The organism is Ectopseudomonas guguanensis (assembly GCF_900104265.1).
Lineage (GTDB): Bacteria > Pseudomonadota > Gammaproteobacteria > Pseudomonadales > Pseudomonadaceae > Aquipseudomonas > Aquipseudomonas guguanensis.
In genome coordinates this window covers 1-57256 of record NZ_FNJJ01000009.1, presented here as the reverse complement: position 1 = coordinate 57256, position 57256 = coordinate 1, and the positions used below count along the sequence as shown (strand labels likewise).

Below are 57256 nucleotides of genomic sequence, written 5' to 3'. Positions count from 1 at the left end.
GGCTGGAACACCGGTACTGGCAATGGCGTGATCGATTGCAGCGCGGCAGCATCGAAGTCCAGCAGCAGCACCTCCTTCTGCTGGCGCGCCTCGTCGAAGGACAGGGCGATGGGCGAGCCGCTGTAGCGGATGTGCTCCAGGCCGCCGACCTTCTGCGGCCTGTGGATGTGACCGAGGGCGATGTAATCCGCAGGCGGGAAGGCGCTGGTGGGGAAGGCCTCGAGGCTGCCGACGTAGATTTCCCGCACCGACTCGCTGGCACTGGCGCCCACGGTGGTGAGGTGGCCGGTGGCGATGATCGGCAGCGCCAGGCCCAGCTCGTCGCGCTTGCGCTGCGCCAGCTCGTGCAGGGCTCGGTAGTGCTCGGCGATGGCCTGCTGCAGCGATTGCTGCTTGTCCTGCGCGCTCTGCCCGGCCTGGCTGGCCGTGACGTCACGCGGGCGGATGAAGGGTACCGCGCAGAGAATGGCGCCAGGCACTCCCTCGCGGTCATGCAGCACCTGCACCTGCTCGGCGAGATCGACACCGACGCCCGGCACCACCCGGGTACCCAGTTGCGCCAGCAGACTGCGGCTCTCGCCGAGCATGGCCGGTGAGTCGTGGTTGCCGCCGAGCACCACCAGCGCACAGCCGGCGTCACGCAGTTCCACCACCAGGCGGTAGTACTGCTCGCGGGCATAGCTGGGCGGCGCGCCGGTGTCGAATACGTCGCCGGCGATCAGCAGCACGTCCACGGCATGGCTGCGTACCTGCGCAAGCAGCCAGGCGCAGAAAGCCTGATGCTCGGCCTGTCGGGTCTTGCCCATGAAGTGCTGGCCCAGATGCCAGTCGGAGGTGTGCAGGATGCGCATGCGAGAACGACCGAAGCGAAAAACCCGCCTACAGTGCCTGCGCGGCCAATGGCTGGCAATGCCGGGCGATGGCATCACATCCGGTTACACAGCCACAGGCGTTGTGGCGACTGGCCGCAAGGCCTTTCTTGCCCGATCCTGCCGGGTACTTGCGCGAACCTAGGCCCGGCTCGCCAGTCGGAGGAAAATCGTCACCTGTGAGGAGCCTTTCCCGATGAGCGTTCTATCCCTCCGTAGCCTCACCTCCCTCACCCTGCCCGCCGGATTGCTGGCCAGTCTGCTGATCGGCAGCGCGCAGGCCCAGCAGCCACCGCGACTGGACGTGCCCTACGTGCCCACGCCGGAACCGGTGGTGGCGCATATGCTCAAGCTGGCCGAGGTCGGCCCGGACGATTACCTCATCGACCTCGGCTCGGGCGATGGCCGCATCGCCATCTCTGCCGTGCAGGCCCATGGCGCGCGAGCAGCCTACGGCATCGACCTGGACCCGGAGCGCGTCAACGAGGCGCAGCAGAACGCCGAACGCGAGGGCGTGGCGGACAAGGTCACCTTCGAGCAGGGCGACCTGTTCCAGAAGGACATCTCCGAGGCCGACGTGCTGACCATGTACCTGCTGTCCACGGTCAACATGCGTTTGCGCCCGGTCATTCTCGACACGCTCAAGCCGGGCACGCGAGTGGTCTCGCATGCTTTCGATCTCGGTGACTGGGAGCCCGACCAGAGCGATGTGATCAACGGCAGCTCGGTATATCTGTGGATCGTGCCGGCCAAGGTGGCAGGCCAGTGGACCCTCGAACTCGACGGGAAAAGCCATCGGGTCGAACTCGAGCAACGCTTCCAGAACGTCACCGGTACGGTCGACGGTCAGCTCGGCGGGCTCAGCGGCCAGCTGAAGGGCAACGAACTGCGCTTCACCCTCGACGACCGCCTGTATGTCGGCCAGCTCAATGGCGACCGCATCGAGGCCGTACCGGCGGACGGCGCGCAGCAGGGTTGGGTCGCGCGCAGGAGCTGAGCCATGACCTCGCTAGTGTCCTCCCAACGCGCCGGGCTGTCGGTCATCGATGCGGTCGCCATGCTGGTCGGCGTGGTGATCGGCGTCGGCATCTTTGGCCTGCCGCCGCTGGTGGCGCAGCATGCCGGCAGCGCCGAACTGTATCTGGCGCTGTGGCTGGCCGGCGGCCTGGTGATGCTGATCGGCGCGCTGTGCTACGGCGAACTGGGCGCCGCACACCCGGACCAGGGCGGCGAATACCATTACCTGAGCCTGGCCTGGGGCCCGCAAGTCGCCCTGCTGTTCGCCTGGGCACGCGGCACGGTGATCCAGACCGGCGCCATCGCCGTGGTCGCCTTCATCTACGGTGACTACGCCCAGCGCCTGCTGCCGCTCGGCGAGTATGGCAGCGCCTGGCATGCCGCCTCGGTGGTGGTGGCGCTGACCCTGCTCAACGTACTCGGCACCCGCGAATCGCGGCGCGCCCAGGTGTTCTTCACCGGGGTGACGGTGCTGGCGCTGCTGACGGTGGTGCTCGCCGGTCTGGCGCTGGCCGAACCGCAGCCGAGCATCGCCGGTAGCGCTCCTGCCGGCGGCAGCCTGGCGGGGATGCTGGGCATGGGCATGGTCTTCGTGCTGCTCACCTACGGCGGCTGGAACGAGGCGGCCTACCTGTCCGGCGAGCTGCGCAACCCAGCGCGCAACATGAGCCGCGTGCTGCTGATCGGCACGGCCGTGGTGACCGCCATCTACCTGCTGGCGAACCTGGTGTTCCTGAATATCTTCGGCCTCGACGGCCTGCGCCAGAGCGATGCCGTGGCGGCGGACCTGATGAGCATCGTCGCCGGGCCAAGGGCCGAGGCGCTGCTGGCGATGTTCGTCTGCCTGACCGCCCTGAGCACGCTGAACGCCACATTGTTCACCGGCGCGCGGGTGTACTACGCGCTGGGCCGCGACGTGCCGTTGCTGGCCTTCATCGGCCGCTGGAACGAGCGCGGCGCTACCCCGGTGCGCGCCTTGCTGCTGCAATGCGTGCTGACCCTGCCGCTGATCCTGTTCGGCGCACTGAGCGCGAACGGCGTGGAGACCATGGTGGCCTACACCGCTCCGGTGTTCTGGCTGTTCATGTCCCTCGTCGCCCTGGCGCTGATTCGCCTGCGCCAGCGCCAGCCCTGGGTACGCCGGCCGTTCAGCGTGCCGCTGTATCCGCTGACGCCGCTGCTGTTCGCCGCCACCTGCCTGGGCCTGCTGTATTCCAGCACGCTCTACGCCGGCAGCGGCGCGCTGCTGGGGTTGCTGGTGCTCGGCGCCGGCCTGCCGTTGCTGGCCCTGCAACGCCCGCAAGCCGTCGAGCAGGGCGAACACGCCGAATGAGCTGCGCTACATCGACCAGTCCTTGACCACCACATGGGTCTTGACCTTCTGCATGCCGGGGAACGCCTCGATGGCGCCGCGCACCTCGCTCAGGCGCGTCATGCTCGGTGCCTCGATGAACACCAGCATGTCGGTTTCCCCGCTGATGCCGCTGCAATGGCGCACCTCGGGCAGGGCGCGCATGCGCTCGACGTACTCCTCACAGCGCCGGCCCTGATAGAAGAGTTCGAGAAAGGCCTTGACCCCCGTCTCGCCCGGCTCGGCCACCTGGGCGTGATAACCGCGAATCACCCCGCTGCTTTCCAGACAGCGAATCCGCTCGCTGACCGCTGAACGTGACAGGTTCACCTCACGCGCGATCTGGCTGACGGAGGTGCGCGCATCGCTGCGCAGCAGGGCGAGGATCTGGCGATCGAACTTGTCCACGGGGCCTCTCGGGCGGCAATCAGTCTGACGGGGAAAACCGCCATTTCGTCGGCAAAAGGCGACAGCCTGCACGCGGCCTGCGCCCTAACATGGCGGTATCGCAAAAAGGATGAGCATACCCCATGAGTCGCTTGAACAAGGAATTGGGCCTGCTGCAGGGCATCGCCCTGCTCAGCACTTCGCTGCTCGGCACCGGCATCTTCGTGGTGCCGGCACTGGCCGCCACCGCCGCCGGCGAGGCCTCGCTGTGGGCCTGGTTGCTGCTGATCGCCCTGGTGCTGCCGGTGGCCTTCACCTTCGCCCAGTTGGGCAAGCGCTTCCCCCATGCCGGCGGCGCGCCGCATCTGATCGGTCGCGCCTTCGGTCTGCGCATGGAGGGCGTCAGCGCCCTGCTGTTTCTCGCCGTACTGCCGGTCGGCCTGCCGGCTGCCCTGCATATCGCCAGCGGTTTCTGGCTGGCCCTGTTCGACCTTGATCGTAGAGGCCTGCTGCTCGTCGAACTGGCTACACTGGGCGCCATCCTCCTGCTTGGCCAGCGTCCGCCGAAGGCCTCGGGCATGCTCCAGGGGCTGATCGCCGTGGCCATCGTCGCCAGCGTGGCGCTGATCTGGTGGGTCGGTGATCTGCCGCGCGCCAGCCAACCGCTGCTGCCGGCGATGCAAGGCCAATGGCACCTGTTGCCGACGGCGCTGGGGGTGATGTTCTGGTGCTTCGTCGGCATCGAGGCCTTCACCCACCTGGGCGAGGAGTTCAAGCATCCCGAGCGCGACTTCCCGCTGGCACTGCTGCTCGGCGTGCTGCTGGCCGGCCTGGTGTACTGGGCCTGTTCGGTGGCGGTGCTGAGCTTCGCCACCTATGGCGACATCCACAGCGACGCCACCGCCCTGCCCCGCCTGTTCTCCCTGCTGCTCGGCGAACAGGCGCGCGTGCTGGTGGCGGTGCTCGGCTATCTGGCCTGCTTCGCCTCGATGAACGTCTATATTCAGGGCTTTGCCCGACTGATCTGGAGCCTGGCCGACGAGGGTCGCCTGCCGGCCAGAATGGCCGTGCGCAATCGCCACGGCGTTCCCGGCAAGGCGTTGCTCCTGGTGGTGATCAGCTGCGCACTGTGCACCACGCTTTCGGCGGCGTTGAACCTGTCGGTGGACGACCTGATCCGCTACGCCAACGGCAACTTCGTGCTGATCTACCTGCTGAGCATGGCGGCCGGCTGGGTGCTGCTACGCGGTATCTGGCGCCTGCTGGCCGGGCTCAGCGCGCTGCTCTGCGCAGGCGTGCTGCTGATGCTTGGCAGCGATGCCCTGTACGCCTTGGCGCTGCTCGGCGCGGCGCTGCTACTCGACGGCCTGCGCATGAGGCGCAAGGCACTGTCGTGATGCCTCCTGGCGTGACCGAAGCGAGGATCAGGTTCTATCCTTGGGTGGAAACCTCGCCAAGGATGCCCAATGCGCCGCGTACTGAACGACCTGAAAATCATGATTCTGGCCAACCTGTGGATAGTCCCGGTGGTGGCCGGCCTGATCTGGGCCCTGTTCCAGTTCGTCGCCCCGCCGCCGCCGATGAGCGCCAGCATCGCCACCGGCACCGCGGGCGGGGCCTACCAGCAGTTCGCCGAACGCCTGAAGGAAGAGCTGGCCAAGGAAGGCTTCGAGCTCCATCTGGTGCCGACCTCCGGTTCGCGCGACAACCTGCAGCGCCTGCTGACAAAGGACCCCGACGTGCAGATCGCCCTGGTGCAGAGCGGTCTGGAACGTCAGCTGACGCCCGACGAGCAGGCGCGTCTGCAGAGCCTCGGCGCTATCTATCAGGAGCCGTTGTGGCTGTTCTACCGGCGCGACGTGGAGCTGGACCGCATTGCCGATCTGCTGCCGCTGCGTCTCGGCCTGGGCGGCGATGGCAGCGGCACCCGCGCCGCCAGCGATGCCATCCTCGGCGCCAATGCCATCGCGCCCGAGCAGTATCCCGATACCTGGCAGAGCATCGGCGGCGGCAAGGCGGCCCGCGCGCTGCTGGCCGGCGAGCTGGACGCCGCCTTCTTCGTCGGCCCGGCAGAGAACGCCCTGGTGCAGCAACTGGCGGCCAGCCCGGATATCGCCCTGGCGCATTTTCGTCGCGCCGCCGCCTACGAGGCACGCCTGCCCTTCTTCAACCAGGTCAAGGTCGGCGAGGGCCTGCTCGACCTGGCCAGCAATGCCCCGGACCGCGACATCGTCACCCTGGCCCCGGTCGCCACGCTGGTGGTCAACGATGACTTCAATCCCGGCCTGGTACCGCTGTTTCTCGAGGCCAGCCGCGAAGTGATGCGCGGCGGCACCCTGCTCGACACCGCCGGCACCTTCCCCAGCGCCGAGCCGCGTACCTTCGACCTGCACAAGGATGCCAGGCACTACTACGACAAGGGCCTGCCGATCCTGCAGCGCTACCTGCCGTTTCGCATCGCCTCGCTGGCCGATCGCTACATCATCCTGCTGATCCCGCTGATCGTGGTGATGATTCCGCTGTTCAAGGCCGTCGGGCCGATCTACCAGTGGCGCATCCGCGCGCGCATCTACCGCTGGTACAAGTACCTGCGCGACATCGATCGCAAGCTGCATGCCGGCTCGCTGCCGAACGAACTGGAGAGCGAGATCCAGCGCCTGGAAACGCTCGAGGACGAACTGGCCTCCGTCGAGGTGCCGCTGTCGTACTCCAACGAGCTGTACGAGCTGCACATGCACCTGCGCTACGTGATCGAGCGCCTGCGCGCGCTGCAAAGGCGCCGCGGCAACGGCCCAGAGCAGGCGCCCTCGGTGGTGCCGAGCCCGGAGCGCAGCTAGCTTCGGGCAGCGGCCACAAAAAAAGCCCGCGATACGCTCGCGGGCTTTTCTTTCGTAGGGTGCGCCGTGCGCACCGGCTTGCGCTACGCACGGCGCCCTATGCCAGGTCACACAAGGCTATTTGACCCAGTGCTTACCCCAGTGGGTGATGTCGTAGGCCTGGGCACTGCGCATCATCCGGCGCGAATCCCTGGACGCAGCGATCTCGTCATCGACGATCTTGGTCGACAGCGACAGCCAGCTGGCGACGAAGGCCATGGCATCGCCGTTGACCTCCAGCGCGCGCAGATCGATGTTGTTCAGGTCATCGCAGGCTTCGTGGTAGCACGGATCGAAGGCTTCGCCCGCGGTGCCGCCATAACGCCTGGCCTGCTCTTCGGACTTGACCACCTCGGCCCCGGTGAACAGCCCGCCGAAGGCGATGCCATCGAGGAAGAACTGCGCATAGTCGGAACGGAAGCTGATCTCGTCGCCCTCGAAAGGCAGGCCGCGCAGGCGGTAATACTCGCCGAACAGACGCTCGATCGCCGCCGAGCCGGGCGGGCCTTGCAGGCCGAACTCCGAACCGTCGCCGTCATAGATGAAGTAGGCGAAGTTCGGCGACGCGATCATGTCGAAGTTCAGGTACGCCTTGATCTTCGCCTTGTCCTCGGCGGGCAGCTGGTTGACGTAGTAGGTCGAACCCACCAGCCCCGATTCCTCGGCGCCCCACCAGGCGAAACGCAGCCTGTTCTTCGGCTTGGCCTTGGCCATCTGCACGGCCAGCTCCAGCAGCGCGGCGCTACCCGAACCGTTGTCGTTGATGCCGGCCCCCTCGAACACCGAATCCAGGTGCGCGCCGAGCATCACCACGTTGTCCGACTTGCCACGCTTGTGCTCGGCCACCAGGTTGTAGGTCTGGGTTCGCTCGCGCACCACGTCGGTGACCATGCGCACCTGCTGCTCGGCCGTCTGCGCCAGGCTCACGCCCACGTCATAGGTGGTGAACAGCACCGGAATACCGCCGGCATAGGCATCGCCCAGGGTGGCGTTGAGCAGGCCCTTGCGGTCCTCGCTGTCACCCTGGTTGAAGATCACCACGCCCACGGCGCCAGCGGCGGCGGCGTTCTCGGCCTTGATCTGGAAGTTGCAGCTGCCGCGCTGCAGCAGGGCGATGGAGCCGGCCGGGAAAGCGGCGAAGTCCTCGGCCTCGCAGCCGCTGCTGGACTGGTTGCCCTCGCCCAGAGCGATGTCCACCGCCACCACCGGTGCGCTCACATCGCCAGCGTCGGTCTGCGACAGGTAGGTGAAGTCCACTTCCCACTCGTACTGCGCCGGAGTCGGCGCCAGGCTCTGCAGCACGCCTGGCCCTTGCGGGTAGAACGCACTGAACGGGAAGGCCTGACGGGTGACCCTGTAGCCGGCGCTTTCCAACGTCGCCTGCACATAATCGAGGGAGCGCTGGTAACCGGGCAGGCCGGCGGCACGGTTGCCACCATTGGCCAGGGCGATGTCGTTGAACATCTGCAGGTGGGTCATGCTGTTGGCCGCCTGCATGCAGCGCGGCAGCAACAGCGGCGTTGCACTCAGCACGCCGGAGCGGCATTCCGCCGTTCCGAGCCGGGTCGGGCTCCAGAACTGATCGAACAGTTCGGTGACGTCGAGCCCCTTGGCCGCACTGGCCTGCCCGGAAATGGCCGCCAGCAAGGCGGCGCCCAATAGACGGCGATTATTGATCTTGTTGCGCATGTAGCCTCCAATCCATATCTGGAGATCGAGAAAGGCGGCAACGCTTGTGGCGCCACCGCGGTGCGTCCCTTTACTACGTCGTGTGGACGTGAAAGACGCTAGACCGAGTTGCGTCATCACGCGAATCGAAAATTGCGATTTTTGCCAGAAAATAGAGATATATCACTGCAGATACCGGCAATTAGCCAGCAAATAGCCATCTCTCGCCTGGCGCCACCGGCATCCTCCGGCGATGTCAGGTAGACTTCGCCCATGCCGCCGCGCCGCCGGCCTGAGCATTCGCTCGTCCGGCGATGCGGCCACTCCCATCGCGAACCGTCAAAGACCGAAACCCCATGCCGATCCGCCACTGCATCGTCCACCTGATCGACAAGAAACCCGATGGCAGCCCTGCCGTGCTGCACGCCCGCGACAGCGAGCTGACCACCTCGCAGGCCATGGAAAACCTGCTGGCCGACCTCAACGAAAGCTACAACGCCAAGCAGGGCAAGGCCTGGGGCCTGTTCCACGAGGAGTCCGGCGCCTACCCGTTCAGCGGCTGGCTCAAGGCCTACCTCGACGGCGAGCAGGACTTCACCGCCTTCAGCCGCCAGGCTGTCGAACATCTGCAGAAGCTGATGGAGGAATCCAACCTCTCCACCGGCGGCCACGTGCTGCTGGCTCACTATCAGCAAGGCATGACCGACTACCTGGCCATCGCCCTGCTGCACCACAGCGAAGGCGTGGCGGTGACCGACGCGCTGGACGTGACCCCGGCCAAGCACCTGGACCTGGGCCAGCTGCACCTGGCCGCGCGCATCAACATCAGCGAGTGGCAGAACAACAAGCAGTCCAAGCAATACATCTCCTTCATCAAGGGCAAGAACGGCAAGAAGGTGTCGGACTACTTCCGCGACTTCATCGGCTGCCAGGAGGGCGTCGACGGCCCGGGCGAAACGCGCACGCTGCTCAAGGCCTTCAGCGATTTCGTGGAAAGCGAGGACCTGCCCGAAGAACAGGCCCGCGAGAAGACCAAGACCCTGGTCGGCTACGCCACCGGCCAGGCCAAGCTGGGCGAGCCGATCACCCTGGAGGAACTCTCCGGGCTGATCGACGAGGAGCGCCCCAAGGCGTTCTATGAGCATATCCGCAACAAGGACTACGGCATGGCCCCGGAATTTCCGGCGGACAAGCGCACCCTCAGCCAGTTCCAGCGCTTCACCGGCCGCGCCGAGGGCCTGTCGATCAGCTTCGAGGCGCACCTGCTGGGCTCGAAGATCGAGTACGACGAGGGCCGCGACATGCTGATCATTCGCCAGCTGCCGACCCAGCTGAAGGACCAGCTCAAGCGCCGTCAGGAATGATCGGCTCAGCAGTTTTGTAGGGCGGGCTTCAGCCCACCGAAATGGGTGGAGCCTACATGATGAGGCTGAGATCGTTATGGTGGGCTGAAGCCCACCCTACGCCCACCATACGCCCAGCTACGCTGAACCTACGCCCGTCCTATGCCCATCCCGGGAGCCACGGGCTGATATGGCGATATCACCTGGCGCGGTTTACCCTGATATGACCGCGCCATCACACAAGGATGCGAACCCGTGAAGACGATTCTGCTGCTGCTCGCCGCGCTGGCCCTGTGGCAACACTGGGACAAGATCGACCGCTGGCTAAATCCGCCGCAGGCCGGTAACGCCAGTGGCGAGATCGTGCTTTACGCCACCGCCTGGTGCGGCTACTGCGCCAAGACCCGCGAGCTGTTCGCCGAGGATGGCGTCGCCTACCGTGAAGTGGATATAGAAAAGGACAGCGCCGGCCGCGCCCGCTATCAGGCCTTGGGCGGGCGTGGCGTGCCGGTGATCGACCTGCGCGGGCAGGTCATCCACGGCTACGACGTGCGCGCCATTCGCGCCGCCTACTGACCCGCCGAGCCCGGATGCCCTCCGGGCTTGGCGTCGGCAGCGTGAGGACAGGCCTCAGCGCGCCTCGATACGGAACCCCAGGCGCGGGAAGTGCACATGTACGACGCCCGCGCGCGCGTCCTCGCGACGCAGGATCAGCTCCTCACGCCCAGCGAACAGCAATTCGCCCTCCACCGGGTCGACGCCGTAGTCCACCGCCGCGATGCGCACCGCCTGGCCAGCCGCGAAGCCGTTGGGGTCGACGAACGCTTCGTCCGGCAAGGCCGCCGGCGTCGCCTCGCGCGCCACGGCGATGGCCTGCTCGCTGCTCATCTCGCTCAGCGAGCCGTGACCGAAGTCCAGCACCCGTGCCAGCCAGGCCGCGACCGCGGGGTAGTCATCCACCAGCGGCGCGGTCACCGGCGTGCCACGCAGGAACCACAGCGGGTGCGCCAGTGCGATGTCGGCCAGGCTCGGCTCGACGAACAGGAAATCTGCGCCGCTCTGCAATTGCTGCTGCAGGCGCCCCATGAGCGCCGGCCATTGATGGCGCGCCTGCTCCAGCGGCAGGCGGCTGGCCGTTCCCCCCGAAAACAGGGCGGCGCGATCCGCGGCGAAGGCCTTGGCGAACTCTGGCGGCACCTTGGCGAAGCGCACCGCCATGGACTCGGGAGCGAAGACCAGCGACACAGCATGCTGGAACACCACCGAGTCGGCCCACTGGGCGAAGGTGGCGACATTGCACGCCTGCGCTTCGGGATATAGCGCCGGGGTAGCCTTCTCGGCCTCCAGGCGGCGCGCGATCAGTGCGGTATCGCAGTAGATGTCGGCACCGATCTGCAGCACCGGCGTCTTGCGGTAGCCACCGGTCAAGGCGGTGAGATCGGGCTTGGGCATCACGGGTGGGATCATCACCGAACGCCAGGACAGCTGCTTGAAGCCCAGCATCAGGCGGGCCTTCTCGGCGAACGGCGAGGTCGGGTAATGGTGCAGGATCAGCTCGTGCATGGCGCGCTCCGCGGCAGGATCGAAAGCCCCAGCTTAACCGCCGCGCCTGGCTACGCCCACCGCCTCAGGGTGATGCAGCGCTATCAACGGCCAGAATGAGCGCTTCCTTGGCAGCCTTGCTCAGGCGCTTGATCGCCCGCTCGCGGCGCAGCGCATCGCCCTTGCCGGTACAGGCCTCGACATAGGCCAGCGCCAGCGCCGGGCTGGTGTGGAAGAAACGCGCACCCTTGCCCGCCTGGTGCTGGGCGAAACGCCGCTGCGGGTCATCGCTGATGCCGCAGTACAGCGCGCCGTTGGCGGCGCGGATCAGGTAGACGAACCAGGCCTTGTCGACTGCCGCGTTCATCCGCGTGCCGGGAACCACTCGCGCGCCGAACGCCACAGGCACATGCCGACGAAGTAGGCCGAGGCCAGCCACCACAGCGTCAGCAGCCAGAACTGGTTGGCCGGGTACTGCACGATCAGCAGCGCGCTGGAGAGCATCCAGACGAAGGTCACCAGGATGTTCAGCGGCATGAACTGACGCACGCGGAATGGATGCAGGAACTTCATCTTGGTCAGCGTCAGGCCGGCGAGCAGGACGATGATGCCCAGGGTGATCCAGGGGTGCACGTCGAGGATGTAGAAATACAGCACCACCACGTTCCACGCGGCCGGGAAGCCGACGAAGTAATTGTCCTTGCTCTTCATGTTCAGGTTGCAGAAGCAGAACAGCGAGGACACCAGAATCAGCCCCACGGCGAACAGCGGCGTGTAGTCCGGCAAGGGAATGAAGCGGTAGAGGAAGATGGCGGGGATGAACACATAGGTGAGGTAGTCGATCACCAGGTCCAGGGTCGAGCCGTCGAAATGTGGCAATACACCCTTGACGTCGTAACGGCGCGCCAGCGAACCGTCCAGGCCATCGACCAGCAGCGCCAGGCCGAGCCACAGCAGGCATTGCTTGGGTTGGCCGTCGAGCACAGCCAGCAACGCCAGCAGCGCGAGAATCACGCCGCTGGCGGTAACGGCATGGACCCCCCAGGCCTTGGCCTGTTTTACGGCAACGATCAGTTCGGTCACGGCAGGTCTCGATTGGCAGTGGGTGCGGCACCCCATGTGCGCACTCTTTATTGAAGGCTAAGACCGGCTAGCCTACCACTGCGTTCCTTCGCCTGCCTTAGCGCGACGCGCGGAATTGAGCCAGAGCGCGTGCCGCCTGTCGACGAATGGCGGTTTGCACCGGGGGTGCCCAGCCCAGCAGCAGCCCTTTGCCACCCAGCGCCTGGCGCGCCCAGCGCCACAGATCGAAGTGATCGCGATGCTCGACGATCAGCCCGTCGCGAAACACGAAGCGCGCCTGGATGTGATTGATCACCTGACGACCGGTGGCGCTGAAACGGTAGGTGGCGACCCAACGCGCGCTGCCGGCATGGTCATCGGCTTGCACCGAGTCGAAGGTCAGCGAAAAGTCTTCGGCACGGCTGCACAGCATGCGCCACATGTCCCCCGCCTCGGCGCCGCGCAGGTCGACGAAGACCGGGTCGGAGAAACGCACGTCCTCGGCGTAACAGCCAGCCATGGTCTCGGCATCGAGCTTCTGGAAGGCGCTATAGAACCGCTGGATCAACTCGGCATTGGCATGACTCATGGGGTCGCTCCCGTATTCGTGACAGCCAGGGCGCACCATGCGCACCGCTCGCTATGAATGCGCTCATTCTGAGGCGGCGACAACCGCGACAGCGATTGGCTATAACGACAACTTTGTGGCAATAATCGCCAACCTTCCTGCTCCGGTGCAGCGCCATGCTGAACGTCGCCCTGTACGTCTGCCCGCAAACCATCTGTTCCAGCCTGAGCATGGCGCAGGATGCCTTCAGCCTCGCCAATCGCCTGGCGGATAAGCCGCGCTTTCATCTGCAGCGCTTCAGCCTCGATGGCCAGCCGGTGCAACTGGAATTCGCCCAGGTTCAGGTCGACGGCGGCCTGGAGCTGGCGGAGCGGGCCGACCTGCTGATCCTGCCGGCCACCGGCAGCGCCATCTCCCGCACGCTGGAGGGCAACGCCGGCCTGTTGCCCTGGCTGGCGCGCCGTCAGCAGCTGGTGGCGAGCCTGTGCAGCAGCGCCTTTCTGCTGGCGGCAGCCGGGCTGCTCGATGGTCGCCAGGCCACCACCCACTGGGCTCTGGCCGAAACCTTCGCCCGGCATTTCCCGCGCGTGCACCTGCGCAGCGACCTGCTGCTGACCGAGGACGGTTCGCTGTTCTGCTCCGGCGGCGCCCAGGCGGGGCTCGACCTGTGCCTGCACCTGATCGCCCGGCATGGCGGGGAATGGCTGGCGCAGCAGGTCGCCAGTGCCATGGTGGTGGAGCGCCAGCGCGGCCCGCAGTCACGCTTCGCGCCCCTGCTGCCCGCCAGCGATGACAAGACTCTGGGGCCGCTGCTCGACTGGTTGCGCCGGCATCATGCCGAGCCCGTCGATCTCGCCGGCCTGGCCGAGCAGGCGCATTGCTCGCCGCGCACCCTGCTGCGCCGCTTCAAGGCCGCCACCGGACTGACGCCCAACGACTACCTGCAGCGTCTGCGCATCGCCAACGCGCAGCAGGCGCTGGCTCGCTCCGGCGATTCGCTGGAGCGGATCGCCGCCGCGGTCGGCTATGCCGATCGCGCTACCTTCGCCAAGCTGTTCAAGCAGTTGTGCGGCGAAACGCCCGGCGCCTTTCGCAAGCGCATGCAGGGCAACGGAACCGCGCCGCCGGCAGCGTAGGGTGCGCTGTGCGCGCCAACCTGGGGGCGTCGCACATTCGAGGGCTACGGGTTTGCGGTACGCGCGGCGCACCCTACTTCCAGGCGCATTGCGCGGCTATGAAAAAGGGAGCCCGAAGGCTCCCTTGTCATTTGACGCAACCGCCTCAGTGCAGGATCTGGCTGAGGAACAGCTTGGTGCGCTCGTTCTGCGGGTTGGTGAAGAAGGCGTTGGGCTCGGCCTGCTCGACGATCTCGCCCCTGTCCATGAAAATCACCCGGTTGGCCACGGTGCGGGCAAAGCCCATCTCGTGGGTCACGCAGAGCATGGTCATGCCGTCTTCGGCCAGGCCGATCATGGTGTCGAGCACCTCCTTCACCATCTCCGGGTCGAGTGCCGAGGTCGGCTCGTCGAACAGCATGATCTTCGGCTTCATGCACAATGCGCGAGCGATCGCCACGCGCTGCTGCTGACCACCGGAGAGCTGACCCGGATACTTGTGCGCCTGCTCCGGGATGCGCACGCGCTCGAGGAAGTGCATGGCGATCTCCTCGGCCTGACGCTTGGGCATCTTGCGTACCCACATCGGCGCCAGGGTGCAGTTCTGCAGCACGGTGAGATGCGGGAACAGGTTGAAGTGCTGGAACACCATGCCCACTTCGCGGCGGATCGCCTCGATGTGCTTGAGGTCACTGGTCAGCTCGGTGCCATCGACCACGATGCGCCCCTGCTGGTGCTCTTCCAGGCGGTTGATGCAACGGATGGTGGTGGACTTGCCCGAACCGGACGGCCCGCACAGGACGATACGCTCGCCCTGCTGCACGCTGAGGTTGATGTCCTTGAGCACGTGGAACTGGCCGTACCACTTGTTCACGCCCTGCAGCAGGATCATCGGCTCGGCGCTGGGTTGCTTGATTGCTTCACTCATAATTCACTCCTCTCGAGGGCTGATTCAGGATTTCGAGCCGGGGCCAGGCACGTTCATCAGTGCCTGGCCAACGCACAGCAAATACCGATCAGCTCCTAACGCTTGTGGCCGGTGTCCAGCTTTCTCTCCAGATGCATGGAGTAGCGGGACATACCAAAACAGAAAATCCAGAAAATCAGCGCCGCGAACACGTAGCCTTCGGTAGCCATGCCCAGCCAGGCCGGGTCGGTGGTCGCCTGCTTGATGCTGTTGAGCAGGTCGAACAGGCCGATGATGATCACCAGGCTGGTGTCCTTGAACAGCGAAATGAAGGTGTTGACGATGCCGGGGATGACCAGCTTGAGCGCCTGCGGCAGGATCACCAGGCCCATCATCCGCCAGTAGCCCAGGCCCATGGCCGCGGCCGCTTCGTACTGCCCCTTGGGGATGGCCTGCAGGCCGCCGCGCACCACTTCGGCGATGTAGGCGGACTGGAACAGGATCACCCCGATCAGCGCACGCAGCAGCTTGTCGAAGGACAGGCCTTCCGGCAGGAACAGCGGCAGCATCACCGAGGACATGAACAGCACGGTGATCAGCGGCACGCCGCGCCAGAACTCGATGAAGGTGACGCAGATGACCTTGATCGCCGGCAGGTTGGAGCGTCGCCCCAGCGCCAGCAGGATGCCCAGCGGCAAGGCACCGGTGATGCCTACGTAGGCGATCACCAACGTCAGCATCAGACCGCCCCAGCGGCTGGTAGGCACCACGCTCAGGCCGAATACGCCGCCGTGCAGCAGGCACCAGGCCACGACCGGGTAGATCACCAGGAAGGACAGACCGTAGAACGCCTTGCGCGGCATCTGCGGGACGAACAGCGGCGCCGCACCGACGATGGCCAGCCACAGGGTGGCATCCACCCGCCAGCGCAGTTCGCTGGGGTAGAAGCCGTACATGAACTGGCCGAAGCGCTGCTGGATGAACACCCAGCAGGCGCCACCGCTGGTGCAGTCGGCGCGGGTGCTGCCACTCCAGGTGGCATCGATGAAGGCCCACTGGATCAGCGGCGGCACGATCAGCCAGATCAGGTAGATGGCGAACAGGGTCAACAGGGTGTTGAACCAGTTGGAGAACAGGTTGGCCTTGAGCCAGCCCACTGCGCCGACGCTCATGCGCGGCGGCGGCAGATCCGGTTTGAAGGTATGAGACTGCATGGCTGCTCCTTACCGCTCGATCAGCGCAATGCGCTTGTTGTACCAGTTCATCAGCAGGGAAATGCTGATACTGATCGCCAGGTACACGCTCATGGTGATGGCGATCACCTCGATGGCCTGGCCGGTCTGGTTGAGTACCGTGCCGGCGAACAGCGACACCATGTCCGGGTAGCCGATGCCGGCCGCCAGCGAGGAGTTCTTCGCCAGGTTCAGGTATTGGCTGGTCAGCGGCGGGATGATCACGCGCAGCGCCTGCGGGATGATCACCAGGCGCAGGGTGATGCCCGGACGCAGGCCCAGCGAGCGCGCGGCTTCGGTCTGGCCATGGCTGACGGCCATGATCCCCGAGCGCACGTTCTCGGCGATGAAGGCTGCGGTGTAGATGGTCAGCGCCAGGGTCAGCGCCATCAGTTCGGGAATCATCACCCAGCCGCCGCGGAAGTTGAAACCGGTCAGCTCCGGCACGCTCCACACCAGCGGGTTGCCGCCGACCAGCACGGCCAGGCCGGGAACCACCACGATCAGTGCCAGCGACGTCCACAGCAGCGGGAAGATCTGGCCGGTGGCTTCACGGCGCTTCTTGGCCCAGCGGCCCAGGGCGATGATGCCGACGATGGTGGCCAGCAGGACCACGACGAACAGGCCGAAACTCTCCGACGGGCTCGGCGCCGGCATGTACAGGCCGCGACTGTTGAGGAAGAAGGTTTCGCCGATGTCCAGGCTCTGCCGCGGTCCCGGCAGGGCGAGAAACACCGCGAAGTACCAGAAGAGAATCTGCAGCAGAGGCGGGATGTTGCGGAAAATCTCGATGTAGACGGTGGCCAGCTTGCTGATCAGCCAGTTCGGCGACAGCCGTGCCACGCCCAGAATGAAGCCGAGGATGGAGGCCAGCACGATGCCGATGAAGGAAACCAGCAGCGTATTGAGCAGGCCGATGACGAATACCCGTCCGTAGGAATCGCTTTCGGTGTAGTCGATCAGATGCTGGGCGATGCCGAAACCGGCACTGTTGCCGAGGAACCCGAAGCCGGAGACGATGCCACGCTTTTCCAGGTTGGCCTGGGTGTTTTGGAAAAGGAACCAGCCGAGCGCCACGACGGCGATAACGGCAATGATCTGGAACAGCCACGCGCGCACCTGAGGATCGGTCCAGACCGAACCTCGCGGGCGCGGGGCATTAGCAGTAGTTTGCATAACAGCCCTCTTGGAAGCCCCACGCCCGCGTGCGCGGGCATGGAGTTCACGTCATCAGGAACAACCGGCGCGCCATGCAGGCGCGCCGGTACAGACGATCAACGCACCGGCGGTGCGTATTGCAGACCACCTTTGTTCCACAGGGCATTGAGACCACGCTCGATCTTCAGCTCGCTGCCGGCACCGACGTTGCGATCGAAGGACTCGCCGTAGTTACCTACCTGCTTGACGATCTGTACCGCCCAGTCCTTCGGCAGTTTCAGATCCTTGCCAAACTCACCTTCGGTACCGAGCAGACGGGCTACGTCGGGGTTTTTGGTGGTCTTGGCGGTTTCTTCGACGTTGGCCGAGGTCACACCCAGCTCTTCGGCGTTGACCATGGCGAACAGCGACCAGCGCACGATGTCGAACCACTCTTCGTCGCCCTGGCGCACGACCGGACCCAGGGGCTCCTTGGAGATGACTTCCGGCAGCACCACGTAGTCGTCCGGGTTGGCCAGCTTGATGCGCTGTGCGTACAGCTGCGACTGGTCGGAGGTGAGCACGTCGCAACGGCCGGCTTCGACCGACTTGGCGCTCTCGTCAGAGGTATCGTAGGTGATGGGGGTGTACTTCATGCCATTGGCGCGGAAGTAGTCGGAGAGGTTCAGCTCGGTGGTGGTACCGGCCTGGATGCACACGGTGGCGCCGTCCAGTTCCTTGGCGCTGGAAACACCCAGCTTCTTGTTCACCAGGAAACCCTGACCGTCGTAGTAGTTCACGCCAGCGAAGTTCAGGCCCAGACCGGAGTCACGCGAGCTGGTCCAGGTGGTGTTGCGCGACAGGATGTCGACTTCGCCGGACTGCAGCGCGGTGAAGCGCTCCTTGGCGGTCAGCGGGCTGTACTTGACCTTGGTAGCGTCACCGAAGACCGCGGCTGCGACAGCGCGGCAGACGTCGACGTCCAGACCCAGGTAGTTGCCTTTTTCGTCGGCGTAGGAGAAGCCCGGCAGACCGTCGCTGATACCGCACTGCACGAAGCCTTTCTTCTGCACTGCATCCAGGGTGGCGCCTGCCTGAGCAAAGCCACTGACACCGAGCACAGCTGCGGTGGTCAGCACAGCCAGGGTGGATTTCACCATCTTCATCAAAAACCTCCAGTTGCTCTTGTTGTGTTGGAGTCTCCGTTCGCCTTCCCCACCCTTTTGAGGCACGCGATCCGCTGGCAGCAACGGTATCGACGAGAAGCGCGAACGTCAGGCGGGAGTCTAGTCGGCATTACCCTCTGCTGGCCAACTGCTCCTACCCTGCCCATTGGTTGAACGGGCCAGAGACGGATCGTCATCCGTCCGGACGTTTGATCGCCCCGACGGTCTAGTTAGGAACCCCACACAGCAGATTCCTGCCTGTTGAGCGGCGCGCAATGGCACAGTGTTACCGTTGGCGCACCACGTCGTCAGTCCGGATGAGCCATAGCAAGCCCCGTACCAGCACATGGCAAATAGCCCCATATGCGGGGGTCAAGAGCAAAAGTTGCACCCGTGCGACAACTTATTCACAGATTAGCCAAGCCTTGCACAAGACGCCGCCCCAAATTAAGGCGCATGCACCACACTGGAGCTACCAATGACCGCACCCATGATTCTGCAGCCCCCACAACCCGCCGATGCCAGCGTGATCTGGCTGCACGGACTGGGGGCCGACCGCTACGATTTCCTGCCGGTCGCCGAGATGCTGCAGGAGCGCCTGCCCACCACCCGCTTCATCCTGCCGCAGGCGCCGACCCGTCCGGTGACCATCAACGGTGGCTGGAGCATGCCGAGCTGGTACGACATCCTTGCCATGAGCCCGGCGCGGGCCATCGACCAGGCGCAGCTGGAGGAATCCGCCGACCAGGTGATCGCCCTGATCGAAGCCGAACGCGAAAGCGCCATCGCCCCTGAACGCATCGTCCTGGCGGGCTTTTCCCAGGGTGGCGCGGTGGTCCTGCACACCGCCTTCCTGCGCTATCCAGAGACTCTCGGCGGCGTCCTGGCGCTGTCGACCTACGCGCCGACCTTCAGCGACGACATGCAGCTGACGGATACAAAAAGACAACTGCCGGTGCTGTGTTTGCATGGCAGATTCGACGACGTGGTGCCTCCCGACATGGGCCGCGCCGCGTACGACCGCCTGCACGCCAGTGGGGTGCCGGTGCAATGGCGCGACTATCCGATGACCCACGAGGTTCTGCCGGAGGAGATTCGCGATATCGCCGAATGGCTGGGCCACCTGCTGGCCGACTGACCGAAGCGGAGAGATGCACGATAAATGAGCACAGCGCCCCTGATTCGCACACTGCAGGATATCGAGCAGATCGAAAGCACGCCGTTGAGCGAGCGCGATCTACCCAGCAGCACCTTCGAGCTGATCCGCCGCACGGCACAGACCCATCCGGATGCACCGGCGCTGTCGTTCATTCTCCAGGGCACGGCAGAGGAAACGCCGCTGCGCCTGAACTATGCCGAGCTGCTCGGCAGGATCACCCAGACCGCCAACGCCTTCCATCGCCTGGGCCTGCGTCCGGGCAAGGCGGTGTCCTTCCTGCTGCCCAACCTGCCACAGACCCATTACACCATCTGGGGCGGCGAGGCGGCCGGGATCGCCAACGCGATCAACCCGCTGCTCGACCCCGAGCACATCGCCGAGCTGATCCACGCCGCCGACTCCGAGCTGCTGGTGACCCTGGCGCCCTTTCCCGGTACCGACCTGTGGGACAAGGTCGCTGCCCTGCGTGACCGCTTGCCGGAGCTCAAGGCGATTCTCTGCGTGGACATGGCCAACCTGCTGCCGGAACCGCAGCGCAGTGCGCTCAAGGCCCAGCGCGGCGCCTTGCCGGAGGGCGTGCTGGATTTCGATGAAACCATCGCCGCCTGCCCTGCCGATCACCTGGAAAGTGGCCGCGCCATCCTGCCCGAGGATATCGCCAGCTACTTCCATACCGGCGGCACCACCGGCACGCCGAAACTGGCGCCACACAGCCACGGCAACGAAGTGGCCATGGCCTACAGCATGAACCTGGTGACCCGCTTCGGCATCGGCGACGTCACGCTCTGCGGCCTGCCGCTGTTTCACGTCAATGGCGTGATCGTCACCGGGCTTGCGGCCTTCATCGGCGGTGCCGAGGTGCTGCTGGCCACCCCGCAGGGCTATCGCAACAGCACGCTGATCGGCAACTTCTGGAAGGTGATCGAACGCCACAAGGTCAGCTTCTTCAGCGGGGTTCCCACCATCTATGCCGGCCTGCTGCAGGTTCCCAGCGAGGGCCATGACCTGTCCTCGCTGAAGTACGCGCTGTGCGGCGCCGCGCCGATGCCCGTGGAGCTGATCCGCCAGTTCGAGGCCAAGACCGGCCTGACCCTGATCGAAGGCTACGGCCTGACCGAAGGCACCTGCGGCAGTTGCGCCAACCCGCCGGCCGGCGAGCGCCGCCCCGGCTCCATCGGCCTGCCGATGCCCTACTGCGAAGTGCGCATCAAGCTGCTCGATGAACAGGGACGCTACCTGCGCGATGCCGCGCCCAACGAGATCGGCAACCTGTGCATCCGTGGCGCCACGGTGTTCAAGGGCTACCTGCAGGCCAGCAAGAATGCCGGCATCTGGGTCGATGGCGACTGGTTCAACACCGGTGACCTCGGCCGCGTCGATGCCGATGGCTACATCTGGCTGACCGGCCGCAGCAAGGATCTGATCATCCGCGGCGGCCACAACATCGACCCGCAGATGATCGAGGAAGCCCTGCACAGGCACCCCGCCGTGGCCATGGCCGCCGCCGTGGGCAAGCCGGATGAAAAGGCCGGTGAACTGCCGGTGGTCTACGTGCAGCTCAAGCCGGGTGCACAGGCCAGCGAGGCCGAGTTGCTCAAGCACGCCGCAGCGCACATTCCCGAGCGCGCTGCGGTGCCCAAGGACGCCTGGATCATCGACGCCATTCCGCTTACCGCGGTGGGCAAGACCTTCAAACCCGCGCTGCGCTTCGATGCCATTGCCCGCGTCTATCAGGCTGCCGTCGCCGAGTTGCATCCGGCGGTGCGGGTCGAAGTCCTGAGCGACGACAAGGCCGGCCAACTGGCCCATATCCATCTGCCCAATCAGGATCAGGCATTGGCCGAGGCCATCGGCAAGCGCCTGGCAGGCTACGCGATAGGCCATCGCATTCACTTCGCAGCGTGATCCAGAGCGCGCAAGGACGCGCGACAGTTAACAGCTTTGCACTTTCGTACAACCACTTGTCGGCAGAACTTTAGGCAAGCATTGCCACGCTCAGGGCGCCGGAATAATGTCGAGGCCATTCGTAGACGCGACAGGGAGCGTTGGTGGTGCCCAGCCAATTCGCCCGGCCAGGCCCGACGAGATTGCGATGAAACCGGCGCACTGGCAGGCAGACCTGCAGCAAGTTCAACAGTTGCGACTCTTTCAGAATGTCGCCACCAGCAGCCTGGATCAGTTGCTGCGGGAGTTCCGTGCCTGCGAGCTGGAAGCAGGCGAAGTCCTGCTCTCGCCCTTCAACCGCAACCAGCACCTCTACCTGCTGATCGAAGGCCAATTGCGCGTCTACCTGGGCTCGCTGGACAACCAGGCGGTCAGCACCCTGGAAGTCGGCGACTGCGCCGGTGAAATCAGCTTCATCGACAACGAACACCCTTCCGCCTACGTGGTGGCCGAGCGCCCCTCCATCGTCCTGCGCCTGCACCGCGAATCCCTGGTGGCGCTGTTCCAGCAATCCCCACAGATGATGCAGAACCTCCTGGAGCTGCTCTGCGAACGCGTGCGCAAGGGCAATCGGCAGATTCTCGACAGCGAGCAGAACGCCAACGTCGATACCCTCACCGGCTGCTTCAACCGGCGCTGGCTGGAGCACGTATTCGAGCGCGAGAGCACCCGCTGCGCCTTCAACGATGAACCGCTGTCGCTGCTGATGCTCGATGTCGACCACTTCAAGGCCTACAACGACCAGCACGGCCATCTGGCCGGCGATTACGCCCTGTGCCTCGTGGCCCATACGCTGAGCAGCCAGTTGCGGCCCAAGGACAGCCTGATCCGCTTCGGCGGTGAAGAGTTCGTCATCCTCCTGCCGGAAATCGCCGACGAGGCCGCGCGCGGCATCGGCGAACGCCTGCGCGTCAGCCTGGAGCAGATCGCCTCCTTCTATTCGCCGGTTGGCGTGCTGCCTGGCGTCACCATCTCCATCGGCCTGGCGCAGATGCAGCAGAAGGACAGCCTGCAGGGCCTGATCGCCCGCGCCGATGCTGCGCTCTATCAGGCCAAGCAACAGGGGCGCAACTGCCTCTGCGGTTGAGCCTTGCTCGGCTTGGTGCGCACGGCGCACCCTACCGCGGGGTAAACCGCGCGTACTGCTTCCCTGCTAGAGTGCCCGGCATAACAACATGCCCGGATGGCTCCTCATGCGCAAACTGCTGATCGCCCTGCTTCTGCTGGTTCCCCTCTCCGCCCTCGCCGTGCTCGGCCTGCCTCAGGTCATCGACGCGCAAATGAACAGCGTCGCCAGCCCGCCGCCCTATCCGGCCAGCGCCAGCGCGCAGAAGCTGCACCAGGGCCTGTTCGTCGCCGATCTGCACGACGACGCCCTGCTCTGGGAGCGCGATCTGCTCAAACGCTACGATTACGGCCATTCCGACCTGCCGCGCATGCTCGAAGGCCGCCTCGGCCTGCAGGTGTTCTCCACCGTGACCAAGACCCCGCGCGGCCTGAACATGGAGAGCAACGGCGCCGACAGCGACAACATCACCCTGCTGGCCATGGCCCAGCGCTGGCCGCGGGAAACCTGGAGCAGCCTGCTGCAGCGCGCGCTGTACCAGGCGCAGAAACTCCAGGACGCCGCCGCCGGCAGCGACGGCCGTCTGCTGCTGATCCGCACCCGCAACGACCTGGCGAACTTCATCGAAGCCTGGGAAAGGGACCCGCGCCGCGTCGCCGGCCTGCTCGCCACCGAGGGCCTGCAACCCATCGAAGGCAAGCTGGAAAACATCGACGTGCTGTATGACGCGGGCTTTCGCATCGCCGGCCTTACCCACTTCTTCGACAACGAGGTCGGCGGTTCGGCCCACGGCCAGAAGAAAGGCGGCCTGACTCCGCTGGGCAGGCAAGTGATTACCCGGCTGGAAGAAAAATCCATGCTGGTGGACCTGGCCCACGCCTCCCGCCCGCTGATCGACGACGTATTGGCCATGGCCACGCGCCCGGTGCTGGTCTCGCACACCGGGGTCGAGGGCACCTGCCCCGGCACGCGCAACCTCAGCGACAAGCACCTGCAGGCCATCGCCGCCACGGGTGGAGTGATCGGCATCGGCTACTGGAGCACCGCGGTGTGCGACACCTCGGTTGCGGCCATAGTCCGCGCCATCCGTTACACGGTGGACAAGGTCGGTGTCGAGCACGTCGCCCTGGGGTCTGATTTCAACGGCACCGTACACACGCCGTTCGACGTCACCGGCCTGGCGCAGCTCACCGAAGGCCTGCAGGGCGCCGGCTTCGACGAGGCCGCCATCGCCGCGATCATGGGCGGCAACGTCCAGCGCCTGCTGCTGGCCAGCCTGCCGGAGAATTGAGGCCGGCTCTTGACAGACGCGAGCGAAGCACTTCGCCACGCCCGCGTCTTGCATTACACTGGCGGGCGTTCACTCCTTAACCAGTCGATGAGAAGCCCGTGCTCAAAGCACTCAAGAAAATGTTCGGCAAAGCCGAAGACGAGCAGCCACAACCAGCGCCGTCACCCGCAGTAGCGCCCGCCCAGAGCCGTGGCGCAGACGACAAGCGTCCCCGCAAGAACAAGCCCGCCCGCCCTGCCAGCGAGACGGTCAGCGACAGCCCCGCGCCACAGCAGCCTCGCCCGCCCAAGGCCGAAAAGCCACGCCGCGAGCGTCCGGCCAAGCCGGTGGATAACTGGAAGCTGGAAGATTTCGTGGTCGAGCCAGCCGAAGGCAAGACGCGCTTCCACGACTTCAAGCTCGCCCCCGAGCTGATGCACGCCATCCACGACCTCGGCTTCCCCTACTGCACGCCGATCCAGGCCGGCGTACTGGGTTACACCCTCAAGGGTCAGGACGCCATCGGCCGCGCCCAGACCGGCACCGGCAAGACTGCCGCGTTTCTCATCTCGATCATCACCCAGCTGCTGCAGACCCCGCCGCCGAAGGAACGCTACATGGGCGAGCCGCGCGCACTGATCATCGCGCCAACCCGCGAGCTGGTGGTGCAGATCGCCAAGGACGCCGTCGCGCTGACCAAGTACACCAAGCTCAACGTCATGAGCTTCGTCGGCGGCATGGACTTCGACAAGCAGCTCAAGCAGCTGGAATCGCGCTTCTGCGACATCCTGGTCGCCACCCCGGGCCGCCTGCTGGACTTCAACCAGCGCGGCGAGGTGCATCTGGACATGGTCGAGGTGATGGTGCTGGACGAAGCCGACCGCATGCTCGACATGGGCTTCATCCCGCAGGTACGCCAGATCATCCGCCAGACGCCGATGAAGGGCGACCGCCAGACCCTGCTGTTCTCCGCCACCTTCACCGAAGACGTGATGAACCTGGCCAAGCAGTGGACGGTCAACCCGGCCATCGTCGAGATCGAGCCGGAGAACGTCGCCAGCGATACCGTCGAACAGCACGTCTACGCCGTGGCCTCCAGCGACAAGTACAAGCTGCTCTATAACCTGATCACGCAGAACGCCTGGGACCGGGTGATGGTCTTCGCCAACCGCAAGGACGAAGTGCGCCGTATCGAGGAGCGCCTGACCCGCGACGGCGTCAGCGCTGCGCAGATGTCCGGCGACGTGCCGCAGCACAAGCGCATCAAGGTGCTCGAAGGCTTCCGCGCCGGGCATATCCGGGTGCTGGTGGCCACCGACGTGGCCGGCCGCGGCATCCATGTCGACGGCATCAGTCACGTGATCAACTTCACCCTGCCGGAAGACCCGGACGACTACGTGCACCGCATCGGCCGTACCGGCCGCGCCGGCACCAGCGGCACCTCGATCAGCTTCGCCGGCGAGGACGATGCCTTCGCCCTGCCGCCGATCGAGGCACTGATCGGCCGCAAGATCCAGTGCGAAATGCCACCGGACGAGCTGCTCAAGCCGGTGCCGCGCAGGCACTGAGCCAGCACGGATAGAACAAAGGCGAAGCCGAGAGGCTTCGCCTTTTTCATTGGCAAATGGCCGGATTGGTTTCGCACTGCCTGCGGCCCCGGCGTCAGCCCCTTCGCGGATAAACCCGCGGCTACCAACCGTGCGCCCAACCATCCTGGGTGCGGAAAGAACCTGTAGGAGCGAATTTATTCGCGATCCACGCCTAGCATCAGGTTTCCGCGCCAGGCTCGCCGGTCGGCTCGCTCTCGTTTTCCTGGTTCCCGGATTGTTCGTCCTGTTCGGCCTTGCCCAAGGCTCGGTTGGTCGACTCCTGCAGAGAGTCCACCTGGCGGTTGACCTCGTTCACCACCTCGCCGACGGAGTCGCTGATCAGCGCCTGTGCTTCCTTTTTCGCCTCTTCAGCCAGTTTCTGCGCGGACTGTTCGGCAGCCTCACAGCCAACCAGGCTGAGCAACGCCACACCCAGCGCCATGGGCACCAGACATTTCATCCAATGTGTATGCATCATAGTTCTCCAGTTGCTAAGCCCGGCCTCGCCAGATGACGGGCCGGGCGGGGTTCACATGTCAGATCTTGGCAGGCGACTGGCCGCGGGTCTTGTACAGCGACAGCAGCACACCGCCGATCAGCAGACCCAGGGTGACGCTCAGGGACACCGCCGCCGGAATCTTGCCGATGATGCCGACCAGGAAGATCTTCGCGCCGATGAACACCAGCACCAGCGCCAGTGCGTACTTGAGGTAGGCGAAGCGGTGGATCAGCGCGGCCAGGGCGAAATACAGGGCCCGCAGGCCAAGGATGGCGAAGATATTCGAGGTGTAGACGATGAACGGGTCCTGGGTAATGGCGAAGATCGCCGGCACGCTGTCGATGGCGAACATCAGGTCGGCGCACTCAATCAGGATCAGCGCCAGGAACAGCGGGGTAACCCACAGCACGCTGCGGCCCTGTCCATCGTCCTGACGCACGAAGAAACGCTCGCCATGCAGGCCATCGGTCACCCGCAGGTGCTTGCGCAGGAACTTCACCAGCACGTTATTTTCCAGGTCCGGGGCATCGTCGAGCTTGGCGAACAGCATCTTCACGCCGGTGAAGAACAGGAAGGCGCCGAACACGTAGAGGATCCAGTCGAACTCATGGATCAGCGCGGCGCCCAGGCCGATCATGATCGCCCGCAGCACCAGCACGCCCATGATTCCCCAGAACAGCACCTTGTGCTGGTACTGCCGCGGGATGGCGAGAAAGCTGAAGATCATGGCCATGAGAAACACGTTGTCCATCGACAGCGATTTCTCGATCAGAAAGCCGGTGAGGTAATCCATGCTGGCGTCGCCGCCTTTCTGGAAGAACACCCAGACACCGAACAGCAAACCCGCTGTGATATAGCCGGCCGACAGCAACAGGCTCTCACGCACGCCGATTTCGCGGTTATCGCGATGTAGCACGCCAAGATCGAAGGCCAGCAGGGAGATGACGACAGCGATGAAGACCAGCCACAACCAGGTGGCCGTGCCGAGGAAGTCGGCGAAGAGAAACAGTTCTAGGGCAGTCATGAGCCCCTCCTACAGTCAGATTGAACAGACTGTGATTCCGACATCGCGGTGTTAACCGCCAGAGGGGCCCGGTATCACGAGCGCGAATATATTCAGGCCTCGAACGCGGCTCAATTGCGCAGAGTTTGCAAAATATTTCCTGTTTCCACCGCCCCGGAACCCGCTCCTGCTGAGGTGCGCCGTTTAACTAAGTACATCCGGCAGCCCGAGCCGCCCGTCCACCAGGCCTTCGAACTTACCGCCGAGGAAGCGCAGGATGGCTGGCCCTGTCGTTGATGCCGGGTTGCTGGGCGCTTTGCTGCTGCAGCGTTATTCACACCCTGCCGGATGAGCCCCACCGGCAGCGCCGGCGGGGGCTCGCCGGGTCACTTCTGGCTGTAGCTCTGGATCAGGTTGGCGTAGGCCGGCAGGTGCCCGCCGAGAATGCCGCCGAAGCCCTCGATGTCGTTGCGCCAGTCGCGGTGCAGTTCGCAACCGACGCTGAACCAGTTGAGCATCTGCGCGCCGGCGTGGGCCATGCGCATCAGCGCGGCGTCGCGCACGCTGGTATTTAAGGTGCCCGAAGCATCGGTGACAACGAAGACCTCATAGCCGGCCTCCAGCGCGGACAGGGTCGGGAAGGCCACACAGACGTCGGTGACCACCCCGGCGATGATCAGTTGCTTGCGCCCGGTGGCCTCGATGGCCTTGACGAAATCGGCGTTGTCCCAGGCGTTGATCTGCCCCGGCCGGGCGATATAGGGGGCATCGGGGAACATGGCCTTGAGCTCGGGCACGATCGGGCCGTTGGGGCCGTTCTCGAAGCTGGTGGTGAGGATGGTCGGCAGGTTGAAGAACTTGGCGATGTCGGCCAGCGCCAGCACGTTGTTCTTGAACTCGTCCGGGGTGTAGTCACGCACCAGCGAGAGCAGGCCGGCCTGGTGGTCGACCAGCAGCACGACGGCATCGTCCTTGTTCAGACGCTTGTAGGTAAAAGACATGGCGTAGCCTCCATTGGCAGTAAGCGAATCAACCCGTTGCGGGGAGTTCAAGCCTAGCCTCCGGTGCGACGCACGACCTCCCGCCGGTGAGCGAAATGGCTTTTCGCCCTGCACGAACAATCATCCCTACCATCCAGGCGTTATGCTGAACGGCATTCCGATCAAGCCGCACGGTCGCTTCATGAAACTGGATATTCAGGAAATCGAAACCTTTCTGCGCGTCGCCGAGCTGGGCAGCGTCAGCCTCGCTGCCCAGCAGCTGGGAGTAGCCAAGTCGGTGGTCAGCAAGCGCCTCAGCGACCTGGAGCGCCATCTGGGCGCCAAGCTGCTGTTTCGCTCCACGCGCAAGGTGGCGCCGACCGACAGCGGTCAGCGCTTCTACCAGCAGGCCAAGGCGGCGCTGGCCGAACTGCGCAGCGCCGCCGAAGCGGTGGCCTTCGAGGATGGCAGCCTGGCCGGCCGCCTGCGCATTCTTGCGCCGATGAGCTTTGGCACCTTGTGGCTGGCGCCGCGACTGGCCGAGTTCATGCGCCAGCATCCGCAGCTGGAGCTGGCGCTGCAGCTGGACGACCGGGTCAGCGACTTCGAACGCGAAGGTTACGATCTGTGCCTGCGCATCTCACGCCTGCACGACAGTGCGCTGATTGCCCGGCGCCTCGGCAGCAGCCCGCGGGTGGTGTGCTGCAGCCCCGACTACATCCGCGAACATGGCGCGCCCGAGCGCCTGGAACAGTTGCTCGAACATCCCTGCATAGGCTACTGCAACCTCAGCGCCGGGCAGTTGTGGTCGTTCGACGATCCGGCCGATGCGCAGCGCCCGCTGACCCTGGCGCCCGGCGGGCGCTTCACCAGCAACAACGGCGAGGCCATGCGTGACGCCGCGCTGGCCGGCCTGGGCGTGGCGGTACTGCCGCGCTTCATCGTGCAGCACGACCTGCAGGCCGGCAGGCTGGTGCAGGTGCTGGCCGAGGCCCGGCCCACCGACGATGAGATCTGCGCGCTGTATCCGCGCGCACGCCGCGCATCGCTCAAGGTGCAGACGCTGTGCGACTTCCTGCAACGCGCGTTGGCCAACGAAAGCTGGGCTGGGCCATAGCGGGCGGCGCCCCCGGATTGCGCCCGAGCGCCCCGGTCCCGCTGGAACGCATTCATTCGCGACCCGCGCCGCAACGGGATGGCCAATGAGTTCGCGCCTACCCCATCGGCCAGCCGTGGGAGGGGCTTTAGCCCCGACGGGAGGCGAATGGAGGTGGCAGGTAAAGGGTAGGTGCGCACGGCGCACCCTACGGACGCCGTCCAACGAGACGGCCTAGAATAGCCCCAGCTGTCCGTCCACAAGGCGTTCGAAGTCGCCGCCAACGAAGGGCAGGATGGCGTCGGCCACCGGCTTGAGCTGGCGGCTCAGGTAGTGCTCGTAGTCGATGGGCGAGAGCAGGCGCTCCAGCGGCTGCGGGCCGGCGGTGGTGATCAGGTAGCTGATCCAGCCGCCGCGCTGGTACTGCAGCGGCCGGCCGAGGCGCTGGTTGTGCTCGTCGGCGCTGCGCGCGGCACGCACATGCGGCGGCACGTTGCGCTGGTAGTCATCGAGGCGCCGGCGCAAGCGCTTGCGATAGACCAGCAGCTCGTCCAGCTCGCCGGCCAGCGTACGTTTCACGTAGTCGCGCACGTAGTCCTCGTAGGGCTGGCCGTCGAACACCAGGCGATACAGCTCCTGCTGGAAGCGCTGGGCCAGCGGCGACCAGTCGGTGCGCACCGTTTCCAGCCCCTTGAACACCATGCGTTCGCTGCCGTCCACGTCGTGAACCAGGCCGGCGTAGCGCTTCTTGCTGCCCTCCTCGGTGCCGCGAATGGTAGGCATGAGAAAACGCCGGTAATGGGTCTCGAACTGCAGCTCCAGGGCGCTGGTCAGGCCGTACTCAATCTGCAGATGCTCGCGCCACCAGGCGTTGACGCGGGCCACCAGCGCGCGCCCGATGCGCGCTGCCTCCTCCTCGTCGTGGGCGCGACCGAGCCAGACGAAGGTGGAGTCGGTGTCGCCGTAGATCACCGCATGGCCCTCGGCCTCGATCAGCTCGCGGGTGCGCTTCATGATCTGGTGGCCACGCAAGGTGATCGACGACGCCAGGCGCGGGTCGAAGAAGCGACAACCACTGGAGCCGAGCACGCCGTAGAAGGCGTTCATGATGATCTTCAACGCCTGCGACAGCGCCTTGTTGCCGTCGCGCTTGGCCGCCTCACGGCCCTGCCAGACGCGCTCGACGATGGCCGGCAGGCAATGCCGGGTACGCGAGAAGCGTGCGCCGCGAAAGCCTTCCACCGAATGTTCGTCATCCGGCTGGTGCAGGCCTTCGACCAGCCCCAGCGGGTCGATCAAAAAGCTGCGGATGATCGACGGATACAGGCTCTTGTAGTCCAGCACCAGCACCGAGTCGTACAGACCGGGGCGCGAATCCATGACGAAGCCGCCGGGGCTGTTCTCGCCGCGTATGTCGCCAAGGTTCGGCGCGACGAAACCCAGACGATGCATGGGCGGCAGGTACAGGTGGGTGAAAGCCGCCACCGAGCCGCCGCTGCGGTCGGCCGCCAGCCCGGTGACGCTGGAGCGCTCCAGCAGGAAGGCGAGCAGATCGGTGTGAGCGAAGATCCGCGTGACCAGCTCGCAGTCCTTGAGGTTGTAGCGCGCCAGCGCCGGCTTGTCCTCGTCGAACATGCGCTGGATCTCGTCCATCCGCGCGTAGGGTGTGTCGATGGCCTTGCCCTCGCCTAACAGGGTCTGCGCCACCGATTCCAGGCTGAACGAGGAGAAACTCCAGGTCGCAGAACGCAGCGCCTCGATGCCGTCGATGATCAGCCGCCCGGCCGCCTCGGCGAAGTAGTGCTGGCTGCTGTTGTGCTGGCGCCAGCCCATCACGTCGCCGCCACGCCCCAGTAGCAGCGGCACCTTGAGCTGCTCGGCGTGATCGCGCAGCACACGCAGGTCGAACTGCACCAGGTTCCAGCCGATGATGGCGTCCGGATCATGCCGCTGCAGCCAGTCATTCAGGCGCTCGAGCAGCGCCTTGCGGCTGTCGCAATACTCCAGGTCGAAGTCGACGAGGCTGGCGTCGCCATTGGCCGGGCCGAGCATGTAGACCTGACGCTGGCCACAGCCTTCCAGGGCGATGGAATACAGCTCGCCGCGAGCGCTGGTCTCGATATCCAGCGACACCAGGCGCAGCGTCGGGCGGTAATCAGGCGCGGGTTTGAGCGACTTGCACAGCAGGCTGCCGTCCGGCTGCTCGATACCATCGAAGAACACGCTGGCGGTGATAAAGCGCTCCATCAGGTAGCGATCCGGCGGACGAATATCGGCCTCGTACACATCCACGCCGACCTGGCGCAGTTTTTTCTCAAGCTGCAGCAACTGGCGGTACTGGCGGCAATACAGGCCCAGCACCGGGCGGCGCTTGAAGTCGCGCAAAGCCAGCTCACGCAGCTCGGCTCCCTGCGCATCACGCAACAACGGCTCGGCCCAGGCACGCTGCTCGGCGGGGATAAAGGCCACCGACTCCTGAGGCGGCAGGCGTATCTGGCGCGGGCCGGCATCGGTCGCCAGCCAGAAGGCCACCTCGGTGCCCTCCGGCGTATCGCGCCAATGGCGGCTGAGCACGAAGCCTTGCTGGGGTTGCGTCATCATCTTTTCAGGCAAGCACGATCTGCCCCCTCTCCCATTCATGGGAGAGGGGAGAAAACAGCCTCTGCAGTTACCCATTACCTCGAACCAAACTGGCCGGCCATTCTACGCCAGCGGTTACAATGGCGCCTTTTCCGGACGATGGCTCGATGAGCGAAACACCTCCCTACGGCACTGGCGATGCCTCCTACCAGGCCGCTGGCGGTATCGACGGCCTGCGCCGCCTGGTCGACGACTTCTACCGACTGATGGACGAACGCCCCGAAGCCGCCGCCCTGCGCGCACTGCACCCCGCCGACCTGAGCGCCTCGCGCGACAAGTTGGCGTGCTTTCTCAGCGGCTGGCTGGGCGGGCCACGTCTGTTCGCCGAGAAATACGGCAGCATCAGCATTCCGGCCTTCCATGCCCAGTGGCCGATCGATCAGGCGCTGGCGGAAAGCTGGCTGAGCTGCATGGCCGGCGCCATCGCCCTACAGAACTATGCACCGGCGTTCGCCGACTACCTGCTGACCCAGCTTCGCGTCCCCGCGGAACGCTCGGTACAGGCCAGCCAAAACCGTCATCGCAAGGAAACCTGACATGACTGACGAACTGATCATCGAAGACCTGCAACTCGGCGACGGCAAGGCCGTGGTCAAGGGCGCCCTGATCACCACCCAGTACCGCGGCTGGCTGGCCGACGGCAGCGAGTTCGACTCGTCCTTCTCGCGCGGCAAACCGTTCCAGTGCGTGATCGGCACCGGTCGAGTGATCAAGGGCTGGGACCAGGGTCTGATGGGCATGCAGGTGGGTGGCAAACGCAAGCTGCAGGTGCCCGCTCACCTGGGTTATGGCGAGCGCAGCGTCGGCTCGATTCCACCCAATTCCAACCTGACCTTCGAGATCGAGCTGCTGGAAGTGCTGACCCGCGATGACTGATGCCGCCCTCGCCACCCTGCGCGAGCACCTGCTGCAGGCATTGGAAAACCACCCCGGCAGCGAGACCCGCCGCCTGTTCCATGGCCGCGGCCGCTGCTGGCCGGGGCTGGAGCAGATCACCGTCGACTGGCTGTCCGGCGTGGTGCTGGTGATGCTGTTCCGCGAACCGTCGCCAGCACTACGGCCGCTGCTCATGGAACTGCTGGAAACACCGCAATGGCAGGCCAGCGGTGCGCGCGGCCTGCTGCTGCAGCACCGCTATGTGCAGGGCAGCGAGAGCGAATGGCTGGCCGGCGAGCCACAGGCGCAATGGCCGATCATCGAGGACGGCCTGCACTACCTGCTGGATCTGGGCAGCAAGCAGAACATCGGGCTGTTTCTCGATATGCGCCTGGGTCGCCAGTGGGTACGCGAGCAGACCGCCGGCAAGCGCGTGCTCAACCTGTTCGCCTACACCTGCGGCTTCTCCGTCGCGGCCATCGCCGGTGGCGCCGAGCGGGTGGTCAATCTGGACATGGCGCGCGCCGCGCTGTCGCGCGGGCGCGAGAATCATCGCCTGAACGGGCACGACCTCTCCCGAGTGGAGTTTCTCGGCCACGAGCTGTTCAAGTCCTGGGGCAAGGTGCGCAAGAGCGGGCCGTATGACCTGGTGATCATCGATCCGCCGACCTTCCAGAAAGGCAGCTTCGCCCTTACCCAGGACTACCGCAAGATCCTGCGCCGCCTGCCCGAGCTGCTGACCGAGCACGGCACCGTGCTGGCCTGCGTCAACGACCCCGATATCGGCCCGGACTTTCTTATCGAAGGAATGGCGGCAGAAGCCCCGCAGCTGCGCTTCGTGCAGCGCCTGGACAACCCGCCGGAGTTTCCCGATATCTCCCCCGAAAGCGGCCTGAAGGCGCTGGTGTTCCAACTGTAGCCTGGATGAAATCCGGGATTTGCCGGCCCCGGATTGCATCCGGGCTACGGGCAGATGCCGATCATGTGGGAGGGGCTTTAGCCGCGACGTCAACAGATCGCGGCTAAAGCCCCTCCCACAATCCGGCTAGCGAATACCCAGGCGCCTGGCCAGGCGGCTGAGGTTGGCACGATCCACCCCCAGCTCACGCGCCGCGTCGGCCCATTTGCCCTGGTGGCGCGCCAGGCACTGTTCGATCAGCCTGCGCTGGAAGGCATCCACCGCCGTACGCAGTTCCACACCTGCCGGCATCGGCTCAGCGGGCGCCAGCACTTCGTCGATAAGGGGCGGCGCCTCGGCCATCGGCAAATCCAGGTCCTGCACATCCAGACTGAGAATGCGCGGGCGCTCGCCGTGGCGCGCCAGCGCCTTGATCGCCGCACGACCGACCAGATGCTCCAGCTCGCGTACATTGCCCGGCCAGTCGTGGCCCAGCAGAGCCTTCTGCGCCTCGGCACACAGACGCAGGCTGCGCAGCCCGAGCCGGGCACGGTTCTCTTCGAGGAAGTAACCGGCCAGCAACAGCACGTCACGACCACGCTCGCGCAGCGGCGGCACCGGCAACGGATAGACGCTCAGGCGGTGATACAGGTCGGCGCGAAACCGTCCGGCGCGCACTTCGGCCGCCAGGTCGCGGTTGGTGGCGGCGATCACCCGCACATCGACACGATGTTCGCGATCCGAACCGACCCGCTGCAACTGTCCGCTCTGCAGCACGCGCAGCAGCTTGGCCTGGATCGCCAGCGGCAGTTCGCCCACCTCGTCGAGGAACAGGCTGCCGCCATCGGCCAACTCGAACTTGCCACTGCGTTCGCTCATGGCCCCGGAGAAGGCGCCGCGTACATGGCCGAACAGTTCACTCTCCACCAGCGCATCGGGCAAGGCCGCGCAGTTGATGCTGACCAGCGGCCGCTGCGCGCGCGGCGAGGTGGCGTGGATCGCTTCGGCCACCAGCTCCTTGCCGACCCCGGTCTCGCCGGTGATCAGCACCGTCAGCGGGCTGTCACCGACCAGGCGAATTTCGTCCTGCAGCTTGCGCAGCGCCGCGCTCTGCCCCACCAGCTCGCGCGGTTGCTGCCGCGCCTGCTTGTACAGTTCGGTGAGCTGGCGCTCGGCCTCGACCCGCTGCGCCAGGCCGCTGATTCGCTGGCTGACCTTGACCGTGGCCGCGGCCAGGCTGGCGAAGGCTTCCAGGTTGTCCAGCTCGAAGCGGCCGAAACTGGCCGGGTCGAGCGAGTCCAGGGTCAGCAGGCCCCAGAGCTGTTCGTCCAGGTACAGCGGGCAACCGAGACAGTCGTGCACTTCCAGATGCCCATGCAGGCCGTCTACCAGCCCGTCATAAGGATCAGGCAGGCCGCAGTCGGCGGCGAAACGGGTGGGCCCGGCATGCTCCAGCAACGCGGCCAGGCGCGGATGCTCGCTGACCCTGAAACGTCGCCCCAGGGTGTCGGGGCTCAGGCCTTCCACTGCCAGCGGCACCAGTACCTCGCCGTCGAGTCGCAGCAGCGCCACGGCATCGCAGGGGAACAACTGGCGCAGCGCCGCCAACAGGCGGCGGTAACGTTCGCCGTCGTCCAGCTCGCGAGACAGATCGGCGACCAGGGGAATCAGGGTTTCAAGCAGAGGATTAGCGGTCATTTCGACTATTCAAAGTCTTTATGACTCACAACCAGGGCGAGTCATTAAAACAACAAAATCTTCAAGTTATTGATATTTAAAGATTATTTAAATGGCACGTTTTCTGAAGTATCTCCAATGCTAACGCTAGCACGCCACAACTGGCCAAACGAGCCAACCGGCGCCTTTATTTGCCTTGCGGAGATACCGAGATGCTGAACCACGCCCAACGCGACCTGATCAAAGCCACCGTCCCGCTGCTGGAAAGCGGCGGCGAAGCGCTGACCACCCATTTCTACCGGATGATGCTCAGCGAGTACCCCGAGGTGCGCCCACTGTTCAACCAGGCCCACCAGGCCAGCGGTGACCAGCCGCGCGCCCTGGCGGGCGGCGTGCTGATGTACGCGCGCCATATCGACCGCCTCGAAGCCCTCGGCCCGCTGGTGGCGCAGATCGTCAACAAGCACGTGTCACTGCAGATCCTGCCCGAGCACTACCCCATCGTCGGCAGCTGCCTGCTACGCGCGATCCGCGAAGTGCTCGGTGCCGAAATCGCCACCGACGCGGTGATCGATGCCTGGGCCGTAGCCTACCAGCAACTGGCCGACATCCTTATCGGCGCAGAAGAAAGCCAGTACGCGCAAAATGCCGCGGCGCCCGGCGGCTGGCGTGGCGCGCGGGCGTTCCGCGTAGCGCGCAAGGTCATCGAGAGCGCCGAAATCACTTCCTTCCACCTGGCTCCGGTCGATGGCGGCGCGTTGCTCGATCATCAGCCCGGCCAGTACATCGGCATGCGCCTGGTGCTGGACGGCGAAGAGGTGCGCCGCAACTACTCGCTGTCGGCACTGGCCAACGGCCGTGAATACCGCATCAGCGTCAAGCGCGAGCCTGGCGGGCGCGTGTCCAACCATCTGCATGACGAGGTTCAGGTTGGCGATGTGCTGGACCTGTTCCCGCCCGCAGGCGAGTTCACCCTGAGCGAGTCGGACAAGCCACTGGCCCTGATCAGCGCCGGCGTCGGCATCACCCCGGCACTGGCCATGCTCGATGCCGCGCGACACAGCGGCCGGCCGATCCATTTCATCCACTGCGCGCGCAATGCCGAGGTGCATGCCTTCCGCGACTGGGTCGACGCCCATGCCGCCGAACATCCGCAGATTCGCCATTACGTGTGCTACAGCGAGCCGCGCGCGGGCGATGCGGCCGACGCCGAGGGTTTGCTCAGCCGCGAACTGCTGGAGCAGTGGCTGCCGGCCGAACGCGATCTGGACGCCTACTTCCTCGGCCCGAAACCCTTCATGGCACAGGTCAGGCGCCACCTGCAGGCACTGGGCGTACCTGCCGAGCAGAGCCGCTACGAGTTCTTCGGCCCGGCCTCGGCTCTGGATAGCTGAACGATGAGGAGGTGAAGCATGTACCCACTGAATCTTCCACCGCTGCAGATCCTGCACCTGTCCAGCCAGTTGCTCTGGGCCGGCCTGATCCTGCTGCTGGTGGGGCTGGTGGCGGCCTATGGCCTGGAGAAGCAGCTGAACGTGCCGACGCTGGTGCTGGCGCACAGCCTGACACTGCTCGGTCCCAGCATCTTGAAGATCGGCTATGTGCTGCGCCTGGTCGCGCAGCAACGCCTGAAAGACAAGGCATACGTACATGCAGTTGCTTGATCGCAAGCGGGCACTGGCCATCGCGCCCTTCTGGCGCCTGGGCTTTCGCCCGTTCTTTGTCGCTGGCGCCCTGTTCGGCCTGCTCGCCGTCGCCCTCTGGGCGGCGGCGCTGCACGGTCTGATCAACCCTGCGGTGCCGGGTGGCATGCTGGCCTGGCATCGCCACGAAATGCCCTTTGGTTTCGGCCTGGCGATCATCGCCGGTTTCCTGCTGACTGCCGTGCAGACCTGGACCGGGAGTCCAGGTCTCAGCGGCCGGCCTCTGATCGCGCTGTTCGGGCTGTGGTTGGCCGCGCGCCTGGCGTGGTTCTTCCCCGTGCCGCTGGCAATGCTGATCGCACTGCAACTGGTGTTTATCGGCCTGTTCATTGCGCAGATGGCGCGCCAGCTGATCGCGGCCCGGCAACGCAACAACTACCCGATCCTGCTGGTACTGAGCCTGCTCGCACTGTGCCAGTCCCTCACGCTCGCCGGCCTGGTGCAGGGCGATGATGGCCTGCAACGCCGTGGCGTACTGGCCGCGCTATGGTTGATCGGCGTGATGCTGAGCCTGATCGGCGGTCGGGTGATTCCCTTCTTCACCCAGCGCGGCCTGGGTCGGGTCGAAGCCTTCGCCGCCCATCCCTGGCTGGATCGCTTGCTGCTGGCCTGCGGCTTGCTGGTCGCCGCACTGTTCGCCAGCGGGCATAACCTGCTGGCCAGTCCCTGGCTGGCTGCCCCCTTCATCGTGCTGAGCGCGCTGCACGGCCTGCGTCTGTGGCGCTGGCACCTGCGCGGCATCTGGCGCGTGCCGCTGCTGTGGTCGCTGCACCTGGCCTACGCCTGGCTTTTGCTGGCCACACTCGGCATGGCTGCGTGGCACCTGGGCTGGCTGACGCAACCCAGCCTGGCCAACCACGCGCTGGCGGTGGGTGCGATGGGCGGGCTGATCCTGGCGATGATGGCGCGGGTCAGCCTCGGTCATACCGGCCGCGCATTGCAACCGCCGAAGGCAATGGCCTGGGCCTTCGGTCTGCTCAATCTGGGCGCGCTGATTCGGGTCACATGCGGTGGCGGGTGGCTATGGTTGGCAGCGCTTTGCTGGGGCGTAGCCTTCGCCCTGTTCGCCTGGTATTACGCGCCGATGCTGTTTCGGGCACGAGTGGATGGGCATCCTGGGTGATAAGCGCTGGCGGAAATGTCGGTGCGCACGGCGCCCCCTACGGGCGGAGGGACTAGCGCGTTCGCGTAGGGTGCGCCGTGCGCACCGAATCAGACGCAGGTGTTGGCGCGTAGGGTAGATGTCGCTTCTTCACATCCACCAGGGAGATGGATCGACAACGCGCCATCCACCCTATGCAGGCGGCCTCAATCGACTAGCGTGCAGGCCATCACCAGCGCATCTTCACGCCCGCCGACTGCCGGGTAGTAATCGCGGCGGCGCCCCACTTCGTTGAAGCCGAAACGCTCGTACAAACGGTAGGCGCTCTGGTTGCTGGCGCGCACTTCGAGGAAACACTCGCGCCCGCCCAGCTCGTAAGCCTCTTTCATCAGGTGTTCGAGCAGGCGCAAGCCAAGACCACGGCCCTGGCTTTCCGGCTTGATGGTGATATTGAGCAGATGCGCTTCGTCGAGGATCAGGTTGATCACACCATGACCGACCTGCTGGTTGCCCTCGAACATCAGCCAGCAGTTATAGGACTTGAGGCTGTCGGTGAAGATGCCGCGCGTCCAGGGATGACTGAAGGCGGCGTATTCGATCTTCAGCACGGCATCGAGGTCCGCCTCGGTCATAGGGCGGAAGGAAATCGCATCGCTCATCGGGCGTAACTCGGGCTCAAAGACGGGTTCTCAGGATTGGGCAGGGATTGACCAACGCTGGCGAACGCGCCGCATGGCCTGCCACAGCTCACGCTTGCGCGTCGGCTCTTCCATCAGCAGCTCCAGGCCCGGCAAGGCCCAGCAGGCGCCAAGGCCTTCGATCTGCAGCTCGCGGTTGTAGCTGTGCTCGTCACCCTCGCCGGCAAAGCGAATGGCCGGCAGGCCAACCAGCCACAGGCAGACGCTGGGCTGCTCCTCCAGACGCGCAGCGACGAAGCTCTGCACGAATTCCAGCGCCGCTTGCGGGCCCTGATCCATGTTGCCGCGCACCAGCAGCGGCCAGCGCACCGGCTCGCCGAGCAGTTGCGGGCTGTCCGGCAGACCGGCGGCGCGCAGCAGATCCTTGAGCAGAATGTAGGCCGGATCGCGACTCTGGAACGGCTGGCCGGTGGGCAGTTCCACCAACAGGGCGCAATCGCCAGCCCGCAGCAACTGCAGGGCAAAACGCGGCGGAGGCGCACTGACCCGGGCCGGTTTTTCCTCGACAGGTTCCGCCTCGGCCACCGGCTCGACAGCTGCCTGGCGCGGCTGGGCGCCCGGGCGTGGAATTTCGATCTTCGGCCGCTCGACCGGGCTCTCGCGTACCGGCTCGGCCACCGCGGCTACCGGTTCGCTCACGATAGCCAGCGGCACTTCGACAGGCGGCGGCGCCAGCAACTCGGCACGCGATGGCGCGGCAAAGGGCAGCTCGGTACGCGGCAGCCAGGTGGCTACCTGCATGGCATCGAGGTAGGCGCGACGGCGCTGTTCGGGAATCACAGGCGCTCCAGAGAGAGGATTTTCAACAGGGGCGGATTGTCGCGTGAAATGACCGGAGCGGGAAGCGTTGCAGGGAGATTGCGGGCAAACAAAGCGCCCAGAAACAAAAAACCCCGCTGCTCGCGCAGCGGGGCTTTCGGAGGCCACCTGAGATTACTGATCCCAGGGACGGTCGCCGTGCTCGTCCTTGATGCGGGTGGGCAGGCCCATTACGTCCAGCAGCTTGAGGAACGGCTCGGCCGGCAGCTCTTCGACGTTGACCATGCGCTTGGCATCCCACTCGCCACGCGCGACCAGCAGCGCGGCGGCAACCGGCGGCACGCCAGCGGTGTAGGAGATGCCCTGGCTGTCGGTCTCGGCAAAGGCTTCTTCGTGGTCGGCCACGTTGTAGATGAACAGCTCGCGCGGCTGGCCATCCTTGGTGCCCTTGACCAGGTCGCCGATGCAGGTCTTGCCGGTGTAGCCCGGCGCCAGCGAGGCGGGGTCGGGCAGCACGGCCTTGACCACTTTCAGAGGTACAACCTCAAGGCCTTCGGCGGTCTTGACCGGCTGCTCGGAGAGCAGGCCGAGGTTCTTCAGCACGGTGAACACGTTGATGTAGTGGTCGCCGAAGCTCATCCAGAAGCGGACGTTCGGTACGTCGAGGTGCTTGGACAGCGAGTGCACCTCGTCATGGCCGGTCAGATACAGGTTCTGTTCGCCCACCACCGGCAGATCGTCGGTGCGTTTGACTTCGAACATGCGGTTGCTCACCCACTGGCTGTTCTGCCAGCTGTAGACCGTGCCGGTGAATTCGCGGAAGTTGATTTCCGGGTCGAAATTGGTGGCGAAGTACTTGCCGTGCGAACCGGCGTTGACGTCGAGGATGTCTATCGACTCGATCTTGTCGAAGTACTGTTGTTGCGCCAGAGCGGCATAGGAGTTGACCACGCCCGGGTCGAAACCCACGCCGAGGATGGCGGTCACGCCCTTTTCCTGGCATTCGGCCAGGTGCTTCCACTCGTAGTTGCCGTACCACGGCGGGGTTTCACAGATCTTGCTCGGATCTTCGTGGATGGCGGTGTCCAGGTAGGCGACGCCGGTGTCGATACAGGCGCGCAGCACGGACATGTTGAGGAACGCCGAACCGACGTTGATGACGATCTGCGATTCGGTTTCGCGGATCAGTGCCTTGGTCGCTTCCACGTCCAGGGCGTTCAGCGCATAGGCCTTGATCTCGCCGGGCTGCTTGAGACCGCCCTTTGCCTGCACGCTGTCGATGATGGCCTGGCATTTGGAGATGTTGCGCGACGCAATTGCAATGCGACCTAACTCGTCATTGTGTTGCGCGCACTTATGGGCCACCACCTTGGCAACACCTCCTGCACCAATGATCAGAACATTCTTCTTCAATTGTTTCACCTCCAGGGAACTGCGTTGTTGAAAGCGTTTTGATGCGTATTTGGGGTGGTGGGCTGAAGCGGATCGCCGCCCGGCCCACCCAACACCGAGTCTTGAGCCGTAGGGTGGGCTTCAGCCCACCGCAGCAATGTCAGGACAGACTAGACAGGTAGTCGTCGAACTCGAACTGGCGAACCACTTCAACGCTACCGTCGAGTTGTTTCACCACGATGGACGGCATCTTCAGGCCGTTGAACCAGTTCTTCTTGACCATGGTGTAGCCGGCCGCGTCGATGAACGACAGACGGTCACCGATCTTCAGCGGCTTGTCGAACTGGTACTCGCCGAAGATATCGCCGGCCAGGCAGCTCTTGCCGCAGACCATGTAGGTGTGTTCGCCGTCATTCGGCGCCATCTTGGCGTTGAGGCGATAGATCAGGAGGTCGAGCATGTGCGCTTCGATCGAGCTGTCGACCACCGCCAGGTGCTTGCCGTTGTACAGGGTGTCGAGCACGGTGACTTCCAGCGAGGCACTCAGGGTGATCGCCGCTTCGCCCGGCTCCAGATACACCTGCACGCCGTATTTTTCCGAGAAGGCTTTCAGGCGCGCGCAGAAGGCATCGATCGGATAGCCCTCGCCGGTGAAATGGATGCCGCCGCCGAGGCTGACCCACTCGACCTGGGCGATCAGGTGACCGAAGCGCTCCTCGATGGTGCTCAGCATCTTGTCGAACAGCTCGAAGCTGCCGTTCTCGCAGTTGTTGTGGAACATGAAGCCGGAAATCTGCCCCATGACCTTGGCGATCTTTTCCGGATCCCACTCGCCGAGGCGGCTGAACGGACGTGCCGGGTCGGCCAGCAGGTAGTCGGAGCTGCTCACCTGCGGATTGACGCGCAGGCCGCGGATGGTGCCCTCGGTCCGCTCGGCGAAACGTTCGAGCTGGCCGATGGAGTTGAAGATGATCTTGTCGCAGTTGGCGACCATCTCTTCGATCTCGTCGTCGGCCCAGGCCACGCTGTAGGCGTGGGTTTCGCCGGCGAACTTCTGCCGGCCGAGCTTCAACTCATAGAGGGACGATGAGGTCGTGCCGTCCATGTATTGCTGCATCAGGTCGAACACCGACCAGGTGGCGAAGCATTTCAGCGCCAGCAGCGCCTTGGCACCTGAGTTCTCGCGCACATAGGCGATCTTCTCCAGGTTGACCAGGAGCTTCTGTTTGTCGATGAGGTAGTACGGCGTCTGGATCATCTCGTCGCTCCAGCAAGGTCGGCCAAGGGGTGCCTCGCGGCCCCCGAAAAAAGTGGACGCGAATTGTGCCGATAACCGATGAATATCGAAAGGGCATTGGAGATTTTTTGTACAACGGGCAATTACCGGCTGCTTCGGCAACGAAGTAGGATGCGCCGTGCGCACCAGCGATCTGCAAGGCATGGGTGCGCATGGCGAACCCTACGGCTCGGCGATGACAGGGGCGTGACCGCTGCCCTCAGTTGATCGGCGTGGCGGTCAGGTTGGCGCGGATATCGGCATTCTGCAGCTTGATGCCGTACATGGAGGTGACCGCGCCACCGGTGGGGTGCACGTTCTGGATGCGGTCGATATTGATTTCCTTGAAGTGCACCCGGCCGTTGACGGCGAAGCCCAGCGGGTCAGGTGTGACGGGCGGGCAACCGCTGGCGCCCTTGTTGCAGACCTTGGTCGGTGCCACGTCCAGGTTGAGGTCGACGCGCACGCCGTAGCTGTTGGCATTGGCATCGGTCGGATTGGCGTCCGAGGTGTGGAAGTTGTCCACCACCAGTTGCGCGCCGCTGCCGTTGACGCCGTTCACCCGGTCCGTCTCGATGATCAGCTGGTTGCGCTTCTCGCTGGTGGACACGCTGCTGGCCGGATTGCCCGAGCCATCGCGCACGAAGACGTTCTTCAGCCCCGCCGTCAGCCCTTCGTTGCCACGATCCTCCCAGCGCCCGCCGCTGGCCGAGCAGGCCGAGGCGTTGCTGCCGCTGCCACCGACGCACAACGCGCCTGCACCACCGGAACTGAGACTCAGCGTGGAACCCTGCTCGTAACGGCGCAGCACGATGCGCCCAAGGCTTTGCCCGGCGGCCCGATCCCCCCAACGCACATCATGCACGTCCAGGGTGGACCAATAGGTGCCCTTGTTCAGTTGCACGCCATTTTGCGTCACGTCCAGCGAGCCATCGCGAAAATGCATGTCGTAGCGGGTGCCGGCCAGCCACAGGCCCTTGCCGGTTTCGTCTACGGTAATCGCCGCATTGGCGTCGCTGACGATGAAGTCGGCGTTGTAGCGCACGCCGTCGCCGCTCGCCCCACCGGGACGCAGGGTCAGCTGGCCATTGAGGGTGAAGTCGTAAGCCGGAAAGACTTCCAGCAGCACCAGCAACTCGGTGCCGCCCTGCAAGGGCGCATCGGCCCGACCAACGCGCAGGCCATCGAAGCTGTAGCCGCCCCTGACATTCTTCAGGCCCAGGCGCAGGCCGTCGAAATGGCCGTCATAACCCCCGCTGCCCGGCTGGGTGTTGAGGCTGCCGGCGTAACAGCCGCTGCTGATGCCGCCAGCGCAGCTCCTGGTCAGGTCGACGCTGAGCTGGCCACTGCCATGGGTGCGCAGGCCACTGAACCACATGCTGTTGCCGTTATCGGTGAGCGAGACCGAGCTGCTGACCATGTTCCAGGACAGGTCCGCGGTGATGCCCTTGAGCCCAGAATTGGTATCGCCGCCCGGACGCAGCCTGAACCAGTTCTGCCGCGCGCCCTGGTCCTGGAAGTTGAGGTCCAGCGCCAGGCTGCCGATCTTCTGATTGCTGGGGTTGCCAATGATCAGGCCGCCGAGGCTGGCGCTGAGTTTCAGATCCTGAAAGGCCAGCTGGGCGTAGCGCCCGCTGCCGTCCTCGCCCAGATCGAGGGTGATGCCGTTCTGGCTGCTGAGCACGCCGGCGAAGTTCTCGGCGCGCAGCACGCCATCGTCCCTGTACTGGAACAGGCTGTTGGCGATGGTGATCTGCGGGATCAGGCGCACGCCCTCGCCACTGGCACCGCCACCGGCGATGCGGATGCTGCCGCCGAGGCGCAGATCCATATCCAGCTGGCCGAAACTGCGCGCGTGATCGGGGTGCCGCGTATCCGGCGCGCCGGGCGTTACTGCGACACCGGGATCGCCGTGCGCCAGGTCCAGCCCGATGCCGCCGACATGCGCGACGAAGCGCGTGTCACCCAGGTCGAGACGCACCGCCGAACCATTGCCGCCGCTGACGATGTCCAGATAAGCATTGTTCAGGTAGGCATCGAATGAGGCATTGCGCACGATCAGATCGAAGCCGTTATCGCGGTAATAGAAGGTCACCGCATCCAGGCTCAGGCGGCTGCCATCGACGCTGAAACCGGCCACGCCCTCGGCACCGCCGCCACTGAGCTTGAGGCTGGCGCCCAGGGTATAGAAGGCGCGGAAGGCGCCGAAGCTCTTGTCGCTGCCGGCGAAACCTATGTTGTTCACCGCCAGTTGATTCGGCCGTCCCTGATGCTCGACATGCAGACGATCGTCGATCACGTCGATCTTGGTGGTGGAAACGCTGCCCGGCTGCTGCGGGCGGCTGGAAACGCCCTCGATTCGCAGGCTATGACCGTCCTCGCGGTATTCCAGGCTTTCCGCCGACCAACCGCCACCGGCGGTTTCGATGCTGATGCCGCCGCGGCCACTGACGCTAGCCAGGCCATCGTCGTCCAGTGCCTGCATGGCCCAGACCGGTGAGCTGCCGAGAAGAAACGCCGAGAGCCATCCATAACGCTGCATGATCCGGCTCCTCAATTGGTCGGGAAGATCAGCACACTGCCCTGCATGCGGATGCTGCCGTCGATCTTGGCCGAGAAGATATTGGTCTGCTGGTAGCTCGGGTCGCCGCCATTGGCGGCGCTCAGCGCCTTGTTCTTCCAGCCGCCCTGACTGGCCACGCCGAAGGCGAAGTTGCCGTCCTTGAAACGGATCTCGTTGGGCAACCCCAGCGCCAGCACCTCGCGTTCGCCGCCGGCGCTGGTGAGGGTGCGGGTATCCAGGGTCAGACCCTCGAAGCTGAAGATGCCCTTGAGGTTGTCCAGCACGTACCAGCCGGCATTGGCGCCGGAACGTATCGCCACGCGCAGGCCGCAGCTCTCCGGCGTGGCTGCGCCGGCCAGGGCGCAGCTGCGCTGGTTGGCCGTCCACTGCGCCGGATTGTTGGTGGTGGGCGTGCCCCAGAGCACACCACCGTCCTTGTTGATGCTGAACTCGCCGGACAGATAGACCCCGCCCTGCCCGCTCATCTCGCTGAGCGCGCTGTCATCGAGCGCCTGCATTTCCGCCAGGGCCAGCGCCGGCAACAGCGACAGCAGAACTCCAGCCGTTCTAGCGCAGGTCATAGCTGCTCACCTTCAGGTAGTTGAAGCTCAGTCCGGAAATCTCGTTGCGACCGAAGTTGTAACCGCCGGTGGGAATGGCGGTCGGGCTGCTACGGGTGCCGCCGACGGTCAGGTTCTCGAACACCAGATTGGTACGCGGCGCGTTGGCATAGAAATCACTGGCCAGGGCCTGACGCTGCGCTGCGGTGGTGCCGCCCGTAGTCGGGTTCTGCAGTTCCAGAACGAACTGGCCGTCGGCGCTGGAGCGCAGGCGCAGCGGCTGCGACTTGCCGTAGCCCAGGGCGATATTGGCGTAGCCGTTGGTGATGTAGAGGGTGCGCGCGCCGCGCTGGGCGGCCGTCTCACCCGCGGTATTGCAGTTGGCCTGGGCGCAGGACATCACTTCCAGGGTCTTGGCGAAGATGTTGATGCGCGCCTCGCCGACCAGCTCGCCATTGCCGTTCTGCCCGGGGTCGCCCCACAGGCGTAGGTAGGAGCCGTCCATCACCAACTGATGGAAGTCCAGCGCCAGCATCTCGGTGCGCCCGGCTGCCACCTGGAAATCGAAGCGCACGCCCAGATCGGCGCGCCCGCTGGCATTCGTGGAGCAGTTGGAGCCAGCCGCGGCATAGCCGGCGATGCAGGGGTTGCCACCAGCGACCAGCCGCTCGGGAAACTTGAACGACAAAACGGTGATGTTGTTCGGGGTGGTCTGTACCCACTGCCCGTCGTCGCGCAGGGTACGCAGCTCCTCGCCCTTGGCCAGTTCCAGCTCGAAGGGGTGATCGAGGCTGCCGATGGTCACCGGACTGAGATTGGCGCCCTTGTTGCTGCCGGCTGCGCCCAGATAGAGGTTCTTCACCGAGATGGGCACGTTGCGCCCCTGGCCGTCGGTGATGTCGTTGATCACGATCTGCGCACCGGAGCCATCGAGCAGCACCTGATCCAGCACGAAACCCAGGCCGGCGCCCTGTACATCGGACAGCTCGGCATCGCTCAGGGGCTCCATGGCCTGGGCGGAGACGCCAAGCCCTGCGAATATCATCAGCGAAAGACTACGACTGATCATGCTCAGCACCCCGAGATGGCGCTACCCAGGCAGGTATCCTGACGCGGAATGCCGTTGAGCGCCTGATCGAAATCGAACTTGATACCCGCCACCAGGTTGCCATTGGCATCGCGGTACTTGGGGATATTGAGAAAAGCACCCGCGACGGTATTGATCAGCGCGGAGGTATCCATATCGCGCCACTGCAGGTCCTTGACTTGCAGCGAGATGAAAACGCCCTTGGCGGCTTGATCCATACCGGGAGCGCTTACGTTACCGATGTTCAGGGATTGGAACTGACTGAGGTTGAAGCAGGTTGCAATGCCGATGATCTGACAACCCTGCGAGGGGAAAGCGGTGAGCAGTCCGCCGAGCAGGTTGCAGTTGGCCACACACTGTACGACCGAGCCGTTTTTCAGCCCGGCCTGACTGGCGCGCACTGAATCAGGCGTCCCATTGCTGACCAGCTCTGCCTCGGAGCGGATGGTTGAGTTCTCGTTCACCGTCGCGCCGAGCAGCAGACGCTGAAAGAAATTGGCTTCGTCGAGCAGCGGCTTGGCCTTGCCTTCCAGGTCCACCGCGATCTTGCCAGTCAGATGGGAGATGTCACCAGACAACACGCCCTTGGCTTGGCCGAAGCCGATGCGCACGCCTACGACCTGATTGCCCTCATAAGCCAGCTCCAGATAAGGGTCGACAATCTGAAACGGATTGATGCTGTCGTTGGCACCGACCGTACCCAAGGCGAAGTTGTTGATCAGGATGTCCGAGGGGCGAGTCTCACCTGCCCGTGCGTAGCTACCCAGCTCCAGCTTCTTGATATTGAGCTGGGTATCCACCTTGAGCCCAAAGTTGACCCGGGTGTAATTGATCTGTCCGGCAGTGTCGGTGGTCAGGTTGATAAAAGCCTGCCCGGTGATATCCGACAGTTCTCCGTCCTCCAGCTCGACCATCCTGGCCTGGGCCGGGCCGCTCAAGGCCGCAGCGCAGACCAGTGCCAGAGCGTGTTTGGTGAAACGAAAGGACGGGCGCATGGCAAAACCCCTTTTCTTGTAATGGCTGTCGAGCATTCCGACTCGAGTCCTTGTAGCCACTATAGGGATGCCCGGCGCAAAACGGCCCGACCCATAGTCGAGAAAAGGATGGCAAGGGCCTGCATTGCTGCCTGCCAGGGCGGCGCCAGTGTTACCGCGGGTCACATCGCCGTAACACCCGCCGCGCTCAGTGCTGGCGGAACAGGGCCAGCAGATGCTCGGCAATCACGCCGCGGATGGCGTCGATGCTCAGGCGCGAACAATGGGCGAGCTTGGCCGGGTTGATGCGGTGCAGGTGCAGCGAGGGCATGCGCGCCTCGTACTCGCGCAGATCGCCCTTCACCAGCACCGGCAAAAAATGCTCGTCGCGCGCACGATAGCGCTCGATCAAAAGACGCAAACCTTCCTGGAAGGGCAACTCGCGCGAGGCGATCAGACGCGACTCGCCGGGCACCTTCAGATACAGGCCATCGAACCCCACCGCTTCGCCGGGCAGGATATGCACGCCGGTGGGCTCCACGGCATCGGCGGGAATGTCGTGGAAGGTGTCGTGCCAGGCCATTTCGTCCGGCAGGATGGTGATGCCGCCCTGCTCGTCCTGCGGCACCACGAAGCTGTAATTGCTGTAGAGCTTCTCGACATAGCTGGAGTAGATGCACAGGCGATTCTCGAAACGGCGCAAAAAGGCGATGGCCTGGGCACGGTCGGTAATGGCGTGCAGGTCCCAGTTCAGATCACGCTGGTGCTGCAGCTCATGCCAACGGGCATCGACGTTCAGGGCAAGGGCGGTCATCGCAGGCTCCACAAACAGGTTCACCGCTGCACCTCGGCAGAAAGCGTGCCACCGTTCACACCCTGGGTTTTCCCAGCCTTTCAAGCACTTGCCGGCGTTCGCACTGCGCAGTCCGTCCCAATGTGCCGAATAGCGTCACCTGCCTCTGATCGACTTGCGCTCATAAACGGCACTCGCCTTGCAGTACAATTGCGCCCTTTAACCTGCCTGGAACCCGGCGCCTCGATGATCGATCCCAAGCGCGTATTGCGCGCCCTCGCCGAACACTGGACGTTGCTCGAACCGCTCTGCGAGCGTTTCGACGCCGGCACCCTGAGCCTGGTGGAGCTGCGCAGCCAGCTCGCCTCGCAGTTGCCCGACGCCACGCCCAGCGACACAACCGCCCTGCTCGACACCTGGATCCGCCTGGATATCCTGGTGCCGGTGGCCAAGAGCCCCAACCGTTTCGAGCTCAACGCGCAGATCCACGACTTTCTCGCCTACCTGCGCCGCGAGCACCGCCTCGGCCTGTGCCTGGAGATCGAAGCCTACCTGCGCCATCTGGAGCGTCTGGCCGGCTACATCCAGGACGCCTTCGAGGTGCGCGACGCCAACGACCTGGCGCGCCAGTTGCGCCTGCTCGATATGCGCGTGCGCGACGTGCTGAAGAAGCTGGCCAACGACGAACAGGCGCTGGTCGGTGTGGCCGACCGGGCCAAGACCTCGGATCGGCAGATTCCCCTGCGCCAGCGCTACGCCGAAGTGCTGGCCACCTGGGACGAGTACGTCGAGCCGATGATCCAGCTGGTCGCCGCCGACGGTGCCTTCGAGCAGGGCGTGCGCCGCGTCGAACAGGTGCTGCTGCGCCTGCTCGGCGACCAGCAGCGCCTCGGCCAGCTGGTCGACGACGACCTGCTGCTGCGCACCCACGCGCGCATCCTGGAAATGCAGACCACCGCCCAGCTGACCCTACGCAAGGCCCGCGAGCTGCTGCTGCCGCTGCGCGAAGAAGCGCGCCGGCACAACGCAGTGACCCGTGGTGCCGCACTGGCGCTGTCGGTGATCCGCAAGAAGGGCATCGACGCCGTGCCGCAGGCGGCCATGCCGCTGTTCACCCGGCCGCAGAGCAACTTCCTCGGCTCGGCCAGCCAGGTCGAGGCCTACGTCTACGCCCTGGCGCGCTTCGAAGCCAAGCCGGCGCATTTCCCCAAGGCCAGCGGCAGCCGCAAGGGCGGCGCGCCCAAGGCGCCGAAGACCGCGCGGGAAATGATCGAGCGCTGCGAGCAGGCCCTGCCGCTGCCGGACCTGATGGCCTGGCTGCTGGAACAGGAACCGGAAGGCGCCACCGACGAGCTGCTCTACTGGTTCTCGCGCCTGTCGCGCGAGTCGCGCTTCCAGCGTGAACGCCTGGAACGCCGCCAGTACCTGACCCGCGAGCACGAGGTCAGCCTCAGTTCCTATGCCCTGCTCAAGACTCCGTAGGGTGCGCCGTGCGCACCATAACCGACGACCCGGTGCGCACGGCGCACCCTACGCGGCTCCACTAGCCAACGGATTGCCATGAACATCGATCTGAAAGAAATGACCCAGCTCGCGGCTGCCTTCCGCGACCTGTTCAAGGGCTACCACATCTCGCGCAGCGAGCCGGAGTGCTACGCCCAGCTGTCCAGCATGCAGGACCAGTACCGCGCCCTGTTCCGCGCCCTCGGCTTCGAGTTGGTCTGCGACCCGCGCGGTTTCTACTACTTCGTCCCCGAGCAGGTCGCCCCGCAGGTGAACAAGACCGCCCAGCGCCTGGCGCTGTTCACCTTCATCCTGGTCGAGCATCTGGCCGACCAGGGCCGCGACCCGCTCTCCGTACTCGACGGCGGCAGCATCGGCCGTGACGAGCTGCCGGCGCTGCTGGAGAAGTACCGCGACCTGTTCCTGCAGGCCGAGGTGACCACCTTCGAGGAGCTGGAAGACAAGATCATCCGCCGACTGGTGCAACTCGGCTTCGCCGAGGACAGCAATGGCGTGTACCGCTTCCTGCCGCCGATGCACCGTTTCCTCGACGTCTGCCTGTCGGTGCAGCATGACCGCGACCTGGCCGCCAGCCTGCACAGCAGCGACCTGCCGCTGCCGGCACCGGTACTGCTGGATGATGATGGCGATGCCGACGCGACCGCTGTCATCGATATCGAAGAATCCGAGGAAGATGCCCTGGCCCGCGCCATGGCCGAAGAACGCGCCGCACAGGAGATGGACGCATGAGCCAGGAACGCTACGGCATCCGCCGCTTCGCCCTGCTGAACACCGCCGGCTACAGCCTCGGCCTGTTCCCGCTGGAAAACCCGCTGTCGGTCTACGGCGCCAACAACCTGGGCAAATCCGCCTCGATCAACGCCCTGCAGTTCCCCATCCTGGCGCGCATGTCGGACATGAGCTTCGGCAAGTACAGCCTGGAAGCCTCGCGCAAGTTCTACTTCGCCAGCGACACAAGCTACATCCTCGTCGAGGTCGCCCTGCCCCATGGTCCGCACGTGATCGGCGTGGCCGGTCGCGGCCCGGGTGGCGGCTTCGGCCATCAGTTCTTCGCCTACGCCGGCGAGCTGGATCTGGAGCACTACCAGCAGAACGGCACCTGCCTGCGTCAGCGCGAACTGTTCAAGAACCTCGGCCAGGCCGGCATCACTGCCTATGAACTCAAGCCCGACGAGCTGCGTCGCCTGCTGGTCGGCGGTCACACCAGCATCCCGCTGGACCTGACCCTGATCCCGCTGCGTTCGACCAGCGAACAGAGCCTGAAGACCTTCCGCGCCCTGTTCATCAACCTGCTGCATATGCGCGAGATCACCGCGGCCAAGCTCAAGCAGCTGTTCCTCGATGCCTTCGAGCACAGCCTGCGCTCGGGCAGCGTCGACTATATCGCCGCTACGGAAGAGGCGTTTCGCGATGTGCGCCGCATGGAGCAGGACTACCAGGCCCTGGTCACCGCCGGCCCCTTGATCGAGGCACTGGCTTCGGGCGTGGCCCAGCGCGAAGTGCTGCGCGGCAAGCTGCACCGTCTCTCGCCGCTGCTCGACAACCTGCTGGGCACCTGGCACGACTACGCCGATACGCGCAAGGAAGAGCTGGTGATCCAGGCCGAGCACTATCGCAACGAGCAGGACGGCCTGCAGAACGAGCAGCGCGGCGGCACGGCCGAGCTGATGCGCCTGGAGCGCGAGATCAGCGAAATCCAGCGCTGGTTGGGCGAGCTTTCCGTGCTGAAGAACCGCTTCGCCCTGGTGGAAAACGCCAAGGTGCTGGAAGAGCAACTGCTCGCCGCCAAGGACGCCCACGACGAACTGGCCGGCGCCCTGGCGCAGTCGCGGCAGTTCTCCAGCGAAGACCTGGACGAGCGCCTGCGCGATCTGGAAAAGCGCCTCAAGTCGGTCAAGCAGCAGCTCGATCACGCCGACAACAACAGCTACTCGCGCCTGCGCGAGGAATTCAGCCAGCAGGACGTCGACCGCCTGATGCGCCTGTTCAACGGCCAGCTGTTCAGCCTGCCGTTGGGCGAGAAGGGCATCCAGGCCGAGGGCGACGACTGGGTCAAGGCGGTCGAAGCGGTACTGGATCGCTTCAAGGGCGACACCTTCGCCGTGCCGGGCCTGTCCATCGACCTCAGCCATATCGAGCCCCCGGCGCTGCAGGCACTGGCCGACCGCGCCGCCCTGCGCGATCAGAAGGATCGCCTGGAGCGCGAGCTCAAGCAGCTCAAGACCCAGCAGTCGGTCGCCGCCGACCGCGCTGCCAGCAAGGCCCAGGCCGAGACGCTGTACCAGGCCGTGCTGGATGCGCAGAAGGCCCTGGAGGACTTCCGCAAGAGCCAGACCCTGGCCGCCGAGGAGCCGCAGAAGCTGGAGCGCCTGGCCGAACTGGAAGGCGCCCAGGACGAACTCAAGCGCGCCAGCGATGCCTTCGCCGAGCGCGTGCAGCAGCTTTCCGCCAAGCTGCAGCTGGTCGGCCGTCAACTGGCCGATCTGGAAGCCAAGGAGCGCACCCTGGAAGACGCCCTGCGTCGTCGCCAACTGCTGCCGGCCGACCTGCCCTTCGGTACGCCGTTCATGGAGCCGGTGGACGAATCGCTGGACAACCTGCTGCCGCTGCTCAACGACTACCAGGACACCTGGCAGGCGCTGCAGCGTATCGACGGTCAGATCGAGGCGCTCTACGCCCAGGTACGCCTGAAGGGCGTGGCCAAGTTCGACAGCGAGGACGATGTCGAGCGCCGCCTGCAACTCTTGGTCAACGCCTATGCCCACCGCCAGGATGAAGCCCTGACTCTGGCCAAGGCGCGCCGTGCGGCCGTCACCGATATTGCCCGCACCCTGCGCAATATCCGCAGCGACTACGACAACCTCGAGCACCAGCTGGCGCTGTTCAACCGCGAGATCAACAAGCGCCAGGTTTCCAACCTGCAAAGCTTCCGCATCGTCCTGGCGCCGAACAAGGAAGCCCTGCGCCATATCGACCAGATCATCCACAGCGCCGGCCAGTACGAGGAAGGCGAAACCCTGTCGGTGTTCGACCTGTCGCAATCGGCCGAGCAGGACGCCAAGAACGAAGAGGCCAAGGACTACCTGTCGCGCCTGGTGGCCGCCAACGGCAACCAGCTGGGCCTCAAGGATCTGTTCGAGCTGGCCTTCGAGATCACCAAGGTGCATGGCCAGCCGGTGATCCACACCGATATCGATGGCGCAGCGAGCAACGGCACCACCATGACCATCAAGGCGCTGACCAACATGTACCTGCTGCTGCACCTGATGGATCGCGAGCAGGCCGGGCGTGTGCGCCTGCCCTACTACCTCGACGAGGCGGCGGACATCGACGAGCGCAACCAGCAAGCGCTGATCGAAACCAGCCTGCAACTCGGTTTCGTGCCGATCCTGGCCTCGGTCAAGCCGCAGGTCTCGGCCCATGTGGCCATCGACCTGGAAGGCGGCAGCGGCCCTAACGGCATCTATATCGACGAGGCGGACTGGAAGTTCATCAAGCCGCGCGAAAGTGCCAAGGCGCAGGTGGCTGAACAGGAAGAAGCAACCGAGCCGGCTTGACCGCATCGCGGCTGAAGCCGCTCCTACGACTCGCGCACACCTAGGAGCGGCTTCAGCCGCGAGCTTTTATAGCTGCAAAATGAAAGGGGCCGCTCACTGCGGCCCCTTTCATTTTCATGATCGTCTTACTGCTCCAGCACGATCTTCGGCGCCCACTGCATCCAGCCTTCCTGCGGTTCGTCGAACAGCGCGAAGGTCTGTCCCGGCTGCGCCGGCCCGCCCATCTCCGGGTTATTCGGCGTAGCGAACGCGATACCACCTTCGAGCAACGCCTCCAGCGATTCGGTGCGCACCTTCACGCCCTTGAACAGCCCGGCATCCACACCAATCCCGCTGGCATTCCAGAAGCGGCTGCCCGAACGCACCAGCGGCGCATAGCGCGGCTCGATCAGCACGTGGATCAACACCCGATCCGAGGTCGGCCCCAGCTCGAAGTCCACCACCTTGCCCACCGGCACCTCACGGTAGCTGACGATCACCCCCGGCTTGATCGAGCCACGCCGCGGTGCACTCAGCACCAGGCGCAGGCCTTCCTCACGCACGGCCTGATTCGGTGCGCTGGCCAGGGCAGTGAATTCGGTGCGGCGCGCTCCTTTCTGAGCGGCCGGCTGCACCTCCAGATACTGACCACTGACCAGCGTGCCGAGGTTCGCTGCGCGAGTCAGGCTCAACTCGGGCTTCACTACCCAAAAACGCGTGCCCTCACGGGCGATCTGCTCGGCCGCCTGGGTGATGCGCACATTGAGCGTTACCGCCTGCAGGTCATCGGTCAGGCTCAGGTTTTCCACCTTGCCCACTTCCAGTCCCTTGTAGCGAACCAGGGTGCCGGGCTGCAGGCCATCCCCATCGGCAACGCGGATGCCAATCTGCAGGCCGGGCTGCAAGGCATCGTCGCGATCAGCATGCAGGGCGAAACGCAGCACTCGACCTTCGCCCCTGGCCGCCTTGGGATCCGGCGTTTCGAAGGCAATGCCACCGGCGAGCAATGTCTGCAGTGACTCGCTCTTGAGCTCCACCCCCGACAGCCCGCCTTTCAGCGTGATACCGCTGGCATTCCAGAAGCGAGTCGAACTGTTCACCAGATGGCTGTATTCCGGCTCGATATGCACACCCAGCACCACCTGGCTGTCGTCGCGCGACAGCTGAAAGCTCTGCACACTGCCCACTCTGATCTGCCGGAAAAGGATCGGGCTACCTACTTCCATCGAACCCAGGCTGTCGCTGAAAAGCACAAGATGCAAGCCAGGTGCGCCCAGATCCAGCGGCGGCGCCTTGGCGCGGGCCTCGAACTCGCGCCGCGGCGGGTTACCGCTTTCGCCAGGGCGAATGGCGATGTAGTTGCCCTTGACCAGCGCCTCCAGCCCGGTGATGCCGGCCAGCGAGATGGACGGCCTGACCACCCAGAAATCGGTGCCCTCCACCAGATAGTCTTCGGTGCGCGGGTCGAGCATCAGCTCCACCTGTGCGCCGCCCAGGTCCTTGTCGACCTTGAACGTCTTCATCTGGCCGACCTGGATGCCTTTGTACATCACCGGCGTTCGTCCCGGCTCCAGGCCCTCGAAATCATGCAGCTTGAGCGAAATCCGGATACCGGCCTGCGCAGCATCGTAATCCTCGTAAAGGCGAAAGGGGATACTGGGGTCGGTCGCAGGACTGTCCGTACGATGCTCGGGTGTAGCAAAGGCGATGCCGCCGGCAACGATGCTCGCCAGCGACTCGGTGCGCACCTTCACTCCCGACAGCCCAGCATCGACGGAGATGCCGCTGGCGTTCCAGAAACGCGTGTGCTTGCGCACCAGGCTGGCGTACTCCGGCTGGATGAAGATCTTCACTTCCACCGTGTTCTGATTCTCGGCGAGAGCGAAGCTCTTCACCCGGCCCACCTGGATCTGCTTGTAGAACACCGGGCTGTCCCTGTTAAGCGAACCCAGGCGTTCGGCCTTGAGAGTCAGGTGCAGTCCAGGCACATCGTCCGCCAGCGGCGGCGCCTCGGGCAAGGCGGTGAACTCGCGGCTCGGCTCGCCTTCACCAGGGCTCACGGCGATGTAGTTGCCGGATACCAGCGTTTCCAATCCGGTGACACCCGCCAGCGTGACACTGGGTTTAACCAGCCAGAAGCGCGTCCCCGTGACCAAGCGGGCCTCCACCTCCTTGTTCATCTCCAGCGTGGCGATTACCCCACGCCGTGCCTCGCTGCGATCCAGCGTCAGGGCGATGACCTTGCCGACCGGCATCCCCTTGTAGATCACCTCGGTCTTGCCGGCCTGGATGCCGTCACCACTCTCGAACATCACCTGAATCTCGATGCCGGCCTCGCTATAGGCGCGCCAGGCCAGCCAGCCACCGATCAGTAGGGCAATCAGCGGCAGAACCCAGATGGCCGACCAGTTGGAGGCCGGCCGTGTTTTTGCCATTGGCAGATCAGTCATGGTCAGGTTCCGTATTGTCCCAGATAAGACGAGGATCGAAAGTAAGAGCGGCCAGCATGGTCAGGATCACCACACTGGCAAAGGCAGCCGCGCCGAGCCCGGGCTCGATACTCGCCAGGCTGCCGAAATTCACTAGCGCCACCAGAATGGCGATGACGAAGATATCCAGCATCGACCAGCGGCCGATCCATTCGATGAAGCGATACATGAGGATGCGCTGACGCGCCGACATAGGCTGATGGCGTTGCACCGAATACAGTAGCAGGGCTATGCCAACCAACTTGAAAGTGGGCACCAGGATGCTGGCGATGAATACCACTGCGGCAATCGGCAGCATGCCAAAGTGAATCAGTTCCAGAACACCGCCCATGATGGTCGCAGGCGCCCCCTTGCCCAGGCTGTTGACCGTCATGATCGGCAGCAGATTAGCGGGGATGTAGAGAATCGCCGACGTCAGCAACAGGGCCCAGGTGCGCACCAGGCTGTTGGGGCGACGCGCATGTATTTGCCCACCGCAGCGGCTGCAGTATTGGTGTCTGGCATTCGTCTCGACAGGGTTTAGCTGGTGGCACTCATGGCAGATCAGCAGTCCTGCATCAATCGCCCGCATGAATGTCCTCCCCGGACAGCGCTTCCCAGATCTGATGCGGCGACATGGTCACCTCCAGCCACACCTGAACCAGAAGCAGCGCGATGAAACAGAACAGCCCCAGACCGAGGCTCAAGTCGGCCAGGTCCATCAGCTTCACGATGGCGACCAGAATGCCCATGAAATAGACCTCAAGCATCCCCCACTCACGCATATGGTGATAGATCCGATATAGCAGCAAACCATAGCCGCGGCCGAAGTCCAGGCGAATGCTGAGCAATACCAACAGTTGGCAGAGCAGCTTGAGCAGCGGCACGGCCATGCTGCAGAGAAAGACCACGACCGCGATGCCCTGCATGCCACTCTCGTAGAGACCAAGCACCCCGCTCCAGACCGTATCCTGCGAGGTTTGCCCCAGCAGATTGAGCTGCATGATCGGCAGGAAATTGGCCGGCACATAGAGCAGCAACGCCGTTAGCACCAACGCCAGGCTACGTCGCACGACATGATGCCGATGACTGAACAACTCGTAACCACAACGTGGGCATTCAGCGCTTTCACCATCCTGCAGCACAGGTTTGCGCATCAGCAGATCGCATTCATGACAGGCGACCAGCTGCTCGACAGGCAAGGATGACAAGGACGGTTCGGGCGGAAAGTCAGACATGAAAGTCCCCTGCAGAATTCGCGCATTCTACCCGAGCGTAGCCAAACGCCGTCACGCCCGCAGGGTGCGCCGCGCGCACCTTCGTAACCGCGTCATTGTCGGTGCGCGCAGCGCACCCTACGCGCACTGTTTTCCCGCGCGCAAGAAGAAACCCCAGAGCTCTTTCGAGATCTGGGGTTTCGTATAGGAGCTTGACTATGATCTGGCCGGCATTCCGGTGGCCGGCGCTCCGGGACTCTCACCGCCACACTTTTCGCACATAGAAGAACGCCCTGTCTGGTTTCGTGATCTGGGCGTTCGTATAGGAGCTTGACGATGACCTACTCTCACATGGTGAAGCACCACACTACCATCGGCGATGCGTCGTTTCACTTCTGAGTTCGGGATGGGATCAGGTGGTTCCAACGCTCTATGGTCGTCAAGCAATTCGGTTGGGATGTCGCGGTTAGGCGCTATCCCTTGGATACGTGATAGAGGCTTTGTAGTTCTTGCAAATTTTCGGCTTTCTGTCGACTTCACCATCGACACCCTCTGCTGTGAGGGCAGATTGTTTGGGTGTTATATGGTCAAGCCTCACGGGCAATTAGTATGGGTTAGCTCAACGCCTCACAGCGCTTACACACCCCACCTATCAACGTCGTAGTCT

General features: G+C 64.7%; 50 protein-coding genes and 2 rRNA genes (1 of these 52 cut by a window edge). 22 read left to right on the top strand and 30 right to left on the bottom strand.

What is annotated here, in order from left to right:
• On the bottom strand, nucleotides 1-851 hold the 5' portion of the coding sequence (gene sbcD / locus BLS61_RS14285; RefSeq protein WP_090431924.1) for an exonuclease subunit SbcD. It extends 370 nt beyond the left edge of the window; only the first 851 of its 1221 coding nucleotides appear in the window; the start codon lies at nucleotides 849-851; its stop codon lies beyond the left edge, outside the window.
• A gap of 214 nt (nucleotides 852-1065) precedes the next feature.
• On the opposite strand from sbcD, the gene BLS61_RS14280 reads away from it, so the two are divergent.
• The gene (locus BLS61_RS14280; protein WP_090431922.1) at nucleotides 1066-1866 is read left to right on the top strand and encodes an SAM-dependent methyltransferase; all 801 of its coding nucleotides are present in this window, start codon (nucleotides 1066-1068) and stop codon (nucleotides 1864-1866) included.
• Nucleotides 1867-1869: 3 nt separating this feature from the next.
• The gene (locus tag BLS61_RS14275; protein ID WP_090431920.1) at nucleotides 1870-3219 is read left to right on the top strand and encodes an APC family permease; all 1350 of its coding nucleotides are present in this window, start codon (nucleotides 1870-1872) and stop codon (nucleotides 3217-3219) included.
• A 6-nt stretch (nucleotides 3220-3225) separates the two neighbouring features.
• On the opposite strand, the gene BLS61_RS14270 is transcribed toward BLS61_RS14275, so the two are convergent.
• The gene (locus BLS61_RS14270; protein ID WP_090431919.1) at nucleotides 3226-3645 is read right to left on the bottom strand and encodes an Lrp/AsnC family transcriptional regulator; all 420 of its coding nucleotides are present in this window, start codon (nucleotides 3643-3645) and stop codon (nucleotides 3226-3228) included.
• Between the two features lie 122 nt (nucleotides 3646-3767).
• Between BLS61_RS14270 and yjeH the strand changes: the two genes are divergently transcribed.
• Nucleotides 3768-5021, top strand: a complete 1254-nt coding sequence (gene yjeH, locus BLS61_RS14265) for an L-methionine/branched-chain amino acid transporter (RefSeq protein WP_090431917.1) — start codon at nucleotides 3768-3770, stop codon at nucleotides 5019-5021.
• 69 nt (nucleotides 5022-5090) lie between these two features.
• Nucleotides 5091-6461 carry a TAXI family TRAP transporter solute-binding subunit gene (locus BLS61_RS14260; protein WP_090431915.1) on the top strand — a complete coding sequence of 457 codons (1371 nt, stop codon included), beginning with the start codon at nucleotides 5091-5093 and terminating at the stop codon, nucleotides 6459-6461.
• Nucleotides 6462-6578: 117 nt separating this feature from the next.
• On the opposite strand, the gene BLS61_RS14255 is transcribed toward BLS61_RS14260, so the two are convergent.
• Complete coding sequence (locus tag BLS61_RS14255) at nucleotides 6579-8189, bottom strand: M28 family metallopeptidase (protein ID WP_090431913.1); 1611 nt, start codon at nucleotides 8187-8189, stop codon at nucleotides 6579-6581.
• A 335-nt stretch (nucleotides 8190-8524) separates the two neighbouring features.
• Here BLS61_RS14255 and yejK point away from each other — a divergent pair, with 335 nt between their 5' ends.
• The gene (yejK, locus tag BLS61_RS14250) at nucleotides 8525-9532 is read left to right on the top strand and encodes a nucleoid-associated protein YejK (protein WP_090431911.1); all 1008 of its coding nucleotides are present in this window, start codon (nucleotides 8525-8527) and stop codon (nucleotides 9530-9532) included.
• Between the two features lie 234 nt (nucleotides 9533-9766).
• The gene (locus tag BLS61_RS14245) at nucleotides 9767-10087 is read left to right on the top strand and encodes a glutaredoxin family protein (protein WP_090431909.1); all 321 of its coding nucleotides are present in this window, start codon (nucleotides 9767-9769) and stop codon (nucleotides 10085-10087) included.
• 54 nt (nucleotides 10088-10141) lie between these two features.
• Here the strand turns inward: BLS61_RS14245 and BLS61_RS14240 are convergent, their stop codons facing one another.
• The 4 genes from BLS61_RS14240 to BLS61_RS14225 form a co-directional block, all read right to left on the bottom strand.
• Nucleotides 10142-11074 (bottom strand): glutathione S-transferase family protein, encoded by a 933-nt coding sequence (locus tag BLS61_RS14240; protein WP_090431907.1) that lies wholly within the window; start codon nucleotides 11072-11074, stop codon nucleotides 10142-10144.
• Between the two features lie 64 nt (nucleotides 11075-11138).
• Nucleotides 11139-11420: a GIY-YIG nuclease family protein gene (locus tag BLS61_RS14235; protein ID WP_090431905.1), complete on the bottom strand. Its 282-nt coding sequence runs from the start codon at nucleotides 11418-11420 to the stop codon at nucleotides 11139-11141.
• Nucleotides 11417-12172, bottom strand: coding sequence for a phosphatidylcholine synthase (pcsA, locus tag BLS61_RS14230; RefSeq protein ID WP_394328146.1), 756 nt, complete (start codon nucleotides 12170-12172; stop codon nucleotides 11417-11419). The genes BLS61_RS14235 and pcsA overlap by 4 nt, the downstream gene beginning before the upstream one ends.
• A gap of 61 nt (nucleotides 12173-12233) precedes the next feature.
• Nucleotides 12234-12704, bottom strand: coding sequence for a nuclear transport factor 2 family protein (locus tag BLS61_RS14225; RefSeq protein WP_090431901.1), 471 nt, complete (start codon nucleotides 12702-12704; stop codon nucleotides 12234-12236).
• A gap of 155 nt (nucleotides 12705-12859) precedes the next feature.
• Here BLS61_RS14225 and BLS61_RS14220 point away from each other — a divergent pair, with 155 nt between their 5' ends.
• On the top strand, nucleotides 12860-13819 hold the full coding sequence (locus tag BLS61_RS14220; protein WP_090431899.1) for a GlxA family transcriptional regulator: 960 nt from the start codon (nucleotides 12860-12862) through the stop codon (nucleotides 13817-13819).
• A 145-nt stretch (nucleotides 13820-13964) separates the two neighbouring features.
• On the opposite strand, the gene BLS61_RS14215 is transcribed toward BLS61_RS14220, so the two are convergent.
• From BLS61_RS14215 to BLS61_RS14200, 4 genes are all read right to left on the bottom strand, one after another.
• Nucleotides 13965-14726, bottom strand: a complete 762-nt coding sequence (locus tag BLS61_RS14215; protein ID WP_090431897.1) for an amino acid ABC transporter ATP-binding protein — start codon at nucleotides 14724-14726, stop codon at nucleotides 13965-13967.
• Between the two features lie 95 nt (nucleotides 14727-14821).
• Nucleotides 14822-15919, bottom strand: coding sequence for an amino acid ABC transporter permease (locus BLS61_RS14210; protein WP_090431895.1), 1098 nt, complete (start codon nucleotides 15917-15919; stop codon nucleotides 14822-14824).
• Nucleotides 15920-15928: 9 nt separating this feature from the next.
• Nucleotides 15929-17113: an amino acid ABC transporter permease gene (locus BLS61_RS14205; RefSeq protein ID WP_167358734.1), complete on the bottom strand. Its 1185-nt coding sequence runs from the start codon at nucleotides 17111-17113 to the stop codon at nucleotides 15929-15931.
• Nucleotides 17114-17211: 98 nt separating this feature from the next.
• Nucleotides 17212-18240 carry an amino acid ABC transporter substrate-binding protein gene (locus tag BLS61_RS14200; RefSeq protein WP_090431892.1) on the bottom strand — a complete coding sequence of 343 codons (1029 nt, stop codon included), beginning with the start codon at nucleotides 18238-18240 and terminating at the stop codon, nucleotides 17212-17214.
• Nucleotides 18241-18718: 478 nt separating this feature from the next.
• On the opposite strand from BLS61_RS14200, the gene BLS61_RS14195 reads away from it, so the two are divergent.
• From BLS61_RS14195 to rhlB, 5 genes are all read left to right on the top strand, one after another.
• A complete protein-coding gene (locus tag BLS61_RS14195) occupies nucleotides 18719-19378 on the top strand; it encodes an alpha/beta hydrolase (RefSeq protein WP_090431890.1) in 660 nt (219 codons plus the stop codon).
• A gap of 24 nt (nucleotides 19379-19402) precedes the next feature.
• Nucleotides 19403-21304, top strand: a complete 1902-nt coding sequence (locus BLS61_RS14190) for an acyl-CoA synthetase (RefSeq protein ID WP_090431888.1) — start codon at nucleotides 19403-19405, stop codon at nucleotides 21302-21304.
• Nucleotides 21305-21491: 187 nt separating this feature from the next.
• A complete protein-coding gene (locus BLS61_RS14185) occupies nucleotides 21492-22430 on the top strand; it encodes a GGDEF domain-containing protein (protein WP_090431885.1) in 939 nt (312 codons plus the stop codon).
• A 106-nt stretch (nucleotides 22431-22536) separates the two neighbouring features.
• Entirely contained in the window at nucleotides 22537-23700 is a 1164-nt protein-coding gene (locus BLS61_RS14180; RefSeq protein ID WP_090431883.1) for a dipeptidase, read from the top strand.
• Between the two features lie 98 nt (nucleotides 23701-23798).
• Complete coding sequence (rhlB, locus tag BLS61_RS14175; protein ID WP_090431880.1) at nucleotides 23799-25247, top strand: ATP-dependent RNA helicase RhlB; 1449 nt, start codon at nucleotides 23799-23801, stop codon at nucleotides 25245-25247.
• Nucleotides 25248-25446: 199 nt separating this feature from the next.
• On the opposite strand, the gene BLS61_RS14170 is transcribed toward rhlB, so the two are convergent.
• The 3 genes from BLS61_RS14170 to ycaC form a co-directional block, all read right to left on the bottom strand.
• On the bottom strand, nucleotides 25447-25746 hold the full coding sequence (locus BLS61_RS14170) for a hypothetical protein (protein WP_244157956.1): 300 nt from the start codon (nucleotides 25744-25746) through the stop codon (nucleotides 25447-25449).
• A 58-nt stretch (nucleotides 25747-25804) separates the two neighbouring features.
• Nucleotides 25805-26791, bottom strand: coding sequence for a TerC family protein (locus BLS61_RS14165; protein ID WP_090431876.1), 987 nt, complete (start codon nucleotides 26789-26791; stop codon nucleotides 25805-25807).
• A 365-nt stretch (nucleotides 26792-27156) separates the two neighbouring features.
• Complete coding sequence (ycaC, locus tag BLS61_RS14160) at nucleotides 27157-27771, bottom strand: isochorismate family cysteine hydrolase YcaC (RefSeq protein WP_090431874.1); 615 nt, start codon at nucleotides 27769-27771, stop codon at nucleotides 27157-27159.
• A gap of 142 nt (nucleotides 27772-27913) precedes the next feature.
• Between ycaC and BLS61_RS14155 the strand changes: the two genes are divergently transcribed.
• Entirely contained in the window at nucleotides 27914-28867 is a 954-nt protein-coding gene (locus BLS61_RS14155; RefSeq protein WP_090431872.1) for a LysR family transcriptional regulator, read from the top strand.
• A gap of 213 nt (nucleotides 28868-29080) precedes the next feature.
• Here the strand turns inward: BLS61_RS14155 and BLS61_RS14150 are convergent, their stop codons facing one another.
• Complete coding sequence (locus BLS61_RS14150) at nucleotides 29081-31444, bottom strand: DNA polymerase II (RefSeq protein ID WP_208598806.1); 2364 nt, start codon at nucleotides 31442-31444, stop codon at nucleotides 29081-29083.
• 149 nt (nucleotides 31445-31593) lie between these two features.
• Between BLS61_RS14150 and BLS61_RS14145 the strand changes: the two genes are divergently transcribed.
• The 3 genes from BLS61_RS14145 to BLS61_RS14135 are packed head-to-tail and all read left to right on the top strand — an operon-like array spanning nucleotide 31594 to nucleotide 33281.
• Complete coding sequence (locus tag BLS61_RS14145; protein WP_208598805.1) at nucleotides 31594-32022, top strand: group II truncated hemoglobin; 429 nt, start codon at nucleotides 31594-31596, stop codon at nucleotides 32020-32022.
• A gap of 1 nt (nucleotide 32023) precedes the next feature.
• A complete protein-coding gene (locus BLS61_RS14140; RefSeq protein WP_090431866.1) occupies nucleotides 32024-32362 on the top strand; it encodes an FKBP-type peptidyl-prolyl cis-trans isomerase in 339 nt (112 codons plus the stop codon).
• Nucleotides 32355-33281 carry a class I SAM-dependent methyltransferase gene (locus tag BLS61_RS14135; protein ID WP_090431864.1) on the top strand — a complete coding sequence of 309 codons (927 nt, stop codon included), beginning with the start codon at nucleotides 32355-32357 and terminating at the stop codon, nucleotides 33279-33281. The genes BLS61_RS14140 and BLS61_RS14135 overlap by 8 nt, the downstream gene beginning before the upstream one ends.
• Nucleotides 33282-33407: 126 nt before the next feature.
• On the opposite strand, the gene norR is transcribed toward BLS61_RS14135, so the two are convergent.
• The gene (gene norR / locus BLS61_RS14130) at nucleotides 33408-34958 is read right to left on the bottom strand and encodes a nitric oxide reductase transcriptional regulator NorR (protein ID WP_090431862.1); all 1551 of its coding nucleotides are present in this window, start codon (nucleotides 34956-34958) and stop codon (nucleotides 33408-33410) included.
• 191 nt (nucleotides 34959-35149) lie between these two features.
• On the opposite strand from norR, the gene hmpA reads away from it, so the two are divergent.
• The 3 genes from hmpA to BLS61_RS14115 are packed head-to-tail and all read left to right on the top strand — an operon-like array spanning nucleotide 35150 to nucleotide 37763.
• On the top strand, nucleotides 35150-36331 hold the full coding sequence (gene hmpA / locus BLS61_RS14125) for an NO-inducible flavohemoprotein (RefSeq protein WP_090431860.1): 1182 nt from the start codon (nucleotides 35150-35152) through the stop codon (nucleotides 36329-36331).
• A gap of 18 nt (nucleotides 36332-36349) precedes the next feature.
• Nucleotides 36350-36601, top strand: a complete 252-nt coding sequence (locus tag BLS61_RS14120) for a transmembrane sensor/regulator PpyR (RefSeq protein WP_090431858.1) — start codon at nucleotides 36350-36352, stop codon at nucleotides 36599-36601.
• Entirely contained in the window at nucleotides 36588-37763 is a 1176-nt protein-coding gene (locus tag BLS61_RS14115; RefSeq protein ID WP_090431856.1) for an NnrS family protein, read from the top strand. Before BLS61_RS14120 ends, BLS61_RS14115 begins: the two co-directional genes overlap by 14 nt.
• Before the next feature lie 185 nt (nucleotides 37764-37948).
• On the opposite strand, the gene rimI is transcribed toward BLS61_RS14115, so the two are convergent.
• The 9 genes from rimI to BLS61_RS14070 all read right to left on the bottom strand — a co-directional run bounded on the left by rimI (nucleotide 37949) and on the right by BLS61_RS14070 (nucleotide 47865).
• The gene (gene rimI, locus BLS61_RS14110) at nucleotides 37949-38401 is read right to left on the bottom strand and encodes a ribosomal protein S18-alanine N-acetyltransferase (protein WP_024309357.1); all 453 of its coding nucleotides are present in this window, start codon (nucleotides 38399-38401) and stop codon (nucleotides 37949-37951) included.
• A gap of 30 nt (nucleotides 38402-38431) precedes the next feature.
• Nucleotides 38432-39220, bottom strand: a complete 789-nt coding sequence (locus tag BLS61_RS14105) for an energy transducer TonB (RefSeq protein ID WP_090431854.1) — start codon at nucleotides 39218-39220, stop codon at nucleotides 38432-38434.
• 153 nt (nucleotides 39221-39373) lie between these two features.
• Complete coding sequence (locus tag BLS61_RS14100; protein ID WP_059392957.1) at nucleotides 39374-40612, bottom strand: saccharopine dehydrogenase family protein; 1239 nt, start codon at nucleotides 40610-40612, stop codon at nucleotides 39374-39376.
• 139 nt (nucleotides 40613-40751) lie between these two features.
• Nucleotides 40752-41849 (bottom strand): carboxynorspermidine decarboxylase, encoded by a 1098-nt coding sequence (locus tag BLS61_RS14095; RefSeq protein ID WP_090431852.1) that lies wholly within the window; start codon nucleotides 41847-41849, stop codon nucleotides 40752-40754.
• Nucleotides 41850-42087: 238 nt separating this feature from the next.
• On the bottom strand, nucleotides 42088-44409 hold the full coding sequence (locus BLS61_RS14090) for a DUF6160 family protein (RefSeq protein WP_090431850.1): 2322 nt from the start codon (nucleotides 44407-44409) through the stop codon (nucleotides 42088-42090).
• 11 nt (nucleotides 44410-44420) lie between these two features.
• Complete coding sequence (locus BLS61_RS14085; RefSeq protein WP_011921069.1) at nucleotides 44421-45011, bottom strand: DUF6160 family protein; 591 nt, start codon at nucleotides 45009-45011, stop codon at nucleotides 44421-44423.
• Nucleotides 44998-46059, bottom strand: a complete 1062-nt coding sequence (locus BLS61_RS14080) for a hypothetical protein (RefSeq protein WP_090432176.1) — start codon at nucleotides 46057-46059, stop codon at nucleotides 44998-45000. Before BLS61_RS14080 ends, BLS61_RS14085 begins: the two co-directional genes overlap by 14 nt.
• A gap of 2 nt (nucleotides 46060-46061) precedes the next feature.
• A complete protein-coding gene (locus tag BLS61_RS14075; RefSeq protein WP_090432178.1) occupies nucleotides 46062-47072 on the bottom strand; it encodes a DUF6160 family protein in 1011 nt (336 codons plus the stop codon).
• Between the two features lie 187 nt (nucleotides 47073-47259).
• Nucleotides 47260-47865 carry a hypothetical protein gene (locus BLS61_RS14070; RefSeq protein ID WP_090431848.1) on the bottom strand — a complete coding sequence of 202 codons (606 nt, stop codon included), beginning with the start codon at nucleotides 47863-47865 and terminating at the stop codon, nucleotides 47260-47262.
• Between the two features lie 225 nt (nucleotides 47866-48090).
• Between BLS61_RS14070 and mksB the strand changes: the two genes are divergently transcribed.
• The 3 genes from mksB (at nucleotide 48091) to mksF (ending at nucleotide 52925) form a co-directional block, all read left to right on the top strand.
• The gene (mksB, locus tag BLS61_RS14065; protein WP_090431847.1) at nucleotides 48091-49326 is read left to right on the top strand and encodes an Mks condensin complex protein MksB; all 1236 of its coding nucleotides are present in this window, start codon (nucleotides 48091-48093) and stop codon (nucleotides 49324-49326) included.
• A 78-nt stretch (nucleotides 49327-49404) separates the two neighbouring features.
• Entirely contained in the window at nucleotides 49405-50097 is a 693-nt protein-coding gene (mksE, locus tag BLS61_RS14060) for an Mks condensin complex protein MksE (protein WP_011921066.1), read from the top strand.
• Nucleotides 50094-52925, top strand: coding sequence for an Mks condensin complex protein MksF (mksF, locus tag BLS61_RS14055; RefSeq protein WP_090431845.1), 2832 nt, complete (start codon nucleotides 50094-50096; stop codon nucleotides 52923-52925). The genes mksE and mksF overlap by 4 nt, the downstream gene beginning before the upstream one ends.
• Nucleotides 52926-53050: 125 nt before the next feature.
• Here the strand turns inward: mksF and BLS61_RS14050 are convergent, their stop codons facing one another.
• From BLS61_RS14050 to BLS61_RS14030, 5 genes are all read right to left on the bottom strand, one after another.
• Entirely contained in the window at nucleotides 53051-55354 is a 2304-nt protein-coding gene (locus BLS61_RS14050; RefSeq protein ID WP_090431843.1) for a PqiB family protein, read from the bottom strand.
• Nucleotides 55347-55964 carry a paraquat-inducible protein A gene (locus BLS61_RS14045; RefSeq protein WP_090431841.1) on the bottom strand — a complete coding sequence of 206 codons (618 nt, stop codon included), beginning with the start codon at nucleotides 55962-55964 and terminating at the stop codon, nucleotides 55347-55349. The genes BLS61_RS14050 and BLS61_RS14045 overlap by 8 nt, the downstream gene beginning before the upstream one ends.
• Nucleotides 55951-56610: a paraquat-inducible protein A gene (locus BLS61_RS14040; RefSeq protein WP_090431839.1), complete on the bottom strand. Its 660-nt coding sequence runs from the start codon at nucleotides 56608-56610 to the stop codon at nucleotides 55951-55953. The genes BLS61_RS14045 and BLS61_RS14040 overlap by 14 nt, the downstream gene beginning before the upstream one ends.
• Nucleotides 56611-56917: 307 nt before the next feature.
• A 5S ribosomal RNA gene (gene rrf, locus BLS61_RS14035) occupies nucleotides 56918-57033 on the bottom strand.
• A gap of 139 nt (nucleotides 57034-57172) precedes the next feature.
• Nucleotides 57173-57256 (bottom strand): 23S ribosomal RNA (locus tag BLS61_RS14030); the annotation flags it as partial.

Coding starts and splice junctions, on each gene's coding strand:
- BLS61_RS14280 (WP_090431922.1), top strand. CDS start 1,066: ATGAGCGTTCTATCCCTCCGTAGCCTCACCTCCCTCACCCTGCCCGCC.
- BLS61_RS14275 (WP_090431920.1), top strand. CDS start 1,870: ATGACCTCGCTAGTGTCCTCCCAACGCGCCGGGCTGTCGGTCATCGAT.
- yjeH (WP_090431917.1), top strand. CDS start 3,768: ATGAGTCGCTTGAACAAGGAATTGGGCCTGCTGCAGGGCATCGCCCTG.
- BLS61_RS14260 (WP_090431915.1), top strand. CDS start 5,091: ATGCGCCGCGTACTGAACGACCTGAAAATCATGATTCTGGCCAACCTG.
- BLS61_RS14255 (WP_090431913.1), bottom strand. CDS start 8,189: ATGCGCAACAAGATCAATAATCGCCGTCTATTGGGCGCCGCCTTGCTG.
- yejK (WP_090431911.1), top strand. CDS start 8,525: ATGCCGATCCGCCACTGCATCGTCCACCTGATCGACAAGAAACCCGAT.
- BLS61_RS14240 (WP_090431907.1), bottom strand. CDS start 11,074: ATGCACGAGCTGATCCTGCACCATTACCCGACCTCGCCGTTCGCCGAG.
- BLS61_RS14235 (WP_090431905.1), bottom strand. CDS start 11,420: ATGAACGCGGCAGTCGACAAGGCCTGGTTCGTCTACCTGATCCGCGCC.
- pcsA (WP_394328146.1), bottom strand. CDS start 12,172: ATGGGGTGCCGCACCCACTGCCAATCGAGACCTGCCGTGACCGAACTG.
- BLS61_RS14225 (WP_090431901.1), bottom strand. CDS start 12,704: ATGAGTCATGCCAATGCCGAGTTGATCCAGCGGTTCTATAGCGCCTTC.
- BLS61_RS14220 (WP_090431899.1), top strand. CDS start 12,860: ATGCTGAACGTCGCCCTGTACGTCTGCCCGCAAACCATCTGTTCCAGC.
- BLS61_RS14215 (WP_090431897.1), bottom strand. CDS start 14,726: ATGAGTGAAGCAATCAAGCAACCCAGCGCCGAGCCGATGATCCTGCTG.
- BLS61_RS14210 (WP_090431895.1), bottom strand. CDS start 15,919: ATGCAGTCTCATACCTTCAAACCGGATCTGCCGCCGCCGCGCATGAGC.
- BLS61_RS14205 (WP_167358734.1), bottom strand. CDS start 17,113: ATGCAAACTACTGCTAATGCCCCGCGCCCGCGAGGTTCGGTCTGGACC.
- BLS61_RS14200 (WP_090431892.1), bottom strand. CDS start 18,240: ATGAAGATGGTGAAATCCACCCTGGCTGTGCTGACCACCGCAGCTGTG.
- BLS61_RS14195 (WP_090431890.1), top strand. CDS start 18,719: ATGACCGCACCCATGATTCTGCAGCCCCCACAACCCGCCGATGCCAGC.
- BLS61_RS14190 (WP_090431888.1), top strand. CDS start 19,403: ATGAGCACAGCGCCCCTGATTCGCACACTGCAGGATATCGAGCAGATC.
- BLS61_RS14185 (WP_090431885.1), top strand. CDS start 21,492: ATGAAACCGGCGCACTGGCAGGCAGACCTGCAGCAAGTTCAACAGTTG.
- BLS61_RS14180 (WP_090431883.1), top strand. CDS start 22,537: ATGCGCAAACTGCTGATCGCCCTGCTTCTGCTGGTTCCCCTCTCCGCC.
- BLS61_RS14170 (WP_244157956.1), bottom strand. CDS start 25,746: ATGATGCATACACATTGGATGAAATGTCTGGTGCCCATGGCGCTGGGT.
- BLS61_RS14165 (WP_090431876.1), bottom strand. CDS start 26,791: ATGACTGCCCTAGAACTGTTTCTCTTCGCCGACTTCCTCGGCACGGCC.
- ycaC (WP_090431874.1), bottom strand. CDS start 27,771: ATGTCTTTTACCTACAAGCGTCTGAACAAGGACGATGCCGTCGTGCTG.
- BLS61_RS14155 (WP_090431872.1), top strand. CDS start 27,914: ATGCTGAACGGCATTCCGATCAAGCCGCACGGTCGCTTCATGAAACTG.
- BLS61_RS14150 (WP_208598806.1), bottom strand. CDS start 31,444: ATGACGCAACCCCAGCAAGGCTTCGTGCTCAGCCGCCATTGGCGCGAT.
- BLS61_RS14145 (WP_208598805.1), top strand. CDS start 31,594: ATGAGCGAAACACCTCCCTACGGCACTGGCGATGCCTCCTACCAGGCC.
- BLS61_RS14140 (WP_090431866.1), top strand. CDS start 32,024: ATGACTGACGAACTGATCATCGAAGACCTGCAACTCGGCGACGGCAAG.
- BLS61_RS14135 (WP_090431864.1), top strand. CDS start 32,355: ATGACTGATGCCGCCCTCGCCACCCTGCGCGAGCACCTGCTGCAGGCA.
- norR (WP_090431862.1), bottom strand. CDS start 34,958: ATGACCGCTAATCCTCTGCTTGAAACCCTGATTCCCCTGGTCGCCGAT.
- hmpA (WP_090431860.1), top strand. CDS start 35,150: ATGCTGAACCACGCCCAACGCGACCTGATCAAAGCCACCGTCCCGCTG.
- BLS61_RS14120 (WP_090431858.1), top strand. CDS start 36,350: ATGTACCCACTGAATCTTCCACCGCTGCAGATCCTGCACCTGTCCAGC.
- BLS61_RS14115 (WP_090431856.1), top strand. CDS start 36,588: ATGCAGTTGCTTGATCGCAAGCGGGCACTGGCCATCGCGCCCTTCTGG.
- rimI (WP_024309357.1), bottom strand. CDS start 38,401: ATGAGCGATGCGATTTCCTTCCGCCCTATGACCGAGGCGGACCTCGAT.
- BLS61_RS14095 (WP_090431852.1), bottom strand. CDS start 41,849: ATGATCCAGACGCCGTACTACCTCATCGACAAACAGAAGCTCCTGGTC.
- BLS61_RS14090 (WP_090431850.1), bottom strand. CDS start 44,409: ATGCAGCGTTATGGATGGCTCTCGGCGTTTCTTCTCGGCAGCTCACCG.
- BLS61_RS14085 (WP_011921069.1), bottom strand. CDS start 45,011: ATGACCTGCGCTAGAACGGCTGGAGTTCTGCTGTCGCTGTTGCCGGCG.
- BLS61_RS14080 (WP_090432176.1), bottom strand. CDS start 46,059: ATGATCAGTCGTAGTCTTTCGCTGATGATATTCGCAGGGCTTGGCGTC.
- BLS61_RS14075 (WP_090432178.1), bottom strand. CDS start 47,072: ATGCGCCCGTCCTTTCGTTTCACCAAACACGCTCTGGCACTGGTCTGC.
- BLS61_RS14070 (WP_090431848.1), bottom strand. CDS start 47,865: ATGACCGCCCTTGCCCTGAACGTCGATGCCCGTTGGCATGAGCTGCAG.
- mksB (WP_090431847.1), top strand. CDS start 48,091: ATGATCGATCCCAAGCGCGTATTGCGCGCCCTCGCCGAACACTGGACG.
- mksE (WP_011921066.1), top strand. CDS start 49,405: ATGAACATCGATCTGAAAGAAATGACCCAGCTCGCGGCTGCCTTCCGC.
- mksF (WP_090431845.1), top strand. CDS start 50,094: ATGAGCCAGGAACGCTACGGCATCCGCCGCTTCGCCCTGCTGAACACC.
- BLS61_RS14050 (WP_090431843.1), bottom strand. CDS start 55,354: ATGACTGATCTGCCAATGGCAAAAACACGGCCGGCCTCCAACTGGTCG.
- BLS61_RS14045 (WP_090431841.1), bottom strand. CDS start 55,964: ATGCGGGCGATTGATGCAGGACTGCTGATCTGCCATGAGTGCCACCAG.
- BLS61_RS14040 (WP_090431839.1), bottom strand. CDS start 56,610: ATGTCTGACTTTCCGCCCGAACCGTCCTTGTCATCCTTGCCTGTCGAG.